Consider the following 51,508-nt stretch of genomic DNA (forward strand, 5'->3'; position numbering starts at 1 on the left):
GGTTTCCCTGGGCTTTCCTCCGGGCGCTTCCCTTCGGTGTTTCGTTCTTGCGTTTCCGACTCTATCAGACTCTTTCGTGTCCGATTTCCTCGGTGCCTTTCCGGTTCCCGCTTTCGCGTTTCCCTTTCCGGCGGCTCCGACTCTATCAGATCCTTTCGGGCCTGACCCCCAGTCAGCGGGGCTTGTCTTCCCGGCTGTTGGGCCGTTCCGACGTCCCAAACTCTAGCGGCTTTCTTCCCTGACTCATAATCGAGTCAGTCAGTTCGAATTTCGGCATGCCGAAATTCATCCCGGTGGGAGATCGTGCAGAGTTGGGTTGCCGCATCTGCGGCGAAGTGGCTGTCGCAGAACCGTTACGGCCCCGCGACAACTCGAAGAACCTTACGGGCCCGCAGGGGGCGTGTCAACTCTCTTCGACCCTGCGCAGCAAGCGGGTCAGCATCTCGCCGAGCGCCCCGCGCTCCTCGTCGGAGAGGTCCTGGAGGAGCTCCTCCTCGAAGACCGTGGCGAGACGCATCGCCTCCAGCCACTTCTCGCGACCCGCGTCCGTGAGCTCAATGATCACGCGGACTCGGTTGGTCTCGTCCCGCTCCCGGGTGACCAGGCCCTCCGTGACCATGCGGTCGATGCGGTGGGTCATGGCGGCCGGGGTGAGGCAGAGGCTCTTGGCGAGTTCGCCCGGGCCGAGGCGGTAGGGGGCGCCGGAGAGGACCAGGCCCTTGAGTACCTCCCACTCGGCGTTGCTGATGCCGAGGGTCGCGGTCTGGCGGCCGTAGGCGACGTTCATCCGGCGGTGGAGCCGCCCGAGGGCCGAGACGACCTGCTCTACCTGGGGGTCCAGGTCCTTGAACTCTCGCTGGTAGGCGGCGATCTGCTCTTCGAGAGTCGGCTCCTCGGGAGACGACTCCTTGGGCTCCTTGGGCTCCTTGGGCTCCTTGGCAGAGGGGTCCTTGGGAGACGGCTCCCTGGGGCTGGGGGTGTCGACCATGCGGCGAGTATCGCATGCAGTCGCTTTGCATTAAAGACCTCGGCGCCTTAGTCTTTAGCTTCGAAGTTTAGGGTCGAAGTCTTCATAGTTAAGTTGAGGTAGGTGAACGTGACCAGGGCGATGGGCGCCGCGATGCGCCGGATCCACGTAGGCAACGCACTCAGTGCGTTCGGGCTCGGTTTTACCGTCCCGTTCCTGTACGTCTACGTGGCGCAGGTGAGGGGTCTGGGTCCTACGACGGCCGGTCTGGTGCTGGCCGCGTTCGCGGTCGCGGCGCTGGTCGTGCTGCCGTTCACCGGTCGCGCTGTCGACCGGCGGGGTCCGCTGCCCGTACTGCTCGCCGCCCTGGTGACCGCCGCCGTCGGTGCGCTGAGCCTGGGGCTCGCCAGCAGTCCCGAGCTGGTGCTGGTGTCGGCCGCGACGCTGGGCGCGGGGCAGGCGGTGATGCAGCCCGCTCTGGCCACGATGATCGTCGAGTGCTCGACCGCGGAGACGCGGACGCGGGCCTTCGCCATGCAGTTCTTTCTGCAGAACCTGGGACTTGGCATCGGTGGGCTGATCGGCGGCCAGATCGTGAAGCGGCAGCGGCCGGGTGACTTCACGCTGCTCTTCGCCATCGAGGCGGCCATGTTCCTGGTGCTGGTTGCGGTGATGGCGACCGTACGGCTGCCTCGGCAGCCGCGTATCGGTGACGTCAAGCCGCAGGCCAAGGGCGGCTGGCGGCAGCTGGTCGGCAACCGGGCCATGGTGCAGCTGTCCGTCCTGGGCTTCGTGGTCTTCTTCGCCTGCTACGGGCAGTTCGAGTCCGGGCTCTCCGCGTACGGGGTGGAGGCGGCCGGGATCTCGCCGTCGACGCTCGGAATCGCGCTGGCCGCCAACACGGGGGCGATCGTGCTGGCGCAGTTCGTCGTGCTCCGCTTCGTCGAGCGGCGGCGGCGGTCGCGGGTGATCGCCCTGGTCGGCGTGATCTGGGCGGTCGCGTGGCTCGCGGCCGGGTACGCGGGGCTGGGGCACGGCAGCCAGGCGATGGCCACGGCCGCGTTCATCTCGACGTACGCGCTGTTCGGGATCGGGGAGTCGATGCTCTCGCCGACGGTGGCGCCGCTGGTGGTCGACCTGGCGCCGGACGGGATGGTCGGGCAGTACAACTCCGCTTTCGCGCTGGTGAAGCAGTTGGCGTTGGCGGTGGGGCCCGCGGTGGGCGGGCCGATGGGCGCCACGCTGCATGGGCCGTACATCGTGACGTTCGTGTTGTTCTCGCTCGGGATTACCGTGCTGGCAATGCGGATGGGGCGGCGGCTGAGCGCTGCGCAGGACTCGCCGTACCGGGCTCGGGAGCGGGCGCGGGTACAGGAGCAGTCGGTTCCGGTTCCGGGCCCGGTTCCGGTTCCGGTTCCGGCTCCGGCTCCGGCTCCGGCTCCGGCTCCGGCTTCAGTCTCGTAGCGCGAACTCGCACCAGACCGCCTTGCCGCCGCCCGGCGTACGGCGCGAGCCCCAGGTCGAGGCGATCGTGGCGACGATGGAGATGCCCCGGCCCGCCTCGTCGGCTGGTTCGGCGCGGCGGCGGCGCGGAAGGTGGTCGTCGCCGTCGGTGACCTCGATGATCAGGCGGCGATCGGTGCGGCGCAGTTTGAGGCGCATCGGCGGAACGCCGTGCTGGAGGGAGTTGGCGACCAGTTCGCTGGCGGCCAGAACGCCCAGGTCGTGCAGTTCCGGCGAGAAGCGCCAGCTGGTCAGCACCCCGGAGGCGAAGGCACGCCCGCGTGGGGCCGCCTCGACGCCGCCGAGCAGGTCGAGCGCGGCGCCACGGAAGAGCTCGGCGTCGGGGCCGCTGCGTGCGGGGTTCTGGAGGACCAGGACGGCTACGTCGTCGTCGTGTGCGGCGGTGACGCCCAGGGCGCGGATCAGGCGGTCGCAGACCACCTGGGGGGTTCCGGTGGCGCCGGACAGGGCGGTCTCCAGTGCCTCGACGCCCTGGTCGATGTCCTCGCCGCGCCGCTCGACGAGGCCGTCGGTGTAGAGGACGGCGGTGGAGCCGGGCGGGAAGGGCACCGATCCTGAGGCGTGCAGCCAGCCGCCGGTGCCGAGTGGCGGCCCGGTGGGTTCCTCGCCGCGGTGCAGGGCGCCGTTCTCGTCGCGTACGAGGATCGGCAGGTGGCCCGCGGAGGCGTAGGCGAGGCTGCCTTCCGCCGGGTCGTGGATCGCGTACACACAGGTGGCGATCTGGCTGGCGTCGATCTCGGCGGCGAGTCCGTCGAGTAGTTGCAGGACCTCGTGGGGCGGGAGGTCCAGTCGGGCGTACGCGCGGACGGCTGTGCGGAGCTGGCCCATGACGGCGGCGGCGCGCACGCCACGGCCCATGACGTCTCCGATGACCAGGGCGGTGCGGCCGCCGCCCAGGGTGATCACGTCGTACCAGTCGCCGCCTACGGCGGCGTCCGTGCCGCCCGGTTGGTAGGTGGCGGCGATCCGCAGGTCGTCCGGCTCTTCCAGTTCCTGGGGGAGCAAGGACCGCTGGAGGGTGACGGCGGCCTCGCGGTGACGGCGTTCGCTGGCGCGCAGCCGCTCGGCGGCCTCGGCGTGGTCGGTGACGTCCGTGGCGAAGAGGAGGACGCCGCCCTCGGACGGGGCGTCGGCGCGGTCCCCCAGGGGGACCGTGACGGGGGTGCAGGTGAACGTGTAGGAGCGGCCGCCGGGGACCTTGCGGGACTTGACCGTACGGGGCTTGGAGCTGCGCAGGACCTGGTCGAGCAGGGTCAGCAGGCCGAGTTCGCCCAGTTCGGGCAGGGCTTCCTGGGCTTGGTCGCCGACGCGGCGGGGGCCGAAGGCGGTGGCGTAGGCGTCGTTGACGTACGCGATGCGGTGCTCGGGGCCGTGTACCAGGGCGACCAGGGCGGGGACGCGGTCGAGGATCTCGCGGACCGGCAGGGCCTCGACGGACGGTGGGGGCGGCCCGGCCTGGTCCGACAGTTGCTCGGCGCGGGCCGCGGGCACCGAGCCGCTGTCGGACCGCGCTGCGGCGCGACGCTGCGTTCCGGGGAGCCGGGCGCTCCAGCGCGTGAAGTTCACTGCGTTAGGCCTCTGTTGTCGCTTGGTGTCGCTTCTGGGGCGGTGTGGGTTGTCGTCGGCAGCCGTACGGGACGGGCGGGCCTCAGGGTCGGGGGACTGTCGTGGTGGGGCCCACCGGGGTCGTGGACCAGTCTGGCCGACCGGACTGACATCCGTCAGACGCCGTTGCCGGGGAGGGAGTTCCCGGGGTCGGTCAGTTCGACCCCTTCGGGTCCTTCGGTCGGGCGCCCCCGGCCGCGAGTTCGAACTCCGCCCGGGGGTGTTCGAGTGAACCGAGGGAGACGATCTCGCGCTTGAAGAGTCCGGACAGGGTCCATTCGGCCAGTACCCGGGCCTTCCGGTTGAACGTGGGCACCCTGCTGAGGTGGTACACGCGGTGCATGAACCACGCAGGGTAGCCCTTCAGCTTGCGCCCGTAGACGTGTGCGACGCCTTTGTGCAGTCCGAGTGAGGCCACCGAGCCCGCGTAGGAGTGGGCGTAGTCCTTCAGGGGCTTGCCGTGCAGTGAGGCGACGATGTTGTCCCCGAGCGTCTTGGCCTGGCGTACGGCGTGCTGCGCGTTGGGCGCGCACTCCTTGCCGCCCCTGCCGCCCTTGCTGTCCTCGCCACCCTTGCCGTCCTCGCCGTCCTCGTCGGCCGTGAGGTCGGGGATCGCGGCGGCGTCGCCTGCCGCCCACGCGCGCGTAGTGCCGTCGATCGTGAGCTTGGGGGTGCACTTGAGTCGGCCGCGCTCGTCCAGGGGCAGATCGGTGGCGGCCAGTACCGGGTGCGGTTTGACGCCCGCGGTCCACACGAGCGTACGGGCGGGGAAGCGGCCGCCGTCGCTGAGGACGGCGACGCGGCCCTCGCAGGAGTCCAGGCGGGTGCGCAGGCGTACGTCGATGTTGCGGCCGCGCAGCTCCCGAATGGTGTACCGGCCCATCGACTCGCCGACCTCGGGGAGGATGCGGTCGGATGCCTCCACGAGCATCCACTTCATGTCCTCGGCGCGGAGGTTGTGGTAGTAGCGCGTGGCGTAGCGCGCCATGTCCTCCAGTTCGGCGAGCGCCTCCACGCCCGCGTAGCCGCCGCCCACGAAGACGAAGGTGAGGGCCGCGTCGCGGACGGCCGGGTCGCGGGTCGAGGAGGCGATGTCCAGCTGTTCGAGTACGTGGTTGCGCAGGCCGATGGCCTCCTCGACGGTCTTGAAGCCGATGGCGTGGTCGGCGAGGCCGGGGATCGGGAGGGTGCGCGAGATGGAGCCGGGGGCCAGCACGAGTTCGTCGTACGACAGCTCGACGGGGCCCGTGCCCTCCTCTTCGGTGGCGAGCGTGGTGAGGGTCGCGGTGTGCTTGCCGTGGTCGATCTTCCTGACCTCGCCGATGACGACCTTGCAGCGGTCCAGGACGCGGCGCAGGGGCACGACGACATGGCGCGGTGAGATGTTTCCGGCCGCCGCCTCGGGCAGAAACGGCTGATACGTCATGTACGGCTCGGGGGTCACGACGACGATCTCGACCTCGCCGCGCTTGAGCTCGGGTTTGAGTTTCTTCTGTAGGCGCAGCGCGGTATAGAGCCCGACGTAGCCACCGCCGACGATGAGTACGCGGACGCTGGGGACGCTGGGGACACGGGGCGTTTCGGAGGTGCCCTCTGGCGACGACTCTGGGGAGGATGCGGCCTTCACCTGTCCATGACGCACCGGAGCCGCGCGTTTGTCCACAGGCCCGACGCTTTGTATGACGGGAAGAGCTTCGGCAAGTGGTCGGCCACACTCCCCGATACCTGAGGAAGATCCGCAGGTCAGCGTACGATTCAGGCCTGATGAGCAGGGGGGCATTCAGGGTGGAATCGGTGCGTACTCCGATCGAGGGGCGCACTGTGCGGAACTGGCCTCTTCTGAATTGACTCCGGCTCAACTATGTTCGTGTGTCGTCGGGGTGTGGGGGATGCGTGTGTCCGAAGCTCCTTGCGCTCCGGCTGCCAAGGCGGGGAAGGTCTCCGGGGGGAGACGTCATTACCGGGGGAACTTATGCACATTCAGGATTCTCATTGGGCTTCCACATCGGCCGTCGCAGCGTCTGACGGGCTGGGAAGCGGACCAGAGAACGGCCCAGCGAATGGGCCTGAGCACGGGCTGGGGAACGGGCCGGGAAGCGGCGCGGGGGACAGCGCGCGTACGACGCCGCTGCGCGTCGACGCGCAGCGCAATCTCGAGCATGTCCTGCGGGCTGCCCGCGAGGTGTTCGGCGAGCTGGGTTACGGCGCTCCGATGGAGGACGTGGCGCGGCGGGCGCGGGTCGGGGTCGGCACGGTGTACCGGCGGTTCCCGAGTAAGGACGTACTGGTGCGGCGGATCGCCGAGGAGGAGACCTCCCGGCTGACCGAGCAGGCGCGGGCCGCGCTGGGCCAGGAGGACGAGCCGTGGTCGGCGCTGGCGCGCTTCCTGCGGATCTCGGTGGCTTCGGGGGCGGGGCGGCTGCTGCCTCCGCAGGTACTGCGGGTGGGGGTGGCCGACGAGCCTTCGGGTGCGGCGGGAGCTACCGGCGCTGCGGGTGGGGCTGAGGGCGGGGCTGACGAGGCGCGGGTGCCGCAGCAGCGGAGTCCCGGGGCGCACCCGGAGCTGCGGCTGGTCGAGCAGCGTTCGGCGTTGGATGACGTGGCTGGGCCTTCGGCTGTCGCGGGTCCCGACGACGCGGGGGCCGGGGCGCTGCTCGATGTGGTCGGCAGGCTGGTGGACCGGGCGCGGGAGGCGGGTGAGCTGCGTACGGACGTGACGGTGTCCGACGTACTGCTGGTGATCGCCACGGCGGCGCCTTCGCTGCCGGACCCTGCGCAGCAGGCGGCCGCTTCGACGCGGCTGCTGGACATTCTGCTGGAGGGGCTGCGGTCGCGGCCGGTGTAGCGGCGCGCGGGGCCTGGCGTCGCGGCCCCGACCGTGATCCGCCCGCCGGACAGGCCCTGGCCCCGAATGAGTGAATGGTGGTGCGGGGTTTCTCGAACTCACCCCGGATGAGTGGTTGCCGGTCCTGAGACTCTTGCGGAGTCGCTGCGTATGACACTCTTTCCCGCGTGTTGGGTCTGAGTGTTGCGGGGGCTTCGCGCTATGGGCGTTGACGGGCAGGACGAGCCGCTCTCCGGCGGTGGCGGTACGGAGTCCGGCGGGCTGCCCCCTCGGCAGGTACCAAGCCAGGGCGGCCCGTCCGGGTCCCTCGGGGGTGCTGGTGGCGCTGGTAGCGCTCGTGGTGCCGAGCCGAGTGTGCCTCCGCAGCGGGACACCAGCGACCCGACACTCGCCGACGAACTACTGACCAGCACCGATGCCCCGGCGGCCGACGCCGACCTCATCGCCCGGATGCGGGGCGGCGACGACTCCGCGTACGAGGAGCTCTACCGGCGGCACGCGGAGGCGGTGCGCCGCTATGCGCGGACCTGCTGCCGGGACGCGCACACCGCGGACGACCTCGCCTCCGAGGTCTTCGCGCGCATGCTCCAGGCGGTACGCCGCGGTTCCGGGCCCGAGCACGCGGTGCGCGCCTATCTGCTGACCACGGTACGGCGCGTCGCGGCAAACTGGACACAGTCCACGAAACGGGAGCAACTGGTCGAGGACTTCGCCGTGTTCGCGGCGCAGGCCGCGCGCTCGACCGAGGTGTCCGACGACAAGGTCTCGGGCGGCTCCCTCGGGGCGGGTCTCGACCTCGGTGCGGATGTCATGGCCATGCATGAGGCCGAGCGTTCCATGGTCATGCAGGCCTTCCGCAGTCTCTCCGAGGAGTGGCAGGCCGTCCTGTGGCACACCGAGGTCGAGGACGACCCGCTGAGCGAGGTCGCCCCGCTCTTCGGGCACGCCTCACCCAACGCCACCGCGCAGCTGGCCAGCCGGGCCCGGGAGGGGCTCAAGCAGGCCTACCTACAGGCCCATGTGAGCGGCACGCTCGCCTCCGACGACGCATGCTCGCGGTACGCGGACCGGCTCGGCGCGTATGCCCGGGGGCGGCTGCGTTCGCGGGCCGAGCGTGGGCTGCGTAAGCATCTGGAGGACTGCGCCAAGTGCCGCCTCGCGGCCGGTCAGATCAAAGACCTCGCCAGCGGAATCCCCGGAGTCGTACCGGTCGCGGTCATCGGTTGGTTCGGTGCGGCCGCGTACTCGGCGAAGGCGGCCGGGATCGTGGGCGGTGGCGTCGCGGGCGCGGCGGGCGCTGGCGCGGCTGCCGCGGCGGGGGGCGGTGGCGCGGGTGGCGGCGCTGCCGCTGAGGGGCTGGGCGCCCCGGCGAAGGCCGGTATCGCGGCGGGTGTGGTGGTAGCGGCCGGAGTGGCGATGGCGCTCGCCCTCACGGGCGGCAGCGAGAAACCAGAGCCGGAGGCCAAGGCGACACCACCGGTCTCCCAGCCGATAGTGCCGCAGATCCCGGTACCTTCTCCCTCCCCCTCGCCCTCTCCTTCACCTTCGCCGACCCCGGCACCGCTAGCGCCGCCCCCCAAGCCGACCCCAACGCCGACTCCCACGCCCACACCAACCCCGACTCCCCCCAAACCCACACCAACCCCCACTCCTTCGCCTACGCCCACACCAACACCAACACCGACTCCCACGCCCACCCCCACACCAACCCCGACTCCACCCCCTCCGCCGCCCCCCGCGCCGGAGGTCTACCAGGTCAACCGGCTCGACTACGGCGTCTGGGGCGACGGCACCAAGCCGGAGGTACGCCTCACCGAGTCGACCTGGCTGTGGCAGCGCTCCGGCGTGTCGGTCGGGGGGACGCAGTACGGGCACGGGGCAACCGTGCACGGGGACTCGTCGGTCACCATCGACCTCAATCGCAGCTGCACGTCGTACGACGCGCTGGTCGGCGTGGACGACCTGATGCACGGCCTGGGCGCGGTGCGCTTCTCGGTGTACGCGGACGGGGCGCGGCTCTGGCAGTCACAGCTGATCCGGGGCGGCGACCCCGCGGTGCCGGTCCGGGTGAACCTGACCGGGCGGAAAACCCTGCGGCTGGTCGTCGAGCCGGATACCCCGCTTGACCGGGTGGCGCTTGTGACCTGGGCTCAGTCTCGGATCAGCTGCGGTTAGCAGCGTGGCCGAACCGTGATCTATGGGCGTACAACTCCGGGTGGATCTCATCTGTCTGTCAGATGCCGGAGGGTACGACTCCGGCATCTGACAGTGCGCACGGCGCGTTGCCGTAGGGGAGATCGGGGATCAAGTGGGGAAGAAGGCGTGGAGAGTCGCCGTGGCCGGCGGGGCGGCCGCGGTGTTCACTGCGGTCGCGGCGGTGCCGGCCGGGGCTGCCGAGAACGGTGTCGCGTTCACTCGGGTCAAGGTGAATGGCGGCAAGCCGATCGTGGTCGGGATATCGAAGGAGGTCGCGGTGCCCGCGTCCTTCCGTATGTCGACCACCCTGAGGTGGGAAAGTCCGATGGTGTTCCCGTACCGCGGGAAGCTCGACTCGGGCGACGAACTGTGGCACGCCATCGAGACCAGCGACTGCATCACCGTGAGCAGGAACGTCTGCGACTTCAACGAGACGCTGTACCTCGACCCGAGTGAGTACAGCATGCGGAACAAGGACGCCGGCGCCTGGAAGACCGCGGCCCGTGTGTATTTCGTGGGCGACGGCCACGACGCCGATAACGAGAACCTCACGGTCTACGTCAAGCGGAACACCCGCCTGAAGGTCAACGCGTCCCCCGAACCGGTGAAGAAGGGGAAGACCATCACCGTGACGGGCAAGGTCACGCGGGCGAACTGGGAGACCCGCAAGTACGCCTCGTACGGGGGTCGGAAGGTGAGCCTGCAGTTCAAGCCCGTGGGCGCCACGTCCTACACCACGGTGAAGAAGGTGTACGCGAACAGCTCGGGTGCGCTCAGGACGACGGTGAAGGCCGGTACGTCGGGCACATGGCGCTGGCGCTACTACGGCAACACCACAAGCGGACCCTCGACGTCGACCGGGGACCGCGTCGTGGTGCGGTGAGCCCGGCGATCCCGTTTCACCCCAACGCCGCCAGAGCGCGTCGGGCCACCTCGCGGCCGATGGGAAGCGATGCCGTGGCCGCGGGGGACGGGGCGTTCAGGACGTGGACTGTGCGGGGGGACTCGTGGAAGAGGAAGTCGTCGGCGAGGGTGCCGTCGCGGAGGACGGCTTGTGCCCGGACTCCTGCCGGTGCGGGGCGCAGGTCGTCGGCGGTCACTGCGGGGAGTAGCCGTCGTACCGCTGAGGCGAAGGCCTCCTTGGAGAGGGAGCGGCGCAGCTCCCCGGCGCCGTAGCGCCAGTGGTGTCTGGCTATCCGCCAGGAGCCAGGCCAGGTGAGGGTGCCGGCCAGCTCTCGGGGGCGCAGCGCCGACCAGGCGTAGCCCTCGCGGGCGAGTGCGGGCACGGCGTTGGGGCCGAGGTGGACGGTGCCGTCGATGCCCCGGGTGAGGTGCACGCCCAGGAAGGGGAAGGCCGGGTCCGGGACGGGGTACACCAGGCCGCGTACGAGTTCGGGGCGGGTGAGCTCGTAGTACTCGCCCCGGAAGGGGACGATGCGCATGCCGGGGTCGTCCCCGGCGAGGCGGGCGAGGCGGTCGCAGTAGAGGCCCGCGCAGTTGACCAGGACCCGTGCGCGGAGCACCGCGCCGTCGGCGGTGCGGACCGCGACGCCGCGGTCCGGGCGGCGGTCGATGGCGGTGACCTCCGCGCCGTACCGGATGTCCGCCCCCGAGGTCTCGGCCAGCTGCGCGGCGACCGCGGCGAAGTCGCACACGCCCGTCGTGCCGACGTGGATTCCGGCGAGCCCGCGCACCTGTGGCTCGTACTCCGCGATCTGCGCGGGGCCCAGCTCGCGTACCGGAATGCCGTTCTCCCGGCCGCGCTGCACCAGGGCGTGCAGGCGCGGTAGCTCGGCGCGGTCGGTGGCGACGATCAGCTTTCCGGTGACCGCGTGGGGGATGCCGTACTCGGCGCAGAACTTGACCAGCTCGGCCGCTCCGCGCACCGCGAAGTCGGCCTTCAGCGACCCGGGGCGGTAGTACACACCGCTGTGGATCACTCCGCTGTTACGCCCGGTCTGGTGCCGGGCGGGGCCCGCCTCCTTCTCCAGCACCGTCACCCGTGTCCCGGGCACGGCGCGGGACAGCGCGTACGCCGTCGAAAGACCGACGATCCCGCCCCCGACCACCAGCACATCGGCGTCATACACGCTCTTCCTCATCACGGATCACCTCCCAGGTCTGCATAGTGCACTGCGCCACTGACAATGCCCTCAAACCCACACCCGGGAGGCACCCACGCTGACGCGGCTGCCGGACGCGGCTGCCTGACGCGGCCTACGCCGGGGTCATCAGCAAAGGCCGCGCCCGCTCGCGCAGCTCCATGACCCGCGGCTCGTCGCCGTGCGGTTCGAGGCGGTGCAGCAGATCCCGTACGTACTCCGTCGTGCGCGCCGATGAGATACGGCCCGCGACCTCGACCGCCCGCAGCCCCTGCGCACACGCCGCGTCCAGGTTCCCCGACTCCAGTTCGGCCACGGCCGACACCACCAGGCGCAGCCCGTGCGAGCGGACGAACTCCTCGGTGGGGCGGGACAGGGCCTGCTCGGTGAAGCGGCGGACCTGGCGTGGCGCCTTCAGGTCGCGGTAGCACTCGGCCGCGTCAGCCGCGAAGCGGTCGTAGGAGTAGAAGCCCAGCCAGGGTGGGTCGGCGTCGCCGTCCCTGGCTCGCTCCAGCCAGCCCTCGGCCGCCTTGAGCGCGGCCCCCGCGGCGACGGCGTCACCGGCGCGCGCGTGGGCGCGTGCCTCGACGAGCCGGAAGAAGCTCATCGTGCGGGCGGTGGCCAGGCCACGGTTGCGTTCGAGCGCGGCCTGCGCGAGATCGACGCCCTCGTCCCCGAAGCCGCGGTACGTGGCCTGTAAGGACATGGTGGCCAGCACATAGCCGCCCAGCGGCACATCGGCCGCCGCCCTGGCCAGCCGCAGCGCCTGGATGTAGTAGCGCTGCGCCGCCTCCTGCTGGCCGGTATCGAACGCCATCCACCCAGCGAGCCGGGTGAGTTCGGACGTCGCCCCGAAGAGCGCGCGGCCCACTTCGTCCGTGTACGAGCCGAGCAGCAGGGGCGCCGCCTCGACCCGCAGGCACTCCGGGACCATCGAGGAACGCCAGTCGCCACCGCCGTACTTGGAGTCCCAGCGGCGGGCGTCCTGCGCGGCCTCGCGTAGCTTCCGCACATCGCTGTGGCCGACTTTGAGCGGTGCCTCACCGGCTGATGTGCTGCTGTCGGTGTCACCGACGCTGTCGAGGGTGCGCTCGACCGAGCTGTCAGCGGGCGTAATCAGCCATCTGGAGGCGGGCGTGGCATATGCGCTGACCGCGAAGGAACCGGCCAGCGACTGCCAGATCCCCCCACCGCCGCGCCGCCCCGCCAGGTCGAGCCGGTAGAGGTCGGTCGCCGACCGGACCGCGGCTCCCACGTCGCGCGGGAAGGCCAGTCCCACCTCGGGCGCGGGGTCGGCGTCCGCGAGCCCTATCTCGTGCAACGGCACCGGCCTGCCCAGCTTCTGGCCGATCGCGGCGGCGATGAGGTGTGGGGCCGCACCCTGCGGCACCATGCCCTTGGAGACCCAACGGGCCACCGAGGTCTTGTCGTAGCGAAGGGTCAACCCACGTTGTGCGCCGAGGTCGTTGACCCGTCGGGCGAGTCCCGCATTGCTGATTCCCGCGAGGGCGAGAACGGCGCCGAGTTTGTCGTTCGGCCCGCGTTGCTCCCTGGACATGCGCCACCCCTCGACACAGACGGCTGCCGCGGGGGCATAACCACGCGGCATTCGTAAACCCAGCGTAGTTCGCCGAATCCCAAGCGTTAAGGGGCAGGTTCCGGATGGCGGGATTGTTGTCTGTACAGCGGGCCCGTCGAGCCCGGCTGTGCTCCGGGCGTGTGGCCGTGCGCCCGTCCGTGCGCTCTTCTCCGGCCACTTCGCTGACGCTTCCATGGCAACGCGTGGGTCGGCCCACTGCACACTGGATCCAGTGGGCTGGGGGACGCCGCCGCCTACATCCCCGCGGGCGGCGGACCGGTCCGGGAGGTGAACCCCGCCTCCCGGACCGCGCAGTGACCATCCAGCGGCCGAAATGGCTGAAAAGCATCGGTCCCTCTGCTGGCCCTCGCTGGCCCGGCCGGGCCCGGCTGGCCCCCGAGTCACCTGTCAGGGTGGCCGGGCGTGCCAACTCGTCCGCTTCCGGGGCGCATTGTGCTGCGCTCTTACGGCCCCGGAGTCGCTCTCGTACGCCTCCTTCGTGGCAGCATGGTCCCGAACTACTTCGGTGCTCTGTTTTGTCCACAGCCTGTGGAGGCGGCGATGCGGTGGTTGGTGGGGTGGAGTTGTACCACCGCGAAGGCGCCCGGGACCCTCGGTTTCGACGGCGCCAACGGAAGTAACGGCAGCGTAGGCGGCGGTGACCAGGGCACCCTGCACCCGGTGGGCTCCCAGCTGCTCTGGGGCGACCCCGACCCGCTCTGGGCGGTCGGGGACTGGCGCGCCGACGAGGTGCGCGTCGTCCAGGCCGACCCGCGGACCCGGATCGCCGTACTCGGCACCTGCGGCGCCAGCGACGAGCAGCTCCGGCTTGGCCTGCTGGCGGCGCGCGGCGGGGCGCTCAGGCATCTGACCACCTGGTCAGGGAGTTACACGGCCGTCGTCCAGGTGGGGCGACGGGTCACCATCGCCGGCGACCTGGCGGGCGCGCGGCCCGTCTTCTACACCCCCTGGGCGGACGGCACGGCGTACGCGACGGCGGCGCTCCCGCTCGCCGACCTCATCGAGGCGCAGCTCGACATCGGGCACCTCGCGGCGCTGCTCGCCTGTCCCGACGTACCTGAGGCGCTGCGCGACTCGACGCCTTATGTCGGCGTACGGCGCATTCCGCCGGCGCATGCGCTGATCCTGCGCGACGGCGCACGGGAGATCGCGGGGTATGAGCCGGTCGCATCGCTCGCCGTCGCGGCGCCCCAGATGGAGGCGATGCGCGCCGTGGACGGCGTGCGTGACGCGCTCGTGGAGGCGGTGCGCACTCGTCTGGCCGCCCCGCGCCATGTTCCGGACATCGATCCGGGCCCGGTGCCCGGCATGGGCCCCGCCGAGCGGCGTGCCCCCCGGATGCCGGTGCCCGGTATCGGCGCCGACCTTTCCGGAGGCCCCGCCTCCGCGACGCTCGCGCTGCTCGCCGCGGGCCTGCCGGGGCTGCCCGGCACCGTGCTCGGGCATGGCACGGGCGCGGGGGAGCGGCTGCTCGCCGTCACCTTCAACGACCTGGCGACCAGCGGCCGCGAGGCCGAACTGGAGCGCGCCGGGGCGCTCGCGGCCAACCCTCGGCTGCACCACGTCGTCGTCACCGGCGGCGAGGAGACCCTCCCGTACGCCGACCTCGACGGCCCGCTGACGGACGAGCCAGGACCCTCGCTGGTGCTGGCCGGACGGCACCGGGCCCGGCTCGCCGCCGGCAGCGCCGACCACTTCACCGGCAGTGGCGCCCGGCAGGTCCTGGACGCCCACCCGGCCCGCCTGGCCGACCTGTTGATGGACCGGCGCCGCCGCCATCTGGTGCGCCCGGTCGCGGCGCTCGCCAAGGCCGAGGGCTCGGTCCTGGTCCCCGGCAAGGTGTACGCGGCCGCGCGGCGCCTGGCCCGTACGTCGTACCGCTCCGGCATCGGGGACGCCGCGCTGCGCCTGCGGGACGGCCGCTTCGAGGAGCCGCCGGGCGCGGTGGGGGCCTCGCTCGCCGCCCTCACCTGGGCCAGGCCTGGACCGGCCGCGCGCTGGCTCACAGGTGAGGCGCTCGCTGAAGTATCGGTTCGTCTGGAACAGGCGGCGACCCGGCCAGGACCAGGCCCGGGGCAGCACCCCGGCGAGCTACGCGCGCGTGCCGGGCTGGCGCGGTACGCCGCGGATCTGCGGGTCCTGGAACAGGCCGCCGAAGTCCGCTCCCAGCGGCTGCACGCGCCGTTCCTGGACAACCAGGTCGTACGCGCCTGCCGGGCCCTGCCCGAGGCGCTGCGGGTACGGCCGGGTGCGCGGGCGGACATCCTCCGTACGGTCCTGGAGGGCGCCGGGGTCACCGACCTGCCGCCCGGCTGGGGCGCCACCTCGCACGCCTCGTCCGCGGCGGCCGTGAGCACCGGGCTCCGGGTCGCCGTCGACGAGCTGGTCGACCTCTTCGGCGCGCCGCTGCTGGCCCAGGCGGGCCTGGTGGAGGCCCGGGTCGTACGGAAGGCCCTGCGGGCGGCCGCCGAGGGTGCGGCGCTGCCCGTGGACGGCCTCGCGGAGCTGGTCTCCACGGAGCTGTGGCTGCGGCGGCTGCTCTCTCGGCGCGGCACCTGCTGGACGGGCACGCCCGCCCGCAGTCGGGCGGTCCCCGCGGGGATCGCGCCGCAGCGGGGCGCGCTGGGGAGCGCGGGGCGGACGTGACCCGAGGCCGACGTGGGCTGGGGCGGGGTCCCGGGTGGGTGGTAGGCCCCCCGATCGCCGGACCGGATCAGATTTGGTCGTAAAATCTGGGCATTGTGTCTGAGTCCTCGCCTTCTCCCGCCTCCCGCCCCAAGGGCGAGCCCCGCTTCCCCGGTGGCCCCGCACCCGACCCCGCCGGCTCGCACCACGAGCGGCGCATCCGGAGCTTCCAGCCGCGCCGCAGCCGGGTGACCACGGGCCAGGGCGAGGCCCTGCGACGGCTGTGGCCGAAGTGGGGCCTGGACATCGACGGGAAGCGCACGCTCGACCTCGATGACCTGTTCGACGGTCTCCCTGTCGTCCTGGAGATCGGCTTCGGCATGGGCGAGGCCACCGCGCAGATGGCGGCCGACGACCCGGAGACCGGGATTCTCGCCGTCGATGTGCACACCCCGGGGCAGGGCAACCTGCTCGGTCTGGCGGACCAAAACGGTCTGACCAACATCCGGGTGGCCAACGGCGACGCGATCATCCTGCTCCGCGAGATGCTAGCGCCCGAGTCCCTGGACGGGCTGCGCGTCTACTTCCCCGACCCGTGGCCCAAGAAGCGGCACCACAAGCGGCGCATCATCCAGCCGGAGTTCCTCTCCCTCGCCGCGACCCGGCTGAAGCCCGGCGCGCTGCTCCACTGCGCGACCGACTGGGAGCCGTACGCCGAGCAGATGCTCGAGGTGCTGACCGCGCACCCCGACTTCGAGAACACCCAGGAGGACGGCGGCTACGCGCCCCGCCCGGACTTCCGGCCGCTCACCCGCTTCGAGGGCCAGGGCCTGGACAAGGGGCACGTCGTACACGACCTGCTCTTCACCCGCAGGGCCGAACCGCAAGCCGGGGACTGAGGAACAGACCGCAAGCCCGGGACCGAGGAGCAGGTCGAAGGCCGAGGCACCATCGCGTGCCACCGCCGTCCCTCGTTAGGGTCAACGCCGTGGCCATCAGCTCTCCGTACTCGCCGTCCGAGCCCCCTCGCACCGAGGGACCCGGGCCGCGCCCTCCACAGCCGCCCCCCGAGAAGTGGTGGCGGCGCAGGGCCGTCCACGCGGGCGGGCTGATCGCCGTGCTCGCCGTGGCCGGGCTCGTCATCCTGGCGCTGGTCAGGGAAGAAACCGGCACCGAGGGCTTTCTGGTCGGGCTCGGCCTCGCCGTCGTGCCCGTACCGCTGCTGATAGCCGCGTTCCGCTGGCTGGACCGGGTGACGCCAGGGCCCTGGCGGAACGTGGTGTTCTGCTTCGCCTGGGGCGCCTGCGCGGCGACGCTCATCGCGATCGTCACCAACTCCCTGGCGACGAACTGGATAGCCACCAGCACCGCCGACGAGGCGGGCGCCGACGCCCTCGGGGCGACCGTCGTCGCGCCGGTCGTCGAGGAAGCGGGCAAGTCTGTCGCGATCTTGCTCATCTTTCTGTTCCGCAGACGGGACTTCACCGGGATCGTCGACGGCGTGGTGATCGCGGGGGTCACCGCCACCGGCTTCGCCTTCACCGAGAACATCCTCTACCTCGGCAGGGCCTACGGCATGGACACCGACGGCACCTTCGACAGCGGCTTCGGGGGCGGCCTCGACGGCACGGGCCTGCTGACGATGACCGCCGCGACGTTCTTCGTACGGATCGTCATGTCACCGTTCGCGCACCCGTTGTTCACGGTGCTGACCGGCATCGGCTTCGGTATCGCCGCGCTCTCGGCGGACCGCCAGCGAGCGCGCCGGGTGCTGCTCCCGCTCGCCGGGCTGCTCCTCTCGATGGGCATGCACGCGCTGTGGAACGGTTCCGCGGTCTTCGGCGGCATCTGGTTCTTCGCCGTCTACGCGGGCTTCATGGTCCCCGTCTTCGGGCTGGTCACCTGGCTGGCGATCTGGACCAGGCAGCGCGCACTGCGCACCGTGCGCGAGGAGTTGCCCGCCTACGTGGCGGCCGGATGGCTCGCCCCGCTGGAGCCCTGGGCGCTCTCCTCGCTACGGGCCCGACGGATGGCCCGCGTATACGCCACTCGCACGCTGGGCCGGGACGCGGCGCGCGCGGTCGCCGAGTACCAGGTCCACGCGACCTCGCTCGCGCTGCTCCGCCAGCGCGGGCGCCGCGGCCGAGCGGGTGCCGACTTCGTCGTACGCGAACGGGAGTTGCTCGACGCCCTGTGGCTGCGCCGGGACGCCGCACGGCCCGCGCTCACCCACGCGGCGCAGGTGACGGCACCGGCGATCCCGGCTCCCCGGTACGGGTACGGGTACGGGTATGGATACGGGCACCCGTACGGCCAGGAGTACGGGTACGGGCAGGAGTACGGGCACGCGCACGGCCCCGCGGGACAGAGCCCCGCGTACCACCCGTACCGCCACTGACGCCGCGTCCGGGCACACGTCGAACCGGCAGCCCTGGCGTCGGGGGGATGGCGCCAGGGCTGCCGGAGTCCGTCCGTCAGATCCCGTCAGGTTCGGTCTCTCAGACCGTGATGCCCTTGCCGCTCAGCCACGCCCGCGGGTCGACCATGGCGCCGCCGGACGACTGGACCTCAAGGTGCAGATGCGGCCCCGAGGAGTTGCCGGTGGAGCCGACCCGGCCGACGACCTCGCCCGTGGTGACCTTCTGGCCCACCGTGACGCTGACCGACGACAGGTGGCTGTACGAGATCTCGGTGCCGTCCGCGAGTTCCAGGACGACGCGGTAGCCGTACGCGTTGCCGTGCCAGCCCGCGAACTTGATGGTGCCGGTGTGCACGGCCTTGGTCGGCGTACCCGTCGGAGCGGCGAAGTCCAGTCCGGTGTGGTACCCGGAGGACCACATGGGGCCGGCCTGCCCGTAGGTGGAGGTGATCGTGTACGAGGAGGTGGGGACCGCGTAGCTGGCGGCCAGCTTGCGGAGGCGCTCTTCCTCGGCCTTGCGCTTGGCCTCCTCTTCGGCCTTCCGCTTGGCCTCGGCCTCCGCCTTGCGCTTCTCCTCGGCCTTGCGCTCGGCCTCGGCCTCGGCGTCGGTCAGCGACTTGGCGGCGTCCGCGGCGGCCTTCTTGGCGGCGGCGTCCGCCGCCGCGGCCTGCGCGGCGTCGGCCGCTTCGTCCTGCTTGATCTCGGCCTGCTGCATGATGCGCGCGCGCAGTGCCTCACCCGCGTTCACGGACGAGCCCTGCTCGGCGGTCCCCGCGGGGGCGGTGGGCGCGGCGGTGGCCTGGGTGACGGTCGACATGGCGCTGAGGTCGGCGTCGGAGCCGGACTCGTCGTCGTCGGACAGCAGCGTGCCGACGTTCGGCAGCTTGTCGGTGACGCTCGACATGTCCGGCATCGATATCGGAGCCTGCGACTTGTCCTGTGCGGTGGCCATGCCGCCCGCGCCGACCGCCGCGATGACGCCGACGCCGAGCACCGTGGAGCTGCGGCCGAATCCGCCGCGCTGCTTGCTGACGCGGTGCTTGCCCCGTACGGGGCGAATGGATTCCTCAGTGGGGTTCCACGCCCCCGGAGGCTCCTCAAGAGTGAGGGAACCGGTCGTCTCGTAGCCGTCGTCCGGCAGGTACGAGTGTTCAGGGGCAAGCCTGTTGGACGCCACTGGGGCGCACTCCTTTCCTTCCTTCTCGCCTACCGGGTTAGCTGACGGGTTCGGAACAGGAAGGTTTCCTACGGGCACTTCAGCGCCTCCACAGAGGCCCGTTGTGCCCGATTCACCCCAAGTAGGTGGTTCCCCGGCTCCCTTGCGGGATTAGGCGCATGAGCACGGAGCCGTCTCTTGTGACGGCTGGGACGACCGCGCTGCGTTATCGAACGTTAATAGACCTGGGCCCCGGATTCCAAGCCGTTCCCACTGATCGTTCAGAGCCTTGGCCTGGACTTAATGGGGCACGGGGGGTCCAAATCGGGCGAGTTACCCCCATCAAGGCGGCATCAAACTTCTTGACGGGGTCTCAGTTGTTATGCGGAGGGGTCACTTTCAGTCACCTTCGGTGACATCTTCGCCGACACGGTCGTCCGGGCTACCGCGAGCAGCGCCATATCGTCGGTCGTGACACCCCCGGTGTGGTCGTGCACCTCGTCGGCCACCACGGCGAGCAGCGCGTCCGGGCCGGGGAAGATCCGACCGCCCAGCCGGGTCGCCGGGTCGTAGAAAACACCGTCCGCGTCCCGCGCCTCGGAGAGCCCGTCCGTGTACAGGAGCAGCGTGGATCCGGCGGGGAACTCCTCCTCCGTCGCCTGGTCCGGCCACGCCGCCAGATCGCCCATCCCGAGCGGCAGCGCGGGCTCGTCGGGCGTCAGTGCCCGCAGCGCTCCGTCCGCGCCCAGCAGGACCGGCTCCGGGTGCCCCCGGTTGATCAGCCGTACGAGCTCCTGGTCGTGCGGGATCTCCGCGAGTACGGCGGTGGTGAACCCCTCGAACTCGTCGAGCCCCTCGCGCCGGGTGCCCTCCCGGGTCAGGGCGCGCTCCAGGCGCTGCGCCACCGCCGCCAGGGTCGCCTCACCCTCGGCCGCCTCCCGGAAGGCCCCGATCACCACCGCGACCGCCTCCACGGCACCGAGCCCCTTGCCCCGTACGTCACCGACGACGAGCCGGACGCCGTGCGGGGTGTCCTGCACGGCGTACAGGTCGCCGCCGATGAACGCGTCGGCCTGCGCCGCCTCGTACCGGGCCGCGATGGCGAGGCCACGGATACGGGGCGGGGGTTCGGGCAGGACGGCGCGCTGGGCCGCCTCGGCGATATGGCGGACCGAGGCGAGCTGCTCGCCTCTGCTGCGTACGACGAGGTTGATCACGATCGCCAGGGTGGCCACGGTGGTGACCGTGACCAGCTCGGTGAGCTCCTGGGGGTAGCCCATCGTGTCGTTGTACATCTGCGGGCCGATGACCGACGCACACGAGGCGAGGCCGATCAGGAGGGTGCCGCCGAACGAGAAGAAGGGCGCGGCGATCAGCGGGGCCGCCGAGAAGAAGGGGGCGGCGGTGAACCTAGGCGGGGTCAGCAGGGCGACGGCGAGGCCGACGATGATCAGCAGCACCGGCAGCGCGCGGACGAAGTCGATGCCACGTTCGCCGCGCTGCCCGCCGGGCACATGTGCCCGTCCCCGGGTACGGGCGCGCGTCCGGGTGCGCGTCCGTACCCGCGTCCGGGCCCGGACACGTCCCCGGGCCCGTGCCTGGATACGTTCCCGGGTCCGTGCCTGTCGTCGTCCTTGGTGGCCCACCCGTTCGTCTCCCGCCACGTCCGCCCCGCACCGACTGCGGACCGCCGCCGCTGTGTCCTCAGCGTTCCCGTAGAGGGGGCGGGGGGCTACCAGGTGCGGGCCAAACGGGTGAACGGAGTGCAGGGCATCGGGAGAGGCGTCCGGAAGCGTCCGGAAATGCATCAGGCCCGACACAGTGAATGTGTCGGGCCTGATGTCTTCAGTAGCGGGGACAGGATTTGAACCTGCGACCTCTGGGTTATGAGCCCAGCGAGCTACCGAGCTGCTCCACCCCGCGCCGCTGAACACAACTATACGCCATCCGGGCGGGCCCCCCGACCACGTCGCGTGCGCACCCCGCTCAGAGGTCGATGCCGAGCACCAGCGCCCCCAGGGAGTAGACGGCGGCCGTGACCAGCACGATTCCGACGACGTTCAACCAGATGCCGCCCCGGATCATCTGCCCGACAGTGACCCTGCGCGAGCTGAACACGACGGCGTTCGGCGGTGTCGCGACGGGCAGCATGAACGCACAGGTCGCCGCCAGCGCCACTGGCAGCGCGAACAGCAGCACGTCCTGGTCGAGCCCGACCGCGACCGCCGCCATGACGGGGACGAAGGTGGCGGTGGTGGCGGTGTTGCTGGTCAGCTCGGTGAGCAGCAGGATGACCGCCACGATCACGATCACCAGGAGCAGCACCGGCAGCGCGTCGAGCCCGCCGACCTGGTCACCGATCCACGCGCCGAGCCCGCTCGCGCCGAACTGCGACGACAGGGCCAGCCCACCGCCGAAGAGCAGCAGGATGCCCCACGGCAGATCCCGGGTGTCCTCCCACTCCAGTACGCGCCTGGCGCCGCCAGAGGTGACAGAGCCGCCGGAGGTGACGGAGGTGACAGAGCCGCCGGAGGTGACGGGCAGGGTGAAGAGCGTCACCGCCGCCAGCATGGCGACCCCCGCGTCGGACGCGTGCTCGTCCACCCAGGTCACGTACGGACTCAGCACGCCGACCAGCACCCACAGGCACGCCGTGGTCGTGAAGACGGCCAGCACCGTCCACTGCCCGCGCCCCATCGGCCCGAGCTCCCGCCTGCGCCGCTCGATCAGCTCGCGGCCGCCTTCGATCTCGGTGATGCCGGGGCGGAAGACGACCCGGGTCAGCACCAGCCAGGCGATCACCAGGAAGACCGCCGCCAGCGGCACCCCGAAGAGCATCCACTCGAAGAAGGTGATGTCGATGCCGTGCTCGGCCTTGAGGTAGCCCTGGAGGAACGCGTTCGGCGGGGTGCCGATGATGGTCCCGAGCGAGCCGATGGACGCCGCGTAGGCGATGCCGAGCAGCAGCGCGGTGGCGAAGTTCGCGTCCTGCCGACCGCCCCTCAGCTGTGCCACCAGACCCAGGACCGCGAGCCCGATGGGCAGCATCATCACGGCCGTGGCGGTGTTGGAGATCCACATGCTGAGCAGCGCGGTGGCCAGCATGAAGCCGCCGATCATGCGCACCGGACTGGTGCCGACGAGCAGCACCGTGCTCAGGGCGAACCGCGTGTGCAGGTCCCACCGTTGCATGGCCAGCGCGATGACGAAGCCACCCATGAAGAGGAAGATGATCGGATTCGCGTACGGGGCGGCGACCTCCGCGATCGGGGCGATCCCGAGCACCGGCATCAGGACGAGCGGTACGAGCGCGGTGACCGGGAGCGGCACCGCCTCCGTCATCCACCAGACCGCCATCAGGGTGGCGACCGCCGCCACGTTCTTGCCGTCGGCGGACAGCGAGTCGGACAGGACGAGACGGACGAGGAGCGCGAGGACGACTCCGGCGCCGAGCCCGATCCACTGGCGCGGCACCACCGCCCCCGCGCCGCCCTGCCCTTCGGCCGCTTCCTCTTCTTCTGTGAGCCTGGACTCTGACATAGGCATCCCCGGTGACATGTACTCAATGACATGTGCATCCCCATCGTGGGGTGGGCATCAACATCCCATCGGCCATGGCCTGCAACAAGCCCTCGGACTCGACTCGAATGACAGGCGGTCCCGTGTTCCCCCGATCGCCGGGCGCTGTCACGATGTGGACATGGCAGACGTGTTCTTGCGGCGACTGACCCGTTGGCAGGCCGATCAGCAGAGGGAGGCCATCGCCGATCTGTACATGACGGCCTACGGCGACACCGCGGACGACCGTCAGACGTTCGAGGACCGGTTCGCCGAGGATGTACAGCGCCCCGGATTCGACATGCTGGTGGCAGGCGGGACGCCCTTGCTCGGCTGCGTCTACGGGTACCCACCCGGCCGGGAGGGAGTCTGGGCCCTGGGCCTGCAGGGTGGAGTACCGCAGCGCGTCGAGGAACTGTCGGCGCTGGGCCGGGTGTTCACCATCGCGGAGCTGATGGTCCGCGCCGACCACCGGCGCGCCCGGGTCGCCAGCCGCCTCCAGGCGGAGCTGCTCATCCGCGTAGAGGCCGAGCTGGTCACGACGCTGATCGACCCGGCGAACGAGGCGGCCAAGGCGGCGTACGCCTCGTGGGGCTGGACCAAGGAGGGGCTCGTCACGCCAGGCGACGCGGGCGGCGGCGACCTGGAGGTATGGAGCCGCGAGCCCCACTGACCGAAGCGCTTACAGCGCGTGGCCCGTCGTCGCGTCCACATGCGCCGGGACCTCGTCATGGCGATCGCCGACCGTCAGGGTCCCGGTGGGCTCGAACATCAGGATCGCGGCCCCGTCCGGCGCGTACGGCTTGTGCTCGATCCCGCGCGGGACGGTGAAGACCGACCCGGTGGGCAGCGTGACCGAGCGCTCCCCCGCGGGCTCCCCCGCAGGCCCCCCGTTGGGCTCGCGCAGCGCGATCCGCAGCTCCCCGTCGAGTACGAGGAAGAACTCGTCCGTGTGCTCGTGAACATGCCAGACGTGCTCGCCCTCGACCTTGGCGATGCGTACGTCGTAGTCGTTGACGCGCTGGACGACGCGCGGGCTCCAGAGCGCGTCGAAGGAGGCCAGGGCTTGATTCAAGGCGATGGGAACGACGGGGGCGGCGGGGCGTTTGTTGGTCATGCACTCATCGTCGGCGTGGTGCGGTCTCGCGCACGAGTGCTAGAAAGCGCATATGGCGCAAGAATCCTCTCACCGGGTCGTCGTGATCGTCGACGAGAACTCCAATCCGTTCGAGCTCGGCTGCGCCACCGAGGTGTTCGGACTGCGCAGGCCCGAACTGGGCCGTGAACTCTACGACTTCGCGCTCTGCTCACCGGAGCCCCGCACTCTGATGCGGGACGGCTTCTTCACGCTCACCGGGGTCGCCGACCTCGCGGCCGCCGACGCCGCGGACACGCTGATCGTGCCCAACCGCCCCGACACCGAGGTGCCGCGCCGACCGGCCGTCCTGGACGCGATACGCCGGGCGCACGCGCGCGGCGCCCGTCTGGTGGGCTTCTGCAGCGGCGCCTTCACGCTCGCCGAGTCCGGGGTCCTGGACGGGCGGCGGGCCACCGCGCACTGGCAGTGGGCGGACTCGTTCCGGGCGCGCTTCCCCGCCGTACGGCTGGAGCCGGATGTGCTGTTCGTCGACGACGGCGACATCCTCACGGCCGCGGGCAGTTCGGCCGCGCTCGACCTCGGGCTGCACCTGGTGCGCCGCGACCACGGCGCGGAGGCCGCCAACGCGGTGAGCCGTCGGCTGGTTTTCGCCGCCCACCGGGACGGCGGGCAGCGTCAGTTCGTGGAGCGGCCGGTTCCCGACGTGCCGGACGCGTCGCTGGCGCCCGTACTCGCCTGGGCCCAGGAACGCCTGGGCGAACCCCTCACGGTGCCCGCCATCGCGGCCCGCGCCGCCGTCAGCCCAGCGACGCTGCACCGCCGCTTCCGCGCGCAGCTCGGTACGACGCCGCTGGCCTGGCTGACCGGGGAGCGTGTGGCGCTCGCCTGCCGCCTGATCGAGCGGGGCGAGGAGCGCCTGGACGTGGTCGCGGCGCGCAGCGGCCTCGGCACGGCGGCGAACCTACGCGCCCGGCTGCGCCATGAGACGGGCCTGAGCCCGTCGGCGTACCGCCGCCGCTTCGGCCCGGGTGCGAGGGACGACGCGGCCTACCCGTCCTGACCACCGAAGCCGAAAGCCCCGGTCAGGACGGGTAGCCCGCGCCACCCGCGCCACGCTCGAACGACGCCGTGAACGCACTGGTGAACGCCGCGTCCCCCAGCGCGCCGCGCACCACCCCCGCGATCCGGTCGACGTCCCCGCGCTCGGCACGCGGCAGCGGCGCCCCCACCGCACCCCGCGCCGCCGCCGCGCGGCCGAGCAGCTCGGCCGCGTCCCCGAAGTCCCCCGCGCCCGCCGCCGCCCCGGCCAGACCCTCCAGGGACAGCGCCACAGCGCGCGGGTCACCGAGGCTGCGGGCGACCGCCAGGCCTTCCCGGTGCAGGGCGCGGGCGGCGGCCGGGTCACCGCGCAGCTCCGCGATGAAGCCCAGCTCGGCGAGTACGAGGGTGACGCCGGGCCCGTAGTCCACCTTGCGGAACCAGTCGAGCAGCCCGCTCATCAGGGCCGATGCCTGGTCGTAGTCGCCCTCCCGCCGCGCACCGAGTCCCAGGCCGAGTTCGGCGTCGACCTCACCGGACCGGAAGTGCTGCTCCCGCGCCAGCCTGTGGGCCCGCTGGTGGTACCCGCGGGCGCCCGCGAAATCGCCGGTCAGCAGGGCGAGCCGCCCGAGCCCGGTCAGCCGTTTGGCGGCTTCCGTCCACAGCCCGAGGCTCTCGGCGATGCGCAGCCCGTCGCGCTGCAAGCGGGCGGCCGCCGGGTAGTCACCCCTGATCTCGCTCAGCGCGGCCAGCGGGAAGACCGTCTGCAACCGACCCCACCGATCGCCCAGTTCGCCGAACAGCCGGGCGCTGCGCTCGCCGTCGCGCCGGACCGCGTCGAGGTCCCCGCGGGCCATCGCGTGGCGGGTCCGTACGCTCAGCGCCGCCGCCGTGCCCCAGGTGTCACCGACCTCGCGGAATCCCGCCAGGGCCCGGTCGACCAGCGCCTCGCCGTCGGCCACCGCCCCGGTGCCCAGCTGGGCGGAGCCGAGAATCCACAGCGCCGTGGCCTGCCCACCTGGGTCGTCCAGCTCGTCGTACGCGGCGAGGGCGGCCCGTATCCGATCCGGCGCCCCTCCGCCCCCGTCCCCTCCTCCGTGCTCTTCCCCGCCCGCTCCCTCGGTTGCCCGGCCCGCGAGGAACGCGATGCCGGTCTGCCAGGCCAGCGCGAGGGCTCGTTCGGGCGTGGGACGTACGGGAGTCGCTGCCGCGAGGACCGCCGCGAACGAGCGCTCCGCCTCGGCCAGCCGCCCCCGCAGCACCCAGTACCAGGCCAGGGCGTTCACCATGCGCAGCGCGCGGTCGACAACACCCTGCCGTACAGCGCCCTGCCGTACGGCACCCTGTCGTACAGCGCCCTGACGTACGGCGAAGTCGAGCGCCTGGCGCAGATTGGCGTGCTCCAGGTCCAGCCGCTCCAGCCAGTCCCGCTGCTCGGGCCCACGCAGCAACGGCCCAGCCCGCAGCGCCAGTTCCGCGTAGTGGCGGCTGTGGCGGTCCCGTACGAGGTCGGACTCGTCCGCCGCCGCCCGCAGCCGCTCGGCGCAGTACTCCCGCACAGACCGCAGCAGTCGGTAGCGGGGGCCGTCCGGCCGGTCAGCCAAGACGACCAGGGACCGGTCCACCAGGCGCGCCAGCAGGTCAGGCACCTCGGCAGCCCGCACCCCGCCCCCGGCGCAGAGCTCCTCAGCCGCCTCCAGCGTGCAGCCGTCGGCGGGTACGGACAGCCTGCGCAGCACCTCGCGTTCGGGGGCGGTGAGCAGCTCCCAGCTCCAGTCGATCACGGCGCGCAGCGTCCGCTGCCGGGCGGGCGCGTCCCGGGGCCCCTGGGACAGCAGCGCGAACCGGTCGTCGATGCGGTCCACCAGGCCGTGCAGACCGATGGTCCGCGCCCGGGACGCGGCGAGTTCCAGGGCCAGCGGAATTCCGTCGAGCTGTCGGCAGAGAACGGTGACGGCCTCCGCGCTCGCCGCGTCGAGCGAGCGGCCGGGCGGGAGCGCGGCGCGCGCCAGGAACAGCTCTACCGCGTCGGGGAGTTCGAGCGGCTCGACTGGCCAGACCTGCTCGCCGCTGATCCCCAGCGGCTCCTGGCTGGTCGCCAGGATCGTCAGCCCCGGTGTGTCCTTGAGTAGCCTCGCGGCGAGTTCGGCGACCGGTCGCACCAGGTGCTCACAGTTGTCGAGTACGAGCAGCAGCCGCCGGTCCCGCAGGGCGCCCGCGAGCCGCTCGGCCGGGGGCACGGGTGCGCCGGACGTACCAGGGGCGCAGGGCGCGCCCGCCTCGCCCGACTCGCTGATGTCGAGGACCTTCATTACGGCCTCGGCGACGGCGTGTGTGGCGGCGGTGCCGGGATCGGCAGTGCCGGGATCGGCAGTGCCGGGATCGGCAGTGCCGGGATCGGCGGACGGGACGAGCGCGGCCAGTTCGGTGAGCCAAACGCCGTCGGGGAAGGCCGAGTAGTCCGGGGACCCCTCCGCCCCCTGCCTCGCGACCGGTCTCGCCGCCTCGACGGCCAGCCGGGTCTTGCCCACGCCGCCAGGCCCGGTGAGGGTCACCAGGCGGGTGGTGGCGAGGAGTTGACGTAGCCGGGGCAAGGTCTGGGCATGGCCGACGAGCCCCGCGACGGGCGCGGGCAGGTTCGTGCCGCCGGGGCCGCGCTGACTGCCGGGGCCGCGCTGGCCAACGGGGCCGCGCTGGCCAACGGGATCGCGATGCCCGCCGGGATCGCCACCGTCAGCCCGTGGTGGTCCGTCGAGCGCGGGGTCCTGTCGGAGGATCGCCCGTTGCAGGGCCACCAGTTCGCCGCTCGGCTCCAGGCCCAGTTCGTCGGCGAGCCGACGGCGTAGGTCCTCGTAGCCGTCCAGCGCCTCGGTCTGCCGCCCCGCGCGGTACAGCGCGCGCAGATGCACCCCGCGCAGCCGCTCGCGCAACGGGTGACGGGCGACCAGCCCCTCCAGCTCACCAACCGAAGGCCCGGGCCCCGAACCCCACTCCACCCGCACCTCAGCCAGTTCTTCCAGCGCGGTGAGCCGCTCCTCCGCCAGCCGGGTGATCTCCGCGCGAGCGAACGGCGCGTCAGCGAAGTCCGCGAACGCCTCCTCACCCCGCCACAGCTCCAGCGCCTCGGCCAGCAACTCCGCTTTCGTACGGGGCGTATCGGCGGCCCGCGCCCGCGCCAGCAGCACGCCGAACCGCCCCGCGTCGACCGCGTCGGCGTCGACCCGCAGCGCGTACCCCGCAGGCCCGGACACCACGAGACCTCGGCCCCCGAGCTCGGCCCGCTCCAGCTCCCGGCGCAGCTGGGAGACCTTGCCCTGGAGGGCGTTACCGGGGTGCTCCGGCAACGCCTCGCCCCACAGCGCGTCCACCAGCCGGTCCACGGACACCGGGTATCCAGGACGCACCAGCAACTGGGCCAGCAGGGCACGGACCTTCGCCCCGGCGACGCCGGTCTCCTCCCCACCCTCCGTCCACACCGCCAGCGGACCGAGCACCCCGAATCGCATGCGGATCACGATAGCCGGGCCCTCTGACAGCGGACCGGCCGCCGAGCGACAGTCAACCGGCAGCCAACCGACAGCCCCGGCGCCGAAGGTGTGACCACCGACCGAAACACGATGGAGGACACCATGACCGTGACCACGAACCCCAACCCCAACGCCAGCCCAAACCCCAGCCCCAACGCCGCCCCCCAGCCGGTCGCGGTCATCGGCCTGGGCAACCTGGGCCAGGTCCTGGCCGAGACCTTCCTGGCACAGGGCCACCCCACGACCGTATGGAACCGCTCACCCGGCAAGGCCGACAGCCTGGTCGCCAAGGGCGCGACCCTGGCGGACAGCGCCGCCGACGCGATCGCGGCGGGTGAGCTCGTCATCATCGCCGTACTGGACTACGAGGCCGTACGACAGCTGCTGATCCCCGCCGCCGACACCCTCCGGGGCCGTACCCTGCTCAACGTCACCACCGGAACCCCGGCCCCGGCACGCGAGTTGGCCGCCTGGGTGTCCTCACACCGAGCCGACTACCTCGACGGCGCGGTGTACGCGGTGCCGCAGACGATCGGGACGCCGGAGGCGTTCGTCCTCTACAGCGGCTCGGCCGACGCTTTCACCACGTACGAGAGGGAGCTGAAGCTCCTGGGCACGGCCACCTTCGTCGGCGCTGACCCCGGCCTGTCCTCGCTGTACGACGTGTCTCTGCTCAGCGGGATGTACGGGATGTTCGCGGGCTTCTTCCAGGCGCTGGCCCTGGCCGACTCGGCGGGGATCGCGGCCACGGAGCTCACCGGCCTGCTGGTGCCGTGGCTGAACGGGGCGGCCGCCGCGCTGCCCGGCTTCGCTCAGGAGATCGACTCGGGCGACTACAGCACCGAGACGTCCAACCTGGACATCAACACCGTAGGCCTGGGCAACATCCTGAACGCCACCAAGGCCCAGGGCCTCGGCACGGAACTGCTCGCGCCGCTGCACGCGCTCTTCGAGCGGCAGATCGAGGAGGGCCATGGCGCGGCCAGCCTCTCCCGCGCGATCGAGTCACTACGCGAGACCCAGGCGGAAGCGGAAACCGCATCGTCCGCGACCTAAGTCCGGGCGACATACACGGTGTTGGTCGCGACACTCTCCTGGAGCGGATTGTCGAAGGTCACGACATGCGCCCGCGACTCGCGAAAGGCGGTCGCGAGTGCGGCACTGAAGGCGTCGCTGGGCGGGTCGTTGGACCACAGGGCGAAGACGCCGCCGGGGTGCAGGTGTTGCTCGGCGAGTACGCGCAGGCCGTCGGGCCGGTACAGCGCCGCGTGGCTCGGGTGCAGCACATGCTCCGGGGAGTGGTCGATGTCGACCAGAACGGCGTGGAAGCGCCGCCCGGGCGCCTCGGGGTCGAGGCCCTGGGCGGCGTCGGCGTCGGCATCGCCGTCAGCACCGCCGCCAGCGGCGGCCCGGGCGAAGAAGTCACCCTGGGCCAGTCGGCAGCGGGGGTCATCGGTGAGCCGGGGCCCCAGCGGCACCAGACCCCGCTGATGCCAGTCGATGACCTCGCCGAGCGCATCAAGTACGGTCAGCGAGCGGACCCGGGGGTCATCGAGGACCGCACCCGCGGTGTACCCGAGGCCGAGTCCGCCCACGACGACATCGAGTTCGGTGCCGGGCGCCGCTTCCAGGCCGAGCCGGGCGAGCGCGATCTCCCCGGCCGTGAACATGCTGGACATCAGGAACTCGTCGCCCAGCTTGACCTCGTACACATCGCTGCCGGTAGCGGGATCGCGGCGGCGCCTGAGGCTGAGATCGCCCATGGTCGTCGGCCGCCAGTCGAGTTCCTCAAAGTGCGCGCGCATAGGCAAGGACAGTACCCCGCACGCCACTCCGCACGCCGCGCCTCGCTCTCAGCCGCTCAACGCGCGGTGGCCGCCGCCACCAGCTCCTCCGTCCGCACCACCCGCGCGAAGCCCCCACCCTGCAGGGACACGGCCGTCGCCCGGGCCAGCTCATCCGCCGTGAGCTGCCACCCAAACGGCCCCTCCAGGCCGAACGTATAGGTCGCGTCCAGCGCGAACAGGACGTCGTAGCCGAGGTTTCCGCCCATTCGGGCGGTCGTCTCCACGCACATGTTGGTCTGTATCCCGGTCACGACGAACTGCGTGATGCCCGCCTCCTTGAACCACGCGTCCAGATCGGGTGTCCCGTAGAACGCCGAGTTGACGCGCTTCGTCAGCAGCAGCTCCGCCCCGGCCCCCTTCCCGCGCCGCCGCTCGACGTACTCCTTGAAGCCGTTGCCCGGCCGCCCCACCCCAAGCGGCGATCCGGGCTGGTCCGAATCGTGCCGTGCGAAGACGACCGGCCGCCCCGTGGCCTGCCATACGTCGATCAGCGAGGCGATGTTGCCGTCGGCCTCCGGGTGGTTGCGCACCCCCCAGAAGTCCAGCTCCTCAAACCCCTGTTGTACGTCCACCACGACCAGTGCCGCGTTAGCTGCGATCTCCATGCCTGCGATCTCCATGCCTGCGATCTCCATGCCTGCGATCTCCATGCCCACGATGCTGCCGCGTCAGCCCGCCCCACCCCAGACCCACAAAAGCCACCGATCGATGGTTTACTGCCACCGTGAACAAGGTGAACGTCGCGCTCCTCGCCTTCCCGGGAATCCGCGCGTTCGACACCTCCGTCATCACGGAGGTCTGGGGCACCGACCACACCGACCGCGGCGTCCCCGCCTTCGACCTGCGCCGCGTCGCCGCCGACCCCGCGCCCATCCCCCTGCGCGGCGGCCTCAGCCTCACCCCCGACCGCACCCTGACTTGGCTGGACCGCGCCAGCCTGATCCTGGTCCCCGGCCTGGACGACCACCGCTCCCCCGCCCCGGACCCGGTACTCCGCGCCCTGCGCCGCGCACACCACAGGGGCACCCCCATCGCCGCCCTGTGCGGTGGCGCCTTCACCGTCGCCCAGGCGGGCCTGCTCGACGGCCGCCGCGCGGTCACCCACTGGAACCTCGCCGAACTGCTCCGCACCCAGCACCCCCAGGTCACCGTCGAACCCGACGCCCTCTTCATCGAGGACGACAACATCTGGACGTCCGCCGGTACGGCCGCCGGCATCGACCTCTGCCTGCACCTGATCCGTACGGCACACGGCGCGGAGGCGGCCGCGTCCATCGCCCGCTCGATGGTCACCGCGCCGTTCCGCACCGGCACCCAGGCACAGTTCATCGAGCACCCCACCCCGCACGCGGACCGCGACGCCGACGCCCTGGCGTCCGTACGCGAACACGCCCTCCGCCACCTCCACGAACCCCTGACCATCGCCGACCTCGCCGCACAGGCCGGGATGTCCGCACGCTCCTTCGCCCGCCACTTCACCGCGGCCACCGGCAGCACCCCGCTGCGCTGGCTCCTGGACCAACGCGTCGCAGCCGCCCAGAAGCTCCTGGAACACACCGACCTGCCCATGCCGGAAGTCGCGCGCCGCGCGGGCTTCGGCAGCGAGATCACCATGCGCCAGCACTTCACCACCCGCCTCTCCACCAGCCCCCGCGCCTACCGCGCGTCGTTCGCCGCCACTCGGTGATCCGCGCCGCGCCCCTGAGGGACCGCGCCGCAGACGGCGCCTTGAGCCGCAGACGACGCCATGCGAAGGGGCCCCCTCCCCCTCCATTTGCCACACCAGGTATCTTGCATCACATGGAACCAGGTGATTCGACCAAGCAGGCCCGGGCCGCTGCCCAGCTACGCAAGGGCGTCCTGGAGTACTGCGTGCTCGCCCTGATGCGGGACCGTCCCCGCTACGGCGTGGAACTCCTCCACGCCCTGGAGGACTCCGGCGCCCTGGCCACCAGCCAGGGCACGGTCTACCCGTTGCTCTCCCGGCTCCGCCGCGACGACCTGGTCACCACCACCTGGCAGGAGTCCGCCTCCGGCCCGCCCCGCCGCTACTACGCGCTGACCGACAGCGGCCGGGCCGCGCTCGACGAGTTCACCCGCGTCTGGCCCGGCTTCCGTAACGCCGTCGACGCCTTCCTGACCACCCCGCACCCGCACCCCCACCCCGGAGACCGCGCATGAAGACCACCGCCGACCCCGTACGCGACTACCTCAGCGCCGTCGAGCGCGAGTCCTCAGCGCTCCCCGCCGACCGTCGCCAGGAACTCGTCGCCGACCTCGCCGAGCACATCGAAGTGACGCGCGCCGAACGCCCCGACACCACGATCGCCGAGGTCCTCGCGGAGCTGGGAGACCCCCGCACGATCGCGGCGACAGCACTAGCCGAAACAGGAACCGGGACCGGGCCCGGGCCCACCGGCACCCCCACCCGGAGCGACGCGCACGCACCCGTCCGGCGCGGCAAGGTACACCCCCTGGTCCCGCTCCTGATGCTCACCCTCTCGCTGCCCTTCACGATGGTCTTCGACATGGGCCCCGACGCGGCGTTCAACCCCGGCACCGTGTTCGGCTTCCTGTTCCGCGTCACCGGCGCGGTACTCCTCTGCACCTCAGTGCACTGGACCGCCGTCCAGAAGACCACCGGCGTCCTGCTCACCGTCATCGTGCCGATCACCTTCTTCGTCACCATCAACCTGATCACGGGCCACGCGACCGAAGAGATCCCGGCCCTCCTGTCCAGCCTGGGAATCCTCGCCCTGATCACCGGCACGGCCCTATGGCTCTGGCGGACCCGCCGCGCCTGACCACGACCGCCAACGTTCCGATCCGCACAGCTGACTCCCCCATCCAGCGCGTGCGGCTGGACACCGCACCGCACATGGGCACATCCCTCTGTCCGACTCGGCGAGGGTGTCCTTGCGAAGCTGCTCCATGCTGGCGCTGGAGCGCATCAGTTCGGTCATACCGTCACCGCTGTAGTACCCACGGCGCTGGGGTCCATCGCTGGCGGCCCGGTCCCACCCCAGCGGATACGGATCGTCCGAGCTCAGCGTGGGGGAGGGGTTCTTGCCCCACCACTCAGGGCAGTTCATTGTCAGTCCGGCCGCGATGGCGCACGCCAGGTCCGCGCAGTACCACGAACCTCAGCGGCCACGGCGACGTCCTCGGGCACGAATTCGTAGTTCTCCTGGGATACACGGACCAAGTCCATGTACATGAGCGCGGCTTCCGAGCTGCCGAGCATTGTCCCGTGGCCCTCGACACCCCAGCGGGTGAGGTGGCGTGCTCCCTCGTCCAGGCCATCCTCAGGAGCGGTGGGGAAGATCTCGCGCAGGGCAGCGCGGGCGATCTCCATCGCGCTTCGTGTCTGCATCAGAACAGTCCTTCCTGCGGGGTCAGGGGTGGTTGGCGCGCGCGCTGCACACGAGGCACTTGTCCTGGTACGCGGTCATCCACGTCACCGCGCGGGCGAAGCTCTCGGCTGAGGCGAGGGCCTCGGTACGGTCCAGTTCAGCAAGTTCGACAGCGCAGAGCACGTCTCGGACAAGGATCTCCCAGTGGTCCTGTGCCGTCTTCCAGTCCCCCCGATGCGCCCGCCTTACATAGCGATCCAGGAACTCCTGGTCGATTGCGCTCTTCAGGTGCAGTGACTCAAGAAAGGTGATCCTTCCCGGCAACTTGAGGCGGCGGCCCAGACTCCTTTGTTGGAAGAGGTGGTTGGTAGCGATGTCCTTGACCCGCTGCATCCGGGCCGCGATCACATGGCCAGCCACTCCACCGATCAGTGCGGGTACCAGCAGCCAGCCAAGTACCGACGCACCCCAGGACGATACGTGCGCGGGCGCGTCGATGAGCGTGAACACCTTGTAGATGCCGCTCCAGCCCTCCTTGGATCGACTGGCACCCCACACCCAGACGAACCCGACGACCAAGGCGATCGGTATCCCCCAGTCGATGAACCATTGAGTAACGCCCGACAGCGCCTTGCGCGAGCGGAACGTACGCCGTACCCAGACAGCCATGGACTGCCCACGCAGCGGGGGCAACGACGGCGGCAACGGAAGCTGAGGTGACGGTGGCAACGAGGCACTCCAAAGAGGCGTCAGGGCTCGGTCACCGCAAGTGACGCGTTCATGCAGGCCGCGGTTGCAGAGTCGGAGCGGATAGCTGCTGGGCTTGGCTGGACGGCGATCGCGTTGGCTGCGGTCGGGGTCACTGTCCCTGGGCCGCCTCGTAGAGGTGGTGGAGCAGCCAGAAGCGGTCGACGAGGTCGCCTTCGCCGCCCTGCATGACCACGCCGAAGGTGCCCATCGGGTCGGGTCGGTAGCCGGTCTCGCTGGGCAGGTCCAGGTCGAGGGTCTCTGCCAGGCCATGGAGGACGATGGCGCGGCGGGATGCGAGGCGGGAGGGGAGCTGCCACTTGGGCCGGTTGTCCTGGGGGTCGGTGATCGTGAGTTTGCGAGCTTCGTACACCCCGTCGTGGTAGGCGGCGGTGAGTTCGTCCCGCAGTCGTTCCCGTGCGGCCGTGGGTGTTCCCTCTGCCGCGAGGGCTGCGATGACCAGTGGATGGTCGGGTATACCGGCGTGGGCGATCGCCAGTTCGGCTGCGTACCGGCGCAGCTCGGGCAGCAGCCCCGGCCCGAGATCGCGCGCGTAGCTGGCGAAGGGCTCCTGGTCGAGCAGCGGTGAGCCGACGACGTGCTGTGGTACCAGGGTTCGCCGTACCGGCACGATGTCCACTGCCTGGTGGGGTCCGGCCGCCCACGCGGTGTCCAGGCGCGCTCCGGTGGCGCGCTGGAGGGCGGTGAGCGCCGAGCCCCAGCCGGGGGCGTCGAAGTCGATGCCGTGCAGCAGGGGCTGCCAGGCGTCGGGACGAGTGCCGTAGCGGTCCTCGGGCATCAGCATGTCCAAGGACGAGAGGACGAGGCCGTCTTCAGCAAGGCTCAGTTCGTTGTTCGCGTTGACGTTCCAGTAGGCGCTTGCCGTGCGGCCCAGTTGGGACAGCGGCCGCAGTACTTCCTCGCGGGAGCCCTGGAAGCCGTTGTTCTCGATAACGACGACCGTCGGCCCCGACCGGGAGACGAATATGACGTCCTCACCGACCGTCTCGGGGAAGTCGTCCAGCGTGGCAGGACGTGCCTCGCTGGGGTCGCCACCGAAGAGCCGGATCACAGCGGCCTCGTACGCGCAGGACACGACGGTGAACGTGGCAGCTTCGGACAGGCCGATGGTCTCAAGGAGCTGGGTGTGAGTGCTGGGGTCAGTCATCTGCCTGATTGTGGACGCAGCCACTGACAGCGGCCCGATCGTCACCAGCGGCCGGTGGCAGCAACGACGGACGGTAGACCAAGGGGCGGGTTGATTCGCGGCGGCGGGACAGCGTCAGGCGGGGTTGGCATGCTTGCTATGACTGACGACTTGATCGGCAGTTGGCCATGAGCTGGACGACTGTGCTTGCTGTGTTCGAGGCATGACCCAGGTAGCCCCAAAAGGGGGCCATGGGATGATCTTGAAGCGTTGAGGGCTTGCTGAGCGGCCCCGCCGGGGTGTGGCAGCGGCCCGCCGTGAACGCCGCCGCCGCGCACGAGGTCCGCCTGCCGCTGTCCGGCCGCTCCCGCGATGCGCTGGGGCACTACCTCGCCGCGCTGCGCCCCGACCGCCTGCCCGTCCAGCCGTAGAAGGAGACCCGGCTCCGGCTCATCCACGCCTATCCGCTGGCCGGTCTTGCCTACGCGGTCACCTGGCGTCCCTGGGTATCGTGCAGTTTCCCGCGCCTGTTCCGATCTTGGCGGGATACCGAGCGGAGGGCGTGACGGTGTTCGCAGAGCTGGAGTCGGGGGATCCGCGTCAGGTGGGCCGGTACCGGATCGTGGCCCGGCTCGGTGCGGGCGGTATGGGCCGGGTCTTTCTGGCACGTACGCCCGGCGGCCGGTCGCTCGCGGTGAAGGTGGTGCGCGCGGAGCTCGCCGAGGACACCGGGTTCCGGCAGCAGTTCGCCCGCGAGGTGGCCACCGCCCGCCGCGTCACCGGCGTCTTCACAGCCTCGGTGGTCGATGCCGACCTGGAGGGGACTCCCGCGTGGCTGGCCACCGAGTACGTACCGGGGATGTCGCTGGGCGAGGCGATAGCGAAGCATGGCGCGTGGCCCGAGCCTGCCGTACTGGCGCTGGGCGCGGGGCTGGCCGAGGCGCTGGAGGCGATCCATGACGCCGGGGTCGTCCACCGGGATCTCAAGCCGTCGAACGTACTGCTGGCATCGGACGGCCCGCGAGTGATCGACTTCGGGATCTCGATGACGGACGAGGCGAGCGTGCTCACCCAGACCGGCATGGTCATCGGGACCCCCGGGTTCATGTCCCCGGAGCAGCTGGCGTCGGGCGGGCAGGTCGGTCCGGCGAGCGATGTGTTTTCGCTGGGTGCGGTGCTGACCTACGCCGCGACCGGCTCGGGCCCGTTCGGCATCGGCGCGCCGCACGCCCTGCATTACCGCATCGTCCATGAGCAGCCCGACCTGAGCGCCCTGCCTCCGGCGCTCGGCGCGGTGGTAGCGCGATGCCTGGCCAAGGGCCCGGGGGAGCGGCCCGCCGTGGCCGATCTGCTGGAGGAGCTGGCCCAGACGCTGCGGGACGAGGGACGGGAGGCGCCCCAGCCGCACTCCGAGCACGGCTGGCTGCCGCTGGCGGTGGCGCAGGCGCTCCAGGAGCATGGTCGAGGCGGAGCCGCGCAGCTTCCGGAGCAGCCGGGAGTGGAGGCAGGTTCCGGCGCCGACCAGGCCGCCCACCACGCCCCCACGCGAACCGGCAGGGCATCCGAACCGGGCCCGGCCCACCCGCCGACCGCCCTCGCGACACCGAGTCCGACTCCGGCCCCGGAGTCGGCCTCCGCGCCTCTGGTACCAGCCACTCCGCCTCTGGCGGTGCCCCCGGCAATGTCCGCGAAGGCGCCTCAGGCCGACGGCGCCCCCGGCCGCACCCGCCGCCAACTCCTGATCGCCGCGGCCGCCCTGGGCACCGCCGGCATCGGCTTCACCGGCTGGAAGCTCATCGACGACTCCGGCAGCGGCACCGGCGGCGAGTCCTCCGGCGACTCGTGGGGCCAGGGCTCCGGCGGCAACGGCTCGTCCGGTGGTTCTTCCGGCAGCAACGCAAAGAGCGGCACCCTGCGCTGGTCCATCCCGAAGTTCGCTGCGCCGTCCGCCGCGTCGGTCGCCGACGGCACCGTCTACATAGCCCATATGGGCAGCAGCAGCTCCGAGGAGCCTTCCCTCCGCGCCCTCGACGCCTCCAGCGGAGAGCAGCGCTGGACCTTCCCACTCCCCGACGAGGGGCTCAAAACGTCCCCGGCGGTCGCCGACGGAACCGTCTACGTGGTTGGTCGCAGCGCGCTGCGCGCCGTCGACGCCACCAGCGGGAAGCAGCGCTGGACCTTCCCACTCCCCGACGAGGGGCTGAACTCGTCCCCGACGGTCGCCGACGGAACCGTCTACATCGGCAGCACCAAAGGCAGGCTGTATGCCGTCGACGCTGAGACCGGGCGGCGGCGCTGGCTCTACCGCTATTCCAAGAACGGGTTCGGCGGCTTCACGCCCGCCCCGGTGATCTCCGCCGGCATCGTCTACATCGGTGGCGGCGAGGGCGAGCTGTACGCCGTCGACGCCGCCACCGGCCGGGAACGCTGGATCCACCCGTCGAAGGGCAAGACCCCGGTGCCTGGGCCCGTGGCGGTCGCGGACGACACCGCCTATGTGACCAAGGACGCCCTGCTGTACGCCCTCGACGCCACCAGCGGAAAGCGCCGCTGGACCTATCCCCCCGTCAAAGGGTTCTCCATGCCCGTCGCCGCCAACGGCGCCGTCTACGTGCGCGACGGCGACAGCCTGTACGCCATCGACGGCGCTAGCGGAAAGCGGCGCTGGAGCTTCCCCCTCAACGGCGACGCGCAGGGCGCCCCGTCCATCGGTGACGGCACGGTCTGCCTCGGCGGCAAACAGGGCAAGGTGTACGCGGTCGATGCCGCCACCGGCCGTCAGCGCTGGGTCTTCGACACCCGTGGCAAGGATCAGGGCAACCAGTACCGGATCCAGGTACCTCCCGTCATCGCCGATGCCACGGTCTACTTCACCGCCGCCGACGACCTGAATGGAGTGCGCCCCACCCTGTACGCGGTGGCCCTCTGAGCTCTCAAACCCTCACGGCAGCAGCCGCTGCTCCTTCGCCACAGCCACCGCCCGCGTGTCCACGCCCAACTTGTCGTAGATCCGCCCCAGATGGATCTTCACCGTGGCCCGCTGATGAACGCCGGTGCCAGAGATACGGCGGGTGGCCTCGACCCCGTCGATCCCGCTGCCGAGCTGGAGGTCCATCAAGACGACGTCCGGGGCCAGCTTGGCTGCCCCGGATTCTTCCGCAGGGCACCGACAACCGACCCCGACGTTCAACACGCCTCAACCTCACACGGAAGCCTGACACCGCGGCCGCGCTCAGTCGCGCCCCGAGCCCGTCGGACCGGTGCCCGGAAATCCGCTGACGAGGGCCCTGCTGATGGCTCGTCCGCTCACGCACCGGCCCAGAAACGAAGTAGCGTCCGAGCCCACCGAAGCGGACCCGGACGCTGCGTAGCAGGTCAGAGGGGGTTTTCCCTCCCTGCTCGCGGTAGGCCGTGTGGGACTCGAACCCACAACCAATGGATTAAAAGTCCTGGAGGGGACCGTCCGGGTGGGTCCGGGCGGTCCTTCTCTGTCCGGGGGTGCCTGGTCAGAGTGGGTGCGGGGTGCTGCTTGATCCATGCGGTGACGGGGCCTGGGGCACCGTCCGCTCACGCATCGCTCACGCATGAGTTCGCAATAGCGGTCGACCTCGTGCGAGGTTGCTTCCAACACGCTTTCCACATAGCCATCCGGGGCGCCGGTGCCGGACAGGGACACTCTGAGCTGCGGTGGAGCGGGTGACGGTGAAGGTTTCGGACAGCTCTGGATGGGGGTGAGCGAGGCCAAAACTGAGGCCGGGAGAAAAGGGGGCTGGGGTGGGGAGCCTGATCGGAAGAAGCAGCAGCGCGTGTGGCACTCAACCGCCGCGCCACGGCTCCCGCCGGGGTGAGCGGCCGGGGGCAGAGACTGGCTACAGCATGTCCAGCGGCTCGCGATCGAGGTCCAGGTGCGCAGCACGCACAGGGCGGCTGTGGAGGCGGCGCTCGCCGAGGCTTGCGCACAGGCTGTGAAACGAGCGCAGAATCCGGGGAAGTACGGTGATAGCGAGGAGTGGTGAGCCGGACGATGGGCTGGGCATGGCTGGAACGGCTGGCCTATCCCGGCGGCTCGGCAACAGGCCGCACAGCGGTCAGTGCATGGCGTTCGCACCCCGCTGATGTGCCGGTAGCGCGCAAGCTGTTGTGCCACCGGGCAGACGGTGCCGGTTGTTCGCGACTACGCGATACACACCGTGTGCCGCCCAGCTGACCGGCGGAACCTTAAGTATGAGCCCAAGGTATCGCCATGGGCGTCGTCCACGTATGAGCATGCGTGCGATGCCTTGCGCTCCTCCATGGACTCTGTCGGCGGCGGGACTGATCCACAGCACCTCGCGGTCGGCCTGCTCCGCAGTGACTCTCAAGGCAGGGAGATCGGCGAACTGCCAAGGGACAAACTGCGCTTGGGGCTGCACTACGCGTTGTGCGAACTCGATCATTCTGGAGCAGAAGCCGCAGTCACCGTCGAACAGCAGGATCGGCTGGTCAAGCATGATGTGCTCATTTCTGAGGAGTGGTCCAGCGGGTGATACCCAGGTGCTCACAGGAGTGTGGTGAACAGCGCAGCTAGAAGGCCAGTGCGGATGATCACTGCCCGCCCGGCGGTACGGGCGATCACCCTTGCCGGTGCGCGCTCTGCGCCTGCAACCCGGGTGTCGCGCCTGGTGGCGCCAAGGAGGAGTCCAAGTGCCAGTAGCCCGGCACTGAGCGTCCAGAGCGCGGGGGGCAGGGTCAGCCAGTCGCCGAGGCGCCACGTCAGGGCCAGGATGACGACGCCGAAGGTCAAGTCGATCGTCAGGAGTGCAGGGCCGGCGCTGCCGGTGCGCTGCCGCAAGCCGACGACGAGGGCGGGAAGGGTGGCGCCCACGAGGCCCGCGCCTGTGCCGAGGGCCCAAATGGCGTCCTTGTCGGAACGATCTGCGGGCAGGCCAAGCAGTTGTCGCCCAATGGTGTCGACCGAACGGTCGGTGTTGGCCAAGACGACTACGCCTCGTCGGCTGTCGCGGTCGAATGCGATGTATGAGGTGAAGCCGCCGGTCGCTCCGTTCTGCCAGGTGATATCGCGGCCGCCCACGGTACTCGTGAACCAGCCCAGTCCTGTTCGCGCTTCAAAGCCGGCGTCGTGAGTCGGCTCGGCGGCACGTGCCCCGGGGGCTGTTCCTTGGATCACAGCACGGAGGAATCGCCCAAGGTCCTGGCTCGTCGTCCAGATGTCGCCCGCAGGGGTGTAGCCAGAGGCCAACCAGTGCTGTGTCGCGGGTCCTGTCGCTTGCTGTCCATGAGCGACCTTCTCAGGGAAGGGCAGGCCGCTGTCCATGATCCGTGAATCGCGCATGCCCAGCGGGTTAAAGAGGTACTGGTGCAGGAGTTCGCTGTAGGAACGACCGGTGGTACGCGCAACTGTGTACCCGGCAAGGGCCATACCCAGATTGGAGTAGCTGTACTGGCCGGGGCTGATCGCGGTCGCGGACTGCGCGGCGGCGAGCACGTCGTCTTCGTTCAGGCCGCTGTAGGGGTCCTGGCCCAACAGACGCAGGCGCATGTCCCGCGCCTTCATGGTCAGCGTGGAGGGCAATTTCTCCAGCCCTGCACGGTGAGTTGCCAGATCCTCCAAGGTGGCCTCGGCGATCGTGGGGTCAGAGAAGCGCACGTCGGGGAGAAGCTGATCCAGGGGGGCTTGGAGCTCGAGGAGCTTTCGGTCCGCGAGCGTGGCGAGGAGCATCCCCGTCATGGGCTTGCCGATGCTGCCCGCCTCGAACACGGTGGTTCCGTCGACCCGGCTGCGTGCGGGGTTGCCCGAATCGCCGACTCCAGCAAGCCGTAGCGAACTGTGGTCCACCAAAGCGACGGAGATCCCCCGGTAGCCCTTTCCGTCGCCTGCGGCTTCGCGTACTTGCGCTGCGAGGTCGGCGTCACCGGTAGTCGCTGTTGAGAGGCGGGGCGGTGTGGGGGCCGCGTAGGCCCCCACACCAACAGATACGACCAGCAGCACGAGGCACAGCACCGTCGCACTCCGCTTCCTGCGGTTCTGATGTGCCGGAGTCGAACGCACGGTCTCCGTCCTTGAATCGGATGCCTGTCTGAGAGCCTGTGCTTTACGTCCTGGTCAGCACGGGGTCACGATGGGCCGGCGGGGCGTTGCCCTCAAGCCCCGGGGCGTCCACTACGGTGTCGGGGCGTTTTCCTTGCTCGGCTGCGACGTTGTGCTCCCTGGGCCGTTGGCCGGTCAGCCTTCGCACCGTTCTGCTGAGCGAGCGGTAGTGGGCGTCTCCCATGATGACCAGTTCCAGCGCCACAATCGTGAGAGAGAAGGAAATCAGTCCGGCCATATGGACGGCGATTCCCAGGTGCATGAGAATTCCGCCTGCTACGGCGAAGACGCGCCATTTCCTGCTCAACAAGAGGAAGGTGAACGCGAGCTGGAAGAAAACTGTCCCGTACGTGATCAGCGTCACGAGGGTTGCACTCTCGTAGATGAGCCGGTTAATTCCGGGCCATCCGAACTCATTCACTCGCAGGATGTAATAAAGGGCCGATCCGTTCTGCCAGCGCTCGCCCTGCACCTTGTACATCCCCGAGACCAGGTACACGGTGCACACCTGGAGGATCACCGCGACTACGCCTGCGTTGTGCAGAAGTGAACCCACCCGGAAACGAAGCGACTGCTCGGCATCCTTACCCTCCCGTTCCTCATTTCGCGCATCCAGAGAGAAACGGGCGCCCGAATTGATGAAAACGAAGAATATGAGAACGATGACGGTAACATTGTCTCCGCCATCAAGGAGGACGGGATTTCTCTGCTGGAGCGACCACAGGAAGACGTAATGCAGAACCGTCATGATTCGCGTCTTCCAGCCCAGCATGAAAAGCAGTGCAGCCAGGGCCCCGAGGTGGAAGATCAGCTCGAACCACGTATTAGATCTGCTCACGCTGTACAGTGAGAAACCATCACCGGCAGCGGGGCCGGTGAAGTTCTGCCAAGGCCACACACCATCCGGCCCCCAGAGGTAGGAGCGTTCCGTGTAGTCGCGCAGGTAGTAATACAGGCCCAGTGCGCCGAGAATGATTCGTGCGAGTGCGGACCCGATGAGCGAGCGGCGCCGCAAGCTCAGGTCATCGATCCGGGTGTAGAAAGAAGCTCGCATCCGATTTGCTGCAGAATTAGCATTCATTCGCAGGCTGTCTTTGGTCATCCTGTGACCTTCAACGGCTTCATCCAGTCAAGGTCGTAGTACGAGATCTTGCCTTTGCTGTCACGGGTGTACCGCTCGGAGAATCGCGGAAACTCGTTCGAGACGACGCGTACCTGAATGGACCGGATGTCGTTGCCCCATAGCTGGGTTGCCTCCGCGCTGGCGAGGGCCTGCGCGTAGCGAAGCGCGGTGGCGCGCGCATCGTGTTCGGCCGGGGTCAGGGGCGGGTTCAGTTTCTTGTGCTTCTTAGACTCGGGGCTGTCCGGCCGGGGGTCGGGCAACAGGTTCTTGGCGCGGAGCTCTTCAAGCTGGGGGTCCCGCCAGGAATCGAGCTGCTGACGTACGCCGGTGGGCAGTCGCTGCACGCGGGAGGGCCAGAACCTCTGTTGCTGGAGCTTACTGATGTGGGGTGTGGTGACGTCCGCCCACTTTGTAGTCACCAGCGACCCGTCGGCGCGAACCTTCTGGGCGCGGACAAGGATTCCAGAATCCTCCGCTACCGGCTCGGGCGCGAAAAGATGCCAGTCCTGCCCGAAGTAGGGCGACATATAAGAGTGGATCTGTTCGTCATATTTCTCGCGAACGGGGTTGAACGGGGTGTTATACAGGGCAGTCATGCCGAAATGAAATAGCGTGGCAGCTGCCGTTAGAACACTGGCCGCGACCAGAGCGGAACGTCTCCCTCTACTCCAGCCCGAAAGGGGATGACCCACAGGTTTTTCTGTCACTCGGTGCTCATCTTCTTGTCATGGCGGGCACCCATTTCTGAGCGCCCGCCACCCGTGGGAAATTACTGTAGTCAGTCGAACGAGCGCGACAGGTCTACAGCATTCGGTGATTCGGCACCCACGCCGCCCCGAATGAACGCCCCCTTGCGGTTCTTAGCAAGTCGAGCCGCATCCTTGTGGCCGTTGGCCTTGACGTAGTCCCATGCAGCTGAACCGGCAAAGGACCCCGCTGCCTTCTTTGCTAGCGAAGCCCAGCGCATCGGCTGCAGCTCATCCTCGGCCTTGTCCGGCTTAGCCGCAGCCTCCTCGAATGCGACAGCGGTCGTCTCCTTCTTCGGTGCGGAAGAAAGCGAATCAGCGGAGGCAGAAGAAGCGAAAACGATGCCGGCGGTCAGTCCGACAGCCACCCCAGCAGTCGCGATTTTGATTCGACGCACGAAAACCCCCATAGAAAGGTGAAACATGTTGGGTGGTCAAGCCCAGGCTCGCACCCCGTGATGCGAGCTCTTCATGATCATACTAGATATGAAAGGGCCTCAGTTACCTTGGTGGCGGAGGTCACTGGAGTGAAATAAAGTTCAGGAATGAAGTATTCCGCTTCCCATCATGGGTAGGTGTGGCGCATATAGAAAATCCCGCAGGGGCCACGGATGTGGCCCCTGCGGGATAATGGCAATACTCGGTGTGGTCCTGAGGGTGGGGTTAGGTAAGGAACGTCGGATCAGAACGGCGCAGGAGCGGCGAGAGAACGAGCGCGGACCGGGTTCGCTCGACGAATGGTTCGCTAGCAATGCGTTCCAGGATCTGCTCGAAGTGCCTAGTGTCCGCCGCGAATACCTGGACGATAGCGTCCACGTCACCAGTGACCGTAGAGGCTGTCGCCACCTCCGGGTAGCGCGTGAGCGCACAGTGGATGACCTCCGGCGTAGTGCTGCGGCGGCAGAACAACTCGATGAGGCCCTCCGTCTTCCACCCGAGGAGCTCGGGGTTCATACGGACGGTGAAGCCATCGATAATGCCCCGCTCGCGCAGTCGGTCCACCCGACGCTTCACTGCTGGCGCGGAGCGGCCGATTTCCGCACCGATCTCGGCATAGGACCGACGTCCGTCCTCGGCAAGAGCCCGGACTATGGCCTCGTCCAGAGGGTTCAGCATGTGCATCAGCGGTGTCACTTCGTGAGGTTGGTGAGCTGGGACCGGCGCAGGCCGTAGCTGAAGTAGAGCACGAGGCCCACCAACATCCAGATTCCGAAGACGGTCCAGGTCGCCGTGTCCAGGTCGACCATACGCCACACGCACAGAACGAAACCGACAGCGGGGAACAGGGGGAACAGGGGGGTGCGAAAGGTTCGCGGCATGTCGGGACGGGTCCGCCGCAGCACGATGACCGCGACATTGACCAAGGCGAAGGCACAGAGCGTGCCGATGCTGGTCGCGTCGGCCAGCTGCCCCAGCGGGACCACGGAGGCGAGGGTGCCGCAGAACAGCGAGACAATGATGGTGTTCGCACGCAGCGCTCCGGTGCGCGGGTGGACCCTGGAGAAGACCTTCGGCACCAGGCCGTCCCTGGACATGGCAAAGAGGATCCGGGTCTGGCCGTAGAGGACAGTGAGCACCACGCTGGCGATCGCGACCACCGCACCAGCGGACAGCAGTACGGCCCAGAAGGTCTGGCCGGAGGCGTCCTTCATGACACCCGCGAGCGCTGCCTCGGACCCCTCGAAGTCTTGCCACGGCATGGCTCCCACGGCCACCGCAGCAACGAGGCAGTACAGCGCCGTCACGATCAGGAGCGACAGCACGATGGCGCGCGGCATGTCCCGCCGCGGGTTCTTGGCCTCTTCGCCTGCGGTGGAGGCGGCATCGAATCCGATGTACGAGAAGAACAAGGTGGTCCCGGCGGCGCTGACCCCTGCTACTCCCAGAGGCATGAACGGGGTGTAGTTGCCAGCGCTGACGCCCTTGTAGGCCACGACACAGAACATCACCAGCGCTGCGATCTTGATGATGACCATGATGGTGTTGGCGCGTGCGCTCTCCCTCACGCCACCGAGCAGGAGCACCATCGCGAGCAGCACGACGAGGAGAGCGGGAAGGTTGACTATCCCACCGTCCCCCGGCGGTGCGGACAGCGCGTCGGGGATCGTGACACCGATCGTCCCGTCCAGCAGTTCATTGAGGTACTCGCCCCAGCCCACGGCTACGGCCGCGACCGACACCCCGTACTCCAGCAGCAGGCACCAGCCGCAGACCCAGGCGACGAGCTCGCCCATCGTCGCGTACGTATAGGAGTAGGAGGATCCCGACACCGGGACCGCACCGGCCAGTTCGGCATAGGACAGTGCAGAGAAAAGAGCCGTCACACCGGCGATGACGAAGGAGACGATGATGGCGGGCCCCGCCTCGGGGACGGCCTCGCCGAGCACAACGAAGATCCCGGTACCCAGTGTGGCCCCAACGCTGATCATGGTCAGCTGCCACATACCAAGCGACCGGCGCAGCGAGCCGCCTTCGCCGTGACTGCTCTCGGCGATCAATCGCTCGACCGGCTTGCGCTGCATCAACCGCACACCGAGCGAGGGTGGTTGGAGATGTCCATTCCGCTTGACGGCTGGTGGCGGAGTGTCGTGTTCCAGCATCAGAGGTGGCTCCTTGCTCGCGATGGCTTGGCGGCGGTGCCGACAGCCCGGATCAGGAAACCCGTGGGGGGCGGTGTCATGCACGTTCACCACCACGGACCGCTGAGCCAGCGGTCCACGCCACTCCACGTACGACGCCAAATCCTATGCAGAGGCACGTCGCCTCCGTAATACGTGATCATTTCAGTGGAGTGATGATTCGTTGCGTCATAGGAGCAAAGGCCGGCAATCGTTGCGGACCCCACTGCAGTTCGCCCACTGACCGCAGCTTCTGACGTGCTGCCCACACGCGGCGAACGCCCTAGGCGCGCGCCCCTAAGCCCCCTGACTGCAGCCCACTTGCCGGTAACGCACCCGCCGACGCCCGCCGAGAGCGATCAGCCCAAGGCCCTACAGATGTACTGGTCCCGACTACACCGGCCAATACCGCCACGACCTCCTCAACGGATTCGTCGCCGAGACCGGCCTCGCCCTCGTCCCGCCCTGACCGTCACCCCGTCACGCAACCCTCGGCTGCTCACGCATGTGGCTCGCGCGCCGCCGCCACGATCCTCTCCAGGGCCGAGGCGTGCCGCTGAAACGCCTACCGCCCGTGTGCGGTGAGCCTAAGGTGGGTGTGGCAGCCCGTGCGGTTCCGTGTTTTGCATACCTCGACATAGCCGGCGTCCGCCAAAGCGGCGACCTGCTTAGACAAGGCTGAGTCGCTGGTACCGACGGCGTCCCGTACGAAGCCGAACTCCACCCAGTCGGCCGGAGCCAGTAGCGCGGCGACCGTCGCGGTCTTCATCGCGGCATTGATCGTCGCCCGCTTGATCGATCTGCCGAACCCCTCCATGGCCGCCGCGCCTGTCGCCGCCGTAGCAACGCTGGGCCACCTACGCGTCCCGCCCGATAGTCAAGCGGATCACCAGAGTGGACGGCCAGGGCTGATGGACCCGGATTTTGATGAATTCCTGCACGTTCAGACCCGGTTGTCACCGTCTTCGGCACTTCCGAGACTCACCTCATGGAACGACTTTCTGCTGGCCCGCTTCCCACTCCACGTCGAGGGTCGAGTAGGTGATGGAGTCGCGCCAGGTGCCGCGTACGTGGACGTGTTGGCGGATGCGCCCTTCCTCGGTCATGCCCGCGCGGAGCAGGGTCTTGTGGGAGGCGGTGTTGAGCGGGGCGCGGGCGGCCCACACACGGTGGAGGTCGAGGGTGTCGAAGGCGACGGCGCACACGGCGCGGACGGTTTCGGTGCCGTAGCCGACGCCCCAGGCGGCGGGGTGTAGGGCGAGGCCCATGGTGGCGGCCTGGGGTTGGTGGGGGTCGAGGGCGAGGCGGGCGTAGCCGATCAGGTGGTCGGTGTCGCGTTCGACGACGGCGAGGCAGTACTCGTCGCGGGGCGTGGCTGTGGCGGTGGTCATGGAGCGGGCGATGATCTGGCCGACCTGGTCGCGGGTGCGGGGCTCGAAGGAGAGGTGTTCGGTGGCCTCGGGGTTGCCGTAGATGGCGTGCACCGCGTCTACGTCGTCGATGGTGATTTCCCGCAGGAGCAGGCGCGGGCTGGTGTGCTCGACCGGGTACATGGTTTCGGACCCTACCGGGGCAGGGCCGGGGTGGGGGTGGCGGTGAAGAGTTCCAGCTCGGCCCGCAGGTCCTTGGTCTGGGCCGCGTTGCGCAGGGGGCCGGTGGACAGGGCCGCGTGGACGCGTTGGGCGGAGACCATGACGCCGTGGTTGTGCTGGGCGGGCGGCAGGTCGAGGACTGGGCCGACCGCGTCGGCGGCGCCGTCGAGGTCTGAGCGGGCGATGCGGGCAAGGGCGAGGTTGGTGTGGGCGCCGGCCTGGTCGCCGAAGGCCCATTCGTCGGCGGGGGCGGTGGCGTAGGCGTGGACGGCTTCCTCGGCCGCGCGTTCGGTGTCCCGGGTGGTGTCGCCGAGGAGGACACGGGCCTCGGCGGTGTAGTACGCCTGGCGGGGCCGGGGGAAGGTGAGGATGCCGCCGATGGCGTCGAGGTCGTCGCGGACGGTGGCGTCGCGGGCGTCGGTCGCTTGTAGCAGGGCGGTGCGCACTCCGTCGGCATCGCCGAGGACGGCGTGGGCGCGGGCCTCCTGGGCGGCGAGCCAGACGGCGACCGTTCCCGACGGGGCTGCGAGCAGGGCGGCGCCGCGTGCGGCGTAGGTGGCCGCGTCGTCGGGGCGACCGGCCCAGTAGGCGATGAGGGACTGCAGGCCGCGGACCCAGGCGCGCATGCCGTTGTGCCCGGCCTGGTCGGCGCAGACGTAGGCGGCGCGGGCCTGAGTCATGGCGGACTTGGGGTCGGACAGGTCGTGGGACGCCTTGGCGAGCATGCCGGAGGTCATGGAGGCCCACAGGTGCAGGTCGACGGCCTGGGCTGGAGTGGGGCGGTCGGATTCGAGGAGGCGGAAGACGAGGTCCTGGATCTCGATGAGGTCGGCGAGGATGTCGTGGAGGGCGACGCGGGGGTACGCGGCGGCGATTCTGGTCACCTCGTCCCTGATGTGGTCGAGGGTCTCCGCCCCGACCGACGTGGATTCCGCTGTCACCGCGAACCGCAGTGCCCTGTTAGCCGCCATGGCTGCCTGCCTTCCCATCTCGTACGTGGTCGTGCTGTGCGGCGCACCGCTTGCCGCCCCGAGGGCGAGGTTCTCGTCCGGCGGTGTTCGCTGGGCGTGTGCGGTGACCGGCAGCGGGTGCGGCCCCGGTGGCGCCAGGAGTTCGTCGACAGGGCGGTCGAAGAGGTGGGCCAGGATTCGGCGGGCGTCCGGGACCGGTTTGGTCTCGCCCAGATACCAGCGTTCATAGGTGCGTTCGGACGGGGCGAGAGTGGCGAGATGAGGTACGCCCTCGATCTCGGCCAGCTCTCTCGCGGCTTTCTCGAACCGGCCCCGGAACGTCGGGTACTGCCAATTGCGTTGGGTGATGATCTGGTGGAGCAGTGTCCGCATGGTGACCCCCAACCCGTCGCGGTGCGCTGGTACAGACGCTAGAGCTCTCGCAGCCCCGGAACCCGTCATTCCTGCTGATCCAGCCGAACTTGACGGTCCGATGACGGGCCGATGACGCCACCCGTCACTCGCCGATGCGGAACCTGACGGTCCGATGGCGGTAGAGATGCGCCCCGGCCGCCGCGACTCTCTTACTCATCGTTACCGAACCTCGCAGCCCGAACACCCTCAATAGAGCAGGGAGTTCCTCCGCCATGACCAGCACGACCACAAACGCAACCGCGCCCACCGGCCAGACACGACCGGACCTGGCCCCGCATCCCCGAGGCAGGCGGCCATGACGACGTCGCCGATCCAGGACGTGGCGTCCGCACTGATCCTTGCCGAGCACCGCCCCACAGGCGAGCCCGCCAACCAGCTCCGCACACGCCTCCGCAGCCGCATCAGGCACGTCATCGAACCCGCCGCCCGCTACGCGGAGGCGATGCCGGACGGACGCGCACGCGACATCGCCACGGACACCGTGCGCTACGCCCGCCGCCTCAGCACCAGAACCGAGTTTCGCGATCCCGCCGCAGAGCTTCGCCTGCTCGCCAAGTCGCTGGAGACCCTTTCCCGTTACGCCGCTGCGGCGGACGCGCCCGACGATGCCAAGCACCAGAGGGCCGCGGAGTGAGTGAGGTACGGAAACCGAGGCTGCTGGTCCGTACGCCCGGCGCCACCCTCCGCGCCCAAAAGCCACCGGACACGGTCGCGTGGGTGGTACCGCCCGGGTTACCGCCCCGTCTCCAGGCCGGGACCGCGCACCCCACCCCGTCAGACGTCGAGACGGAGGAGGCACCGCGACGCGGCAGCGCATAGCCGTCGCGCTCTACGCGCTGTCGTGCGCCGCGACTGTCGCCACCCTCGTGTGGACGGCTGAACACCCCTGACTCTCGTCCACGCACCGCTCGCCCCCCCCCTGTAAGCGGCCCCCTGCTGTGGACAGCGGAGCGGGAACAGCGCTGGCGCGAGACGGGCAAGGTCCCCGGCCCGGTCATGGTCTGGACGCCCGCACAGTTCGGCGCCTTCCTCGATGCCGCCGAGGGCGATCGGCTGTATGCCTTCTTCCACCTCTCCGGCACCCGTGGCCTACGACGCGGTGAGGCAGTCGGCCAGGGCTGGGCCGACGTCGACCTGGCCGCCGGGCTGATCACACCCTCCAAGGAGATCGTGGTCGACGGCTGGGACCCCTATGAGTCGGCCCCCAAGACCGATGGCAGCGCCAGCACCATCGCTCTCGACAGCCTGAACGTGGCCGCCCTGCGCGAACACCGAGAGCGTCAGCTCAAAGAGAAGGAACGCTGGGGAGCGGCTTGGAAAGACACCGGCAAGATATTCACGCAGGAGGACGGAGCCTGGCTCCACCCCGAGACGGTCTCAGAGACCTTCCGCCGCATCCTTGCGCACACGAACCTGCCGCCCATCACCCTGCGGGATCTGCGCCACGTCGCCGCCACGCTGCCCCACGGCGGAGGCGGAGGCCTCCATACGGTCAAGGAGACGCTGCGGCACTCCACGATCACTCTGACCTCGGACACATACACCAGCCTGCTCCCCAAAGTGGACAAGGCGGCAGCCGAAGCCGCCGCCAAGCTCGTCCCCCGGTCCCGGCTAGGGGGCTTCTGGTGGCTCTTGGACGGTGTCGCGGAGCCAGATGACGATGGCGGTGACGGTCAGGGTGCCGTTGAAGATGTAGTCGCGTTTGTCGTAGCGGGTGGCCACCGCGCGGAACTGCTTCCACTTGTTCACGCACCGCTCGACCGCGTTGCGACGGCGGTACTGGGCTTTGTCGAAGGCCGGGGGCCGGCCACCGGCCTGTCCCCGGTGCTTGCGGTGGGCCCGCTGGTCATCGGGCTGAGCGATGGTGGCCTTGATCCCGCGCCGCCGCAGGTAGGCGCGGTTGTCCCGGCTGGAGTACGCCTTGTCGCCGCGCACCCGGTCCGGTCGGCTGCGTGGTCGGCCCGTGCCGCGGCGCCGGATGCGCAAGCCGTCCAGCACCGGGGCGAACATCGGGCTGTCACCTCGCTGACCGGGCGAGGTCAGCCAGTGCAGCGGGCGGGCCCGGTCGTCGGACAGCAGATGAACCTTGCTGGTCAGCCCGCCCCGTGAGCGCCCCAACGCCTCGCGCCCATCCGCTTCCTCACGGGTCCCGCCCCCTTTTGCGGGTAGTCGGCCGGGGGCTTGCGAGGCGCCCCGGCCGCGTGCTGATGCGCCCGGCAGGACGTCGAGTCGATGTTCACGGCCCATTCCCGCCGGTCCGCCTTGCGGGCAAGCGCCCCGTCCGGGTCTGCGGCGTCCGCCTCGATCTGTAACTCGCGCAGGACAGCCTTCCAGGTGCCGTCGGCCGACCAGCGACGATGACGCTCATAGACGGTCTGCCAGGGGCCGTACCGTTCTGGCAGGTCAGGCCAGGGCACCCCGGTCCGGGCCCGGAACAACACCCCGTTGATCACCTTGCGGTGATCCGCCCACTGCCCGCCCGGCTTGCCGTTACCGGGCAGGAGAGGTTCGATCTTCCGCCACTGCGCGTCCGTGAGCTCGTGTCGCCGCACCATACGGGCGTCCTGCCCGGACAACTACGAGATCCACCCAGCCCACCAA

The 51,508-nt window shown here is 70.0% G+C and carries 42 protein-coding genes, 1 tRNA gene, 2 pseudogenes and 1 riboswitch; of the genes and pseudogenes, 17 read left to right on the forward strand and 28 right to left on the reverse strand.

Going from position 1 to position 51,508, the window contains the following annotated elements:
• Nucleotides 1-403: 403 nt before the first annotated feature.
• Entirely contained in the window at nucleotides 404-988 is a 585-nt protein-coding gene (locus tag GCN81_RS27500; RefSeq protein ID WP_156727286.1) for a MarR family winged helix-turn-helix transcriptional regulator, read from the reverse strand.
• 120 nt (nucleotides 989-1,108) lie between these two features.
• On the opposite strand from GCN81_RS27500, the gene GCN81_RS27505 reads away from it, so the two are divergent.
• The gene (locus GCN81_RS27505; protein WP_231627029.1) at nucleotides 1,109-2,431 is read left to right on the forward strand and encodes an MFS transporter; all 1,323 of its coding nucleotides are present in this window, start codon (nucleotides 1,109-1,111) and stop codon (nucleotides 2,429-2,431) included.
• On the opposite strand, the gene GCN81_RS27510 is transcribed toward GCN81_RS27505, so the two are convergent.
• Nucleotides 2,420-4,057 carry an ATP-binding SpoIIE family protein phosphatase gene (locus tag GCN81_RS27510; protein ID WP_156727288.1) on the reverse strand — a complete coding sequence of 546 codons (1,638 nt, stop codon included), beginning with the start codon at nucleotides 4,055-4,057 and terminating at the stop codon, nucleotides 2,420-2,422. The genes GCN81_RS27505 and GCN81_RS27510 overlap by 12 nt on opposite strands.
• Nucleotides 4,058-4,250: 193 nt before the next feature.
• Nucleotides 4,251-5,636, reverse strand: a complete 1,386-nt coding sequence (locus GCN81_RS27515) for an NAD(P)/FAD-dependent oxidoreductase (RefSeq protein WP_231627031.1) — start codon at nucleotides 5,634-5,636, stop codon at nucleotides 4,251-4,253.
• A 432-nt stretch (nucleotides 5,637-6,068) separates the two neighbouring features.
• Here GCN81_RS27515 and GCN81_RS27520 point away from each other — a divergent pair, with 432 nt between their 5' ends.
• The 3 genes from GCN81_RS27520 (at nucleotide 6,069) to GCN81_RS27530 (ending at nucleotide 10,020) form a co-directional block, all read left to right on the forward strand.
• Entirely contained in the window at nucleotides 6,069-6,941 is an 873-nt protein-coding gene (locus tag GCN81_RS27520) for a TetR/AcrR family transcriptional regulator (RefSeq protein ID WP_156727289.1), read from the forward strand.
• Between the two features lie 201 nt (nucleotides 6,942-7,142).
• Nucleotides 7,143-9,116, forward strand: a complete 1,974-nt coding sequence (locus tag GCN81_RS27525; protein ID WP_156727290.1) for a sigma-70 family RNA polymerase sigma factor — start codon at nucleotides 7,143-7,145, stop codon at nucleotides 9,114-9,116.
• Between the two features lie 133 nt (nucleotides 9,117-9,249).
• Nucleotides 9,250-10,020 (forward strand): hypothetical protein, encoded by a 771-nt coding sequence (locus GCN81_RS27530; RefSeq protein ID WP_197287805.1) that lies wholly within the window; start codon nucleotides 9,250-9,252, stop codon nucleotides 10,018-10,020.
• Between the two features lie 16 nt (nucleotides 10,021-10,036).
• Here GCN81_RS27530 and lhgO read toward each other — a convergent pair whose 3' ends face one another.
• Both lhgO and GCN81_RS27540 read right to left on the reverse strand, forming a co-directional pair.
• Nucleotides 10,037-11,239 (reverse strand): L-2-hydroxyglutarate oxidase, encoded by a 1,203-nt coding sequence (gene lhgO / locus GCN81_RS27535; protein ID WP_156727292.1) that lies wholly within the window; start codon nucleotides 11,237-11,239, stop codon nucleotides 10,037-10,039.
• Nucleotides 11,240-11,354: 115 nt separating this feature from the next.
• Nucleotides 11,355-12,797 carry an MFS transporter gene (locus GCN81_RS27540; RefSeq protein WP_156727293.1) on the reverse strand — a complete coding sequence of 481 codons (1,443 nt, stop codon included), beginning with the start codon at nucleotides 12,795-12,797 and terminating at the stop codon, nucleotides 11,355-11,357.
• Nucleotides 12,798-13,379: 582 nt separating this feature from the next.
• Here GCN81_RS27540 and GCN81_RS27545 point away from each other — a divergent pair.
• From GCN81_RS27545 to GCN81_RS27555, 3 genes are all read left to right on the forward strand, one after another.
• On the forward strand, nucleotides 13,380-15,485 hold the full coding sequence (locus GCN81_RS27545; protein ID WP_156727294.1) for an asparagine synthase-related protein: 2,106 nt from the start codon (nucleotides 13,380-13,382) through the stop codon (nucleotides 15,483-15,485).
• A 95-nt stretch (nucleotides 15,486-15,580) separates the two neighbouring features.
• Nucleotides 15,581-16,363 carry a tRNA (guanosine(46)-N7)-methyltransferase TrmB gene (gene trmB / locus GCN81_RS27550; RefSeq protein WP_231627016.1) on the forward strand — a complete coding sequence of 261 codons (783 nt, stop codon included), beginning with the start codon at nucleotides 15,581-15,583 and terminating at the stop codon, nucleotides 16,361-16,363.
• Nucleotides 16,364-16,452: 89 nt separating this feature from the next.
• Nucleotides 16,453-17,862 (forward strand): PrsW family intramembrane metalloprotease, encoded by a 1,410-nt coding sequence (locus GCN81_RS27555; RefSeq protein WP_407698026.1) that lies wholly within the window; start codon nucleotides 16,453-16,455, stop codon nucleotides 17,860-17,862.
• A 100-nt stretch (nucleotides 17,863-17,962) separates the two neighbouring features.
• Here GCN81_RS27555 and GCN81_RS27560 read toward each other — a convergent pair whose 3' ends face one another.
• From GCN81_RS27560 to GCN81_RS27575, 4 genes are all read right to left on the reverse strand, one after another.
• Entirely contained in the window at nucleotides 17,963-19,060 is a 1,098-nt protein-coding gene (locus tag GCN81_RS27560) for a M23 family metallopeptidase (protein ID WP_156727296.1), read from the reverse strand.
• An 11-nt stretch (nucleotides 19,061-19,071) separates the two neighbouring features.
• Nucleotides 19,072-19,227, reverse strand: a riboswitch (cyclic di-AMP (ydaO/yuaA leader).
• Between the two features lie 192 nt (nucleotides 19,228-19,419).
• Nucleotides 19,420-20,553, reverse strand: coding sequence for a PP2C family protein-serine/threonine phosphatase (locus tag GCN81_RS27565; RefSeq protein WP_156727297.1), 1,134 nt, complete (start codon nucleotides 20,551-20,553; stop codon nucleotides 19,420-19,422).
• Nucleotides 20,554-20,888: 335 nt separating this feature from the next.
• A tRNA-Met gene (locus GCN81_RS27570) sits at nucleotides 20,889-20,962 on the reverse strand.
• A 63-nt stretch (nucleotides 20,963-21,025) separates the two neighbouring features.
• Nucleotides 21,026-22,579 carry an SLC13 family permease gene (locus GCN81_RS27575; protein ID WP_156727298.1) on the reverse strand — a complete coding sequence of 518 codons (1,554 nt, stop codon included), beginning with the start codon at nucleotides 22,577-22,579 and terminating at the stop codon, nucleotides 21,026-21,028.
• Between the two features lie 160 nt (nucleotides 22,580-22,739).
• Between GCN81_RS27575 and GCN81_RS27580 the strand changes: the two genes are divergently transcribed.
• The gene (locus tag GCN81_RS27580) at nucleotides 22,740-23,270 is read left to right on the forward strand and encodes a hypothetical protein (RefSeq protein WP_156727299.1); all 531 of its coding nucleotides are present in this window, start codon (nucleotides 22,740-22,742) and stop codon (nucleotides 23,268-23,270) included.
• 9 nt (nucleotides 23,271-23,279) lie between these two features.
• On the opposite strand, the gene GCN81_RS27585 is transcribed toward GCN81_RS27580, so the two are convergent.
• Complete coding sequence (locus GCN81_RS27585; RefSeq protein ID WP_156727300.1) at nucleotides 23,280-23,714, reverse strand: cupin domain-containing protein; 435 nt, start codon at nucleotides 23,712-23,714, stop codon at nucleotides 23,280-23,282.
• A 52-nt stretch (nucleotides 23,715-23,766) separates the two neighbouring features.
• Here GCN81_RS27585 and GCN81_RS27590 point away from each other — a divergent pair, with 52 nt between their 5' ends.
• A complete protein-coding gene (locus GCN81_RS27590; protein ID WP_156727301.1) occupies nucleotides 23,767-24,756 on the forward strand; it encodes a helix-turn-helix domain-containing protein in 990 nt (329 codons plus the stop codon).
• A 22-nt stretch (nucleotides 24,757-24,778) separates the two neighbouring features.
• On the opposite strand, the gene GCN81_RS27595 is transcribed toward GCN81_RS27590, so the two are convergent.
• On the reverse strand, nucleotides 24,779-28,240 hold the full coding sequence (locus GCN81_RS27595; protein ID WP_156727302.1) for an AfsR/SARP family transcriptional regulator: 3,462 nt from the start codon (nucleotides 28,238-28,240) through the stop codon (nucleotides 24,779-24,781).
• Between the two features lie 123 nt (nucleotides 28,241-28,363).
• Here GCN81_RS27595 and GCN81_RS27600 point away from each other — a divergent pair, with 123 nt between their 5' ends.
• On the forward strand, nucleotides 28,364-29,317 hold the full coding sequence (locus GCN81_RS27600) for an NAD(P)-dependent oxidoreductase (protein WP_156727303.1): 954 nt from the start codon (nucleotides 28,364-28,366) through the stop codon (nucleotides 29,315-29,317).
• On the opposite strand, the gene GCN81_RS27605 is transcribed toward GCN81_RS27600, so the two are convergent.
• Complete coding sequence (locus GCN81_RS27605) at nucleotides 29,314-30,066, reverse strand: spermidine synthase family protein (RefSeq protein WP_156727304.1); 753 nt, start codon at nucleotides 30,064-30,066, stop codon at nucleotides 29,314-29,316. The genes GCN81_RS27600 and GCN81_RS27605 overlap by 4 nt on opposite strands.
• Before the next feature lie 56 nt (nucleotides 30,067-30,122).
• The gene (locus GCN81_RS27610) at nucleotides 30,123-30,713 is read right to left on the reverse strand and encodes a cysteine hydrolase family protein (protein ID WP_156727414.1); all 591 of its coding nucleotides are present in this window, start codon (nucleotides 30,711-30,713) and stop codon (nucleotides 30,123-30,125) included.
• 119 nt (nucleotides 30,714-30,832) lie between these two features.
• On the opposite strand from GCN81_RS27610, the gene GCN81_RS27615 reads away from it, so the two are divergent.
• The 3 genes from GCN81_RS27615 (at nucleotide 30,833) to GCN81_RS27625 (ending at nucleotide 32,912) form a co-directional block, all read left to right on the forward strand.
• Nucleotides 30,833-31,795: a GlxA family transcriptional regulator gene (locus GCN81_RS27615; protein WP_156727305.1), complete on the forward strand. Its 963-nt coding sequence runs from the start codon at nucleotides 30,833-30,835 to the stop codon at nucleotides 31,793-31,795.
• A gap of 113 nt (nucleotides 31,796-31,908) precedes the next feature.
• Complete coding sequence (locus GCN81_RS27620) at nucleotides 31,909-32,289, forward strand: PadR family transcriptional regulator (RefSeq protein WP_156727306.1); 381 nt, start codon at nucleotides 31,909-31,911, stop codon at nucleotides 32,287-32,289.
• Nucleotides 32,286-32,912, forward strand: coding sequence for an HAAS signaling domain-containing protein (locus GCN81_RS27625; RefSeq protein WP_156727307.1), 627 nt, complete (start codon nucleotides 32,286-32,288; stop codon nucleotides 32,910-32,912). Before GCN81_RS27620 ends, GCN81_RS27625 begins: the two co-directional genes overlap by 4 nt.
• 290 nt (nucleotides 32,913-33,202) lie before the next feature.
• On the opposite strand, the gene GCN81_RS27630 is transcribed toward GCN81_RS27625, so the two are convergent.
• The 3 genes from GCN81_RS27630 to GCN81_RS27640 form a co-directional block, all read right to left on the reverse strand.
• Nucleotides 33,203-33,481 (reverse strand): hypothetical protein, encoded by a 279-nt coding sequence (locus GCN81_RS27630; RefSeq protein ID WP_156727308.1) that lies wholly within the window; start codon nucleotides 33,479-33,481, stop codon nucleotides 33,203-33,205.
• A gap of 22 nt (nucleotides 33,482-33,503) precedes the next feature.
• Nucleotides 33,504-34,130 (reverse strand): DUF6313 family protein, encoded by a 627-nt coding sequence (locus GCN81_RS27635; RefSeq protein WP_231627018.1) that lies wholly within the window; start codon nucleotides 34,128-34,130, stop codon nucleotides 33,504-33,506.
• A gap of 190 nt (nucleotides 34,131-34,320) precedes the next feature.
• Entirely contained in the window at nucleotides 34,321-35,376 is a 1,056-nt protein-coding gene (locus GCN81_RS27640; protein ID WP_156727309.1) for a DUF6461 domain-containing protein, read from the reverse strand.
• Nucleotides 35,377-35,633: 257 nt separating this feature from the next.
• On the opposite strand from GCN81_RS27640, the gene GCN81_RS27645 reads away from it, so the two are divergent.
• The gene (locus GCN81_RS27645) at nucleotides 35,634-35,786 is read left to right on the forward strand and encodes a hypothetical protein (protein WP_156727310.1); all 153 of its coding nucleotides are present in this window, start codon (nucleotides 35,634-35,636) and stop codon (nucleotides 35,784-35,786) included.
• Between the two features lie 131 nt (nucleotides 35,787-35,917).
• Nucleotides 35,918-38,284: an outer membrane protein assembly factor BamB family protein gene (locus GCN81_RS27650; protein WP_156727311.1), complete on the forward strand. Its 2,367-nt coding sequence runs from the start codon at nucleotides 35,918-35,920 to the stop codon at nucleotides 38,282-38,284.
• A gap of 45 nt (nucleotides 38,285-38,329) precedes the next feature.
• On the opposite strand, the pseudogene GCN81_RS32925 reads toward GCN81_RS27650, so the two are convergent.
• The 11 genes and pseudogenes from GCN81_RS32925 to GCN81_RS27705 form a co-directional block, all read right to left on the reverse strand.
• A pseudogene (locus tag GCN81_RS32925) lies at nucleotides 38,330-38,500 on the reverse strand (DNA-binding response regulator); the annotation flags it as partial.
• A 943-nt stretch (nucleotides 38,501-39,443) separates the two neighbouring features.
• Entirely contained in the window at nucleotides 39,444-39,845 is a 402-nt protein-coding gene (locus GCN81_RS27660) for a thiol-disulfide oxidoreductase DCC family protein (RefSeq protein ID WP_156727312.1), read from the reverse strand.
• A 47-nt stretch (nucleotides 39,846-39,892) separates the two neighbouring features.
• On the reverse strand, nucleotides 39,893-41,404 hold the full coding sequence (locus GCN81_RS27665) for a serine hydrolase domain-containing protein (RefSeq protein ID WP_156727313.1): 1,512 nt from the start codon (nucleotides 41,402-41,404) through the stop codon (nucleotides 39,893-39,895).
• 43 nt (nucleotides 41,405-41,447) lie between these two features.
• Nucleotides 41,448-42,545 carry an HTTM domain-containing protein gene (locus GCN81_RS27670; RefSeq protein WP_156727314.1) on the reverse strand — a complete coding sequence of 366 codons (1,098 nt, stop codon included), beginning with the start codon at nucleotides 42,543-42,545 and terminating at the stop codon, nucleotides 41,448-41,450.
• The gene (locus GCN81_RS27675; RefSeq protein WP_156727315.1) at nucleotides 42,542-43,162 is read right to left on the reverse strand and encodes a DUF5819 family protein; all 621 of its coding nucleotides are present in this window, start codon (nucleotides 43,160-43,162) and stop codon (nucleotides 42,542-42,544) included. Before GCN81_RS27675 ends, GCN81_RS27670 begins: the two co-directional genes overlap by 4 nt.
• Before the next feature lie 182 nt (nucleotides 43,163-43,344).
• Complete coding sequence (locus GCN81_RS27680) at nucleotides 43,345-43,710, reverse strand: hypothetical protein (protein ID WP_156727316.1); 366 nt, start codon at nucleotides 43,708-43,710, stop codon at nucleotides 43,345-43,347.
• 265 nt (nucleotides 43,711-43,975) lie between these two features.
• Nucleotides 43,976-44,428 carry an Lrp/AsnC family transcriptional regulator gene (locus GCN81_RS27685; protein WP_156727416.1) on the reverse strand — a complete coding sequence of 151 codons (453 nt, stop codon included), beginning with the start codon at nucleotides 44,426-44,428 and terminating at the stop codon, nucleotides 43,976-43,978.
• 14 nt (nucleotides 44,429-44,442) lie between these two features.
• A complete protein-coding gene (locus GCN81_RS27690; protein WP_156727317.1) occupies nucleotides 44,443-45,912 on the reverse strand; it encodes an amino acid permease in 1,470 nt (489 codons plus the stop codon).
• A gap of 583 nt (nucleotides 45,913-46,495) precedes the next feature.
• A complete protein-coding gene (locus GCN81_RS27695) occupies nucleotides 46,496-46,747 on the reverse strand; it encodes a transcriptional regulator (protein ID WP_231627020.1) in 252 nt (83 codons plus the stop codon).
• 169 nt (nucleotides 46,748-46,916) lie between these two features.
• On the reverse strand, nucleotides 46,917-47,483 hold the full coding sequence (locus GCN81_RS27700; protein WP_156727318.1) for a GNAT family N-acetyltransferase: 567 nt from the start codon (nucleotides 47,481-47,483) through the stop codon (nucleotides 46,917-46,919).
• Between the two features lie 11 nt (nucleotides 47,484-47,494).
• The gene (locus GCN81_RS27705; RefSeq protein WP_197287807.1) at nucleotides 47,495-48,865 is read right to left on the reverse strand and encodes a hypothetical protein; all 1,371 of its coding nucleotides are present in this window, start codon (nucleotides 48,863-48,865) and stop codon (nucleotides 47,495-47,497) included.
• A gap of 337 nt (nucleotides 48,866-49,202) precedes the next feature.
• On the opposite strand from GCN81_RS27705, the gene GCN81_RS27710 reads away from it, so the two are divergent.
• Together GCN81_RS27710 and GCN81_RS27715 are read left to right on the forward strand one after the other, a co-directional pair.
• Nucleotides 49,203-49,541 (forward strand): hypothetical protein, encoded by a 339-nt coding sequence (locus GCN81_RS27710; protein ID WP_156727319.1) that lies wholly within the window; start codon nucleotides 49,203-49,205, stop codon nucleotides 49,539-49,541.
• Between the two features lie 296 nt (nucleotides 49,542-49,837).
• Nucleotides 49,838-50,518, forward strand: a pseudogene (locus GCN81_RS27715) (tyrosine-type recombinase/integrase); the annotation flags it as partial.
• Here the strand turns inward: GCN81_RS27715 and GCN81_RS27720 are convergent.
• Nucleotides 50,519-51,462 (reverse strand): IS5 family transposase gene (locus GCN81_RS27720; protein WP_407697943.1). Its coding sequence is split into 2 segments (ribosomal slippage): nucleotides 50,519-51,031 and nucleotides 51,034-51,462, totalling 942 coding nucleotides; the frame shifts between segments, so codons are not numbered across the junction.
• Nucleotides 51,463-51,508: the final 46 nt, after the last annotated feature.

Origin of the sequence: Streptomyces apocyni, assembly GCF_009739465.1 — a bacterium.
GTDB classification, from domain to species: Bacteria; Actinomycetota; Actinomycetes; order Streptomycetales; family Streptomycetaceae; genus Streptomyces; species Streptomyces apocyni.

Bases quoted from the DNA above. Each gene is read 5' to 3' on its own strand.
- GCN81_RS27670 (WP_156727314.1), bottom strand. From the start codon at position 42,545: ATGACCAAAGACAGCCTGCGAATGAATGCTAATTCTGCAGCAAATCGG.
- GCN81_RS27595 (WP_156727302.1), bottom strand. From the start codon at position 28,240: ATGCGATTCGGGGTGCTCGGTCCGCTGGCGGTGTGGACGGAGGGTGGG.
- GCN81_RS27685 (WP_156727416.1), bottom strand. From the start codon at position 44,428: ATGCTGAACCCTCTGGACGAGGCCATAGTCCGGGCTCTTGCCGAGGAC.
- GCN81_RS27525 (WP_156727290.1), top strand. From the start codon at position 7,143: ATGGGCGTTGACGGGCAGGACGAGCCGCTCTCCGGCGGTGGCGGTACG.
- lhgO (WP_156727292.1), bottom strand. From the start codon at position 11,239: ATGAGGAAGAGCGTGTATGACGCCGATGTGCTGGTGGTCGGGGGCGGG.
- GCN81_RS27675 (WP_156727315.1), bottom strand. From the start codon at position 43,162: ATGACTGCCCTGTATAACACCCCGTTCAACCCCGTTCGCGAGAAATAT.
- GCN81_RS27545 (WP_156727294.1), top strand. From the start codon at position 13,380: ATGCGGTGGTTGGTGGGGTGGAGTTGTACCACCGCGAAGGCGCCCGGG.
- GCN81_RS27630 (WP_156727308.1), bottom strand. From the start codon at position 33,481: ATGCAGACACGAAGCGCGATGGAGATCGCCCGCGCTGCCCTGCGCGAG.
- GCN81_RS27540 (WP_156727293.1), bottom strand. From the start codon at position 12,797: ATGTCCAGGGAGCAACGCGGGCCGAACGACAAACTCGGCGCCGTTCTC.
- GCN81_RS27690 (WP_156727317.1), bottom strand. From the start codon at position 45,912: ATGCTGGAACACGACACTCCGCCACCAGCCGTCAAGCGGAATGGACAT.
- GCN81_RS27620 (WP_156727306.1), top strand. From the start codon at position 31,909: ATGGAACCAGGTGATTCGACCAAGCAGGCCCGGGCCGCTGCCCAGCTA.
- GCN81_RS27640 (WP_156727309.1), bottom strand. From the start codon at position 35,376: ATGACTGACCCCAGCACTCACACCCAGCTCCTTGAGACCATCGGCCTG.
- GCN81_RS27580 (WP_156727299.1), top strand. From the start codon at position 22,740: ATGGCAGACGTGTTCTTGCGGCGACTGACCCGTTGGCAGGCCGATCAG.
- GCN81_RS27585 (WP_156727300.1), bottom strand. From the start codon at position 23,714: ATGACCAACAAACGCCCCGCCGCCCCCGTCGTTCCCATCGCCTTGAAT.
- GCN81_RS27600 (WP_156727303.1), top strand. From the start codon at position 28,364: ATGACCGTGACCACGAACCCCAACCCCAACGCCAGCCCAAACCCCAGC.
- GCN81_RS27700 (WP_156727318.1), bottom strand. From the start codon at position 47,483: ATGTACCCGGTCGAGCACACCAGCCCGCGCCTGCTCCTGCGGGAAATC.
- GCN81_RS27710 (WP_156727319.1), top strand. From the start codon at position 49,203: ATGACGACGTCGCCGATCCAGGACGTGGCGTCCGCACTGATCCTTGCC.
- GCN81_RS27610 (WP_156727414.1), bottom strand. From the start codon at position 30,713: ATGGAGATCGCAGCTAACGCGGCACTGGTCGTGGTGGACGTACAACAG.
- GCN81_RS27505 (WP_231627029.1), top strand. From the start codon at position 1,109: ATGGGCGCCGCGATGCGCCGGATCCACGTAGGCAACGCACTCAGTGCG.
- GCN81_RS27500 (WP_156727286.1), bottom strand. From the start codon at position 988: ATGGTCGACACCCCCAGCCCCAGGGAGCCGTCTCCCAAGGACCCCTCT.
- GCN81_RS27635 (WP_231627018.1), bottom strand. From the start codon at position 34,130: ATGGCTGTCTGGGTACGGCGTACGTTCCGCTCGCGCAAGGCGCTGTCG.
- GCN81_RS27660 (WP_156727312.1), bottom strand. From the start codon at position 39,845: ATGCTTGACCAGCCGATCCTGCTGTTCGACGGTGACTGCGGCTTCTGC.
- GCN81_RS27705 (WP_197287807.1), bottom strand. From the start codon at position 48,865: ATGCGGACACTGCTCCACCAGATCATCACCCAACGCAATTGGCAGTAC.
- GCN81_RS27575 (WP_156727298.1), bottom strand. From the start codon at position 22,579: ATGTCAGAGTCCAGGCTCACAGAAGAAGAGGAAGCGGCCGAAGGGCAG.
- GCN81_RS27520 (WP_156727289.1), top strand. From the start codon at position 6,069: ATGCACATTCAGGATTCTCATTGGGCTTCCACATCGGCCGTCGCAGCG.
- GCN81_RS27590 (WP_156727301.1), top strand. From the start codon at position 23,767: ATGGCGCAAGAATCCTCTCACCGGGTCGTCGTGATCGTCGACGAGAAC.
- GCN81_RS27695 (WP_231627020.1), bottom strand. From the start codon at position 46,747: ATGGAGGGGTTCGGCAGATCGATCAAGCGGGCGACGATCAATGCCGCG.
- GCN81_RS27625 (WP_156727307.1), top strand. From the start codon at position 32,286: ATGAAGACCACCGCCGACCCCGTACGCGACTACCTCAGCGCCGTCGAG.
- GCN81_RS27605 (WP_156727304.1), bottom strand. From the start codon at position 30,066: ATGCGCGCGCACTTTGAGGAACTCGACTGGCGGCCGACGACCATGGGC.